The sequence below is a fragment of the Janthinobacterium woesei genome, from assembly GCF_051380875.1.
Classification (GTDB): Bacteria; Pseudomonadota; Gammaproteobacteria; order Burkholderiales; family Burkholderiaceae_D; genus Janthinobacterium.
Genome location: NZ_JBNYXW010000012.1, coordinates 169,284 through 221,798, shown reverse-complemented (window position 1 = coordinate 221,798; position 52,515 = coordinate 169,284). Strand labels below are relative to the sequence as shown.

Sequence of the window (52,515 nt, the reverse complement as noted above, 5' to 3'; positions counted from 1 at the left end):
AGAGCAAGCTCCGTGCTGCCGTTCGACTTGCATGTGTAAGGCATGCCGCCAGCGTTCAATCTGAGCCAGGATCAAACTCTTCAGTTTAATCTCTGTTACTTTGCCATTTTATTGGCATGGTCGAACTATTTAACTAGTTCAAACCCCTCGCATTGCGAGGTGTTTGCTCACTCAAAAAACTGACAGGCTACTTCCGAAGAAGTATCCTATTTCATTATTTCTTGTGAACATTTGATATTTTAAGTTAGACGTCAATCCGAAGATTGACGCTGCACTTGCATCAAATGCCCACACTTATCGACTGTTAATTGTTAAAGAACTGTGATCGGTACTACTTTCGCGCTATCGACAAAGCGTTGTGTTTGTCAGCTGCGAAGAAGGAAGAGTATGAAGCGTTTCGGCTACTTTGTCAACCTTCGTTTTTCAGCGCATTGCGCTGAAAAACTTACTGCATCGCCGTTTCCGGTGATCCTCAACTGCCGCATTTGACTGCGTCTCATTGGGGAGGCGAACTATAGCAAAGCCCTGCCCGCCCCGCAAGGGCTATTTTTAGCCACGTGTCACTTTAATAGCGCCTCTCCGCCCAGCCGGCAAAGCCTTCACTTCAAGCACGGTTTTTTGCAGCCTGTCGCAATGGGCTGGCGCACTACTCCTACTTTAGGCACAGTGGCAACATCAGACTCTGACGCGGCTCAACAACAGGTTAAACTTGCCCGCTGCGTCGATTAACTCTTGTTCTTGTATTTTGAAAGCGTCCCATGCTCCCGATTTCCAGCCTGCCCCAACTGTTGAAAACCATCCTCGCCTGGTTGCAACGGGGATTCGACGCGACAACGACCTGGGTCACTCAATTGTCCTGGTGGAAGTTTTTCCTGTTCGCCGCACTGGCCCTGATCGCCGGCTCCATTTTGCAAGATGCACTGTTCTCATCCAGTCCAAACGAAGAAATCGTCATCAAGTCACACAAGCGCAGCAGCAAGGGCACGGGCGACACCAATATCCTGATCGACGATACAGGCATCCATTTCAATCCGCGTAATAGCAAGAACCGGCGCAGCAGTGCCACGGACGCCGCTAACGAGGCGGACGAGCAGGCAAATGCCGTGCCGCCCGAGCCACCGGCGACACCAGCAACACCGGCAACACCGGCCAAGCCCAGCTATCCGGTCACGACCAATGCCTCGGGGGAAGAAGTCCATATCGAGTTGCCGCCGCAAATCGGCGAAGAGTTGTCGAATGCCATCGAAGAAGCGGTCGATGATGCGGCAGAACAAAAGGTTTCGCGCTATCACCAGCAAGCGTCGACCTGGTTCAAGAGTTTTGTCTCACTGCTGGTCCTGGCCCTGTTTGCCATGAAGGCCCTGGTTGGCGGCAAGAAGCGCGCCGAAGCGGAGACCGTCACGGCAAATGAGGCGGCGGAGCGTGAATCCATGCAGCGCCAGCTCAGCGAAGCGAAGATGCAAATGATGCAGGCGCAAGTCGAGCCGCATTTCCTGTTCAACACCCTCGCCTCCGTCGAGCACCTGATCCAGACCGATCCGCCACGCGCCGCCAAGATGCAGCGCAGCCTGATCCAGTACTTGCGCGCCGTACTGCCGCAAATGCGCGACAACGCCCTGATTACCAACCTGGGCCGTGAAGCGGACATGGTGCAAGCCTACTTGAACTTGCTGAAAATGCGCATGGAAGAGCGCCTGACCGTCGATTTCCAGATTCCCGACGGCCTGCGCAGCGCCGCCTTCCCGCCCATGATGCTGCAATCGATGGTGGAAAATGCCATCAAGCATGGCCTGGAAGTCAAGCCGGAAGGCGGTACCTTGCGCATCGTGGCCGACGTAGCGCACAGCAAGCTGCGCGTGACGGTCACCGATGACGGCCTCGGCTTTGGCGTAGTGCCCAGCGATGGCACGGGACTGGGTTTGCCCACCATCCGCGAACGCCTGAAACTGCTGCATGGCGACCAGGGCAGCCTGACCATCACACCCAACCAACCCAGTGGCGTGTGCGCCGTGATCGAAGTGCCGTATCAACTGTCTAAATAAGCTGTCTAAATAAGACAGTTGATAAAAACGCTAAACCATTGAATAATCAATCTTCGCCAGTTCACACTTGAAACCTATGCCTACCGCTATTATTGCCGACGACGAAAGACTGATGCGCGACCAACTGCGCTTGCGCCTGGGCCAGGCCTGGCCCGAACTGGAAATCATCGGCGAAGCCAAGAATGGCGACGAAGCGATCGAACTGGTCGAGCAGCTCAAGCCCGACTTTGCATTTCTCGATATCCGCATGCCCGGCAAGACGGGCATGGAAGCGGCGCAGGTGATTGGCGGCAAGAGCCATATCGTTTTCGTGACGGCCTATGACACGCACGCCGTCGAGGCGTTCGAGCGGGGCGCCGTCGATTATGTGCTCAAGCCGCCCGAGCATGAACGCCTGCTGGTGACGGTAGAACGCTTGAAAACCCATTTAAACAAGCCTGCGCTGGACGTCAACAGCAGCGTCACGGCCATGCTGTCGCAATTGGCGGAAAAAATCACGGCCAAACCCACGTATCTGCAATGGATACAGGCTAGCATCGGCCAGGACTTGCGCATGATACCCGTGGAAGAAATCCTGTTTTTCCGTTCGGACGAGAAATACACCTGCGTGCAGACCAGCAAATATGAGGCGCTGATCCGCAAACCGGTGCGCGACCTGGCCGAAGAGCTCGATCCATCGCTGTTCTGGCAAATCCACCGTGCCACCCTGGTCAATGTGAATGCCATCGAAGGCGTGACGCGCGATATCCGTGGCCGCCACCTGGTACTGATCAAGGGCAAGCCCGACAAGCTCGAGGTGAGCCGCAGCTTCTTGCACCTGTTCAAGCAAATGTAATCCATTCTTGCCGCCGCCCGGCATGCCCGGCGCGGCGCATTACTCTCTTCCTTCCCCCCTTCCTGCGCCACATCAAGCCGCGCCGCGCCAGCAGGCATAGGCTATATATATAGTCCTGCCACCGGCCCTTACCCTGCCTGCCGTCGCCAACACGTTCGCAAGGAGAACCCCATGTCCGACCGAGGCAACTCCGGACTGCTGCACATCTTGCCCTTGGGCATGGCAGCGGCGCTCTTGCTGTGCTTACTCCCGCCCCTCAAGGCCAGCAGGCAACGGCCGGCGCGGGGCCAGGCCATCATCGACAGCGCCAGCGACGCCATCATCAGCATCGACAGCCGGCAAATCATCGTGCATGCGAATGCGGCCGCAGCCAGGCTGTTCGGCGACACGCCGGCCGGCATGCGCAGCATGCGCCTGGGCCACTACATCCTGCGCGACTTGCGCAGCCTGGGCAAGCACGAGGGCGATCCGCCGTCTGATGACATCACCCGGGACCTGCGCCTGACGGGCCGGCGTGCCACCGACTGCACGCTGACGGGCCGGCGCAGCGATGGCGCCATGTTTCCGCTCGAAGGTTTGCTCTCGGCCATGCCGCAAGATGGCCATAGCGTGTTTACCATCATCGTGCGCGACATCAGCGCGCGCAAGCAAGTCCATGCACAACTGGCCCGTTCCTTTTCCCAATTGCGTGAATTATCGAGTGCGCTACAAACCATCCGCGAAGAGGAGCGCAAGCACATTGCGCGCGAACTGCATGACGACCTGGGCCAGTTGCTGGCCACCTTGCGCGTCGACCTGACCCTCGTGCGCCAGCACGCGGACACGACCCTGCCATTGCAGGCGCTGCTGCACAGCATGGATGGCTTGCTGGTGACGTCCATCACCTCGCTGCGCCGCATCGCCAGCAATCTACGTCCGCGCGCGCTCGATGAAGGGGGGCTGTATTTCGCGCTGCAAAAACTGCGCCACGACTTCCTGCAGCGCCGCGCCGTCCATTTTGATTTGCTGGCCGACGAGGCCGACCTGGTGCTCGACGATGCGCGCAGTACGGCCATCTACCGCATCGTGCAAGAGGCGCTGACGAATATCGCGCGCCACGCCGAGGCCAGCCATATCACCATCGCCTTGCACCGCATCGTTTCCTCGCTGGCAATCACAATCCAGGATGACGGCAGGGGCATCGCCGAACACGACCTGGAAAAAGCCACGGCTCTGGGGTTGCTGGGCATGCGCGAACGCGTCTGGGGCCTGGGTGGCAGCATCCAGATCGGCGCCGATAGCGAACTGGGCGGTACACGCATCGAAATCTCGCTTCCCATGCATGCGCAGACGCCGGACACCGCCACCCTATAAAAAAAGCGCCCGCAGGCGCCTTGCATTCCATGACATCAGGAGATGCTTAGAATTTGTGGGCGATGCCCACTTGGTACGACGTCAGCGACTTGACGCTCTCGCGGCCGGCATATGCGTACAGGTCGGTACGCTTCGACAGGTGGTAGTCGTAGCCGACGCCGACTTCCTTGATGGTGTCCTGGCCCGACACTCTGTTGTTGCTTTGCTCTTGCTTGCCATAGGACAGTTTCGCATCACCGCCGCCGACCGTGTAGTTCAGGCCCAGCAGGTAGGATTTGTATTCGCCGGTGGCAGCAACCTTGGTGTCGCCTTTCGAGTAGGCAGCCGTGACCTTGGCTGGGCCAAATTTATAGCCACCACCGACCGACCACAGGTCCGCCTTCGGTGCCACAGCCGTTGCTTGCACGGCTTTTTCGTAGCCGGCGTGCAAGCTGATCGGTCCATTGTCGTAAGTTGCCAGACCGATCACGCCCGCGTCAGCGCTGTTGACTTCGCTCAGCACGTATTGCAGGCTGGCCACGAAACCTTCAAAGCTTGGGCTGTTGTAGGTGACGGCGTTGTTGACGCGCGACGTGCCAACGCCCGAACGCAGCAACGTTTCATTGTTCTTGCCGACCACGCCGTAGGTGTTGAATGGGTCAACGCGGGCGATGGTGCCATCGACCAGATTCTTGGTGCGGCCCATGATGGCGGTACCGAAAGCGCCTTTCAAGCCCACGTAGGCTTGACGGTCGAACAACACGCCTTTTTGCGCACCCGTGTCGGCCAGAAATTCACTTTCGAGGTTGAAAATCGCCGACAGGCCGCCGCCGAGGTCTTCCGTACCCTTGAAACCGAGGCGCGACGCATTGTTCTCGCGTTGCACCACCGGCTGGCCAGTGGTCTTGGCGATACCGAGGTCAACCAGGCCATACACGGTGACGTTTGATTGTGCTTGCGCCGTAGCTGCTGCGAAGGTGCCGATGATCAATGCTGCCAGAGTAATTTTTTTCACTTGAGAATCTCTACATTAGGTTGGACAAGATATGTTGCTGCTTAGCTGCTGAACCGAATCATGCCCAACAAATACTTCAACAATATGACATCGATAAGATGTTGTTTTTTGGCACGGCCTCTTATCAGATAAAAACAACAGACGTAAAAAAACCGCCCGCAGGCGGTTTATCTTGCAGCTCTGGCATTATTTCAGGCGGCAGCTCAGCAGCCAGTAGTATTCCAGGCGCTTCATGCGGATCTCGCGAGCCGAGTGGGCAAACTTCTTGCGCAGGTGGCTATCCGATGGGAAATTCTTCAGCACTTCATAGCGCTCGCCCGCGTCCGTCGTGCGGAACTGGTGAGTATTGCCTTGCAGGTCGGTGCGCGCGATCACGGTGTTGCTGCCATCGACATAGGAATTGTCGATCAGCACCAGCAAAATGTCCTTGCCCAGCTTGCTGCGCAATTGCTTCAGGTACTTTTCCTGGTCTTCGCGCTTGACGTGCGACCACCAGAAACCGGCAAACACGGCCGTGAACTTGCCCAGCAGATCATCGGGCAAGTTAACAGCGTCGAGCTTGGCGAACGTGACGTTGTCGGGCAAGCCGCGCTTTTGTGCCAGCGCCAGCATTTCATCGTTGAGATCGGTGGCCAGCACGGATGCGGCCGTCTCGGCCACCACTTCCGTCCAGTAACCGGTGCCGCAGGCCAGCTCCAGCACGGTGTGGCCTTCGAGCACGTTGGCGACCTTGTCGCGCAATACTTCCAGGTCTTCCTGGCGCTCGGGCTTGTCATAGACGCGCTCGTACTGCTGCGCGATGGTGGCGTAATATTTGGCAAGCTGATCGGTAATCATGTGTTTCTTCTCTTCGTAAATAAGCTGGCCAGGCACCTCGCCCGGCCGTATTCATGCATTGTTATAGTTCGTAGTGCTCTTTCTCACCGCTCATCGCCTGCTCTATGAGCTTGCGGTTCAGGGTCGGCGTCAGCAACTCGATAAAGGTATAGATATAGCTGCGCAAATACGCACCCTGCTTGACGGCCACGCGCGACACATTCATGCCGAACAAATGCCCGACAGGGATGGCGCGCAAGCCTTTGTCGCGCTCGGCATCGAAGGCCATACCCGCTATGATACCAACCCCCATGCCCAACTCGACATAAGTCTTGATCACGTCCGCATCGATGGCTTCGAGCAAGATGTCCGGTTTCAGGCCGCGCAGCGCGAAAGCATGGTCGATTTTATTGCGCCCGGCAAACGCGCTGTCATAGGTAATCAGGGGGAAGGCGGCGATTTCCTCCAGGGTCACGGATTTCGATTTGAGCAGCGGATGGTCGGCCGGCACCACCACCACGTGCTCCCATTGATAGCATGGCAAGGTGATCAGGCCGTCGATGGCGGCGATCGATTCGGTGGCGATGGCCAGATCCGCCTGGTCGCGCTGCACCATTTCGGCGATCTGGCGCGGATTGCCTTGCAGCAACGATAATCGTACCCTGGGGAACTTGATCATGAAGGCCTGCACCACCTTGGGCAAGGTGTAGCGCGCCTGCGTATGCGTGGTAGCAATGGTAAAGCTGCCGCTGTCCTGCGCCGCGAATTCCTTGCCGATGCGCTTCATGCTGTCGATTTCCTGCATGACCAGCTCGACCGACTCCAGCACCAGGCGGCCCGGCTCCGTCAAGCCGCGGATACGCTTGCCATGACGTGTAAAAATATCCACGCCCAGCTCTTCTTCGAGCTCGATGATGGCTTTCGACACGCCCGGTTGCGACGTAAACAAGGCTTTGGCGGCGTCCGTCAGGTTGTAATTCTGCCGGACCGCTTCGCGCACGAAGCGCAGTTGATGGAGATTCATTGCTGGTTTTGCCCTAGATTGCCGTGATGTGCCGAGGTTTCCGCCCTACCGTGATTTTGCGTTCATGCATATACGCATATCGCATATAAGCAAATGCGTACTAAGTAGTTTGGATTAAACACTAAGTTTATTACTATTGCGGGTACTTTGGGGGTGCCAGCATGACTTTGTCTTATATAGTCTCAGGATTTGCCGTAGGATTACTCGTAGGAATGACCGGCGTGGGCGGCGGTTCGCTGATGACGCCGATGTTAACCCTGCTCTTTGGCGTGCCGCCCTCCGTGGCCGTCGGTACCGACCTGGCCTTCGCCTCGATCACCAAGAGCGCCGGGACGCTGACGCACCGCCTGCGCGGCACCATTCGCTGGGATATCGTCAAGCGCCTGTGCATCGGCGCCCTGCCTGCCGCCGTCGTCGCTACCCTGGCGCTGAAATCGTTCGGCACCCTGTCGCCGGAAATCGGCCAGATCATCCGCTATTCGATCGCCGGCTCCGTGCTGCTGACGGTGGTGGCGCTCATTTTCAAGGGCCGCATGTTGGCTTGGATTAATGCCCACCCCGAGAAACAATTGCAAGGCAACAAGCTTGCCGCTGCCACCATCATTTCCGGCGCCGTGCTGGGCGTGCTGGTGACGGTCTCGTCGATCGGCGCCGGCGCCATCGGCGCGACCCTGCTGGTGATGCTGTATCCGCGCATGAGCTCGGCTGAAGTGGCGGGTACCGATATCGCCTACGCCGTGCCCCTGACGGCCATCGCTGCCCTGGGCCACTGGTGGCTCGGTTCCATCCACTGGGAATTGCTGGCCTCGCTGCTGGTCGGCTCCCTGCCCGGCATCACCCTCGGCTCCTGGGTGGCCCGCTCGGTGCCGGAAAAGTTTTTACGCGTGCTGCTGGCAATGACCTTGACCGGCGTGGCAGTGAAGCTAATCTATTAAAGATATCGCATAAAAACACAAAGTATCAAGAACATAATCCCAGGCAATATTTTAGGAATTGATATGTACCATTACGATCAGTACGACCACCTCATCATCAAAGAACGCATCGCCCAGTACCGAGACCAGGTTGCGCGGCGTATCGCCAATGAGCTGACGGAAGAGGAGTTCATTCCGCTGCGCCTGCAAAACGGCCTGTACATGCAGCGCCACGCCTACATGCTGCGCATCGCCGTGCCGTACGGCTTGCTGTCGTCGGCACAGATGCGCATGTTCGCGCACATTGCGCGCAAGTATGACCGTGGCTATGGCCATTTCACCACGCGCCAGAACATCCAGTTCAACTGGATCGAGCTGGAACAGACACCCGATATCCTGACGAACCTGGCTTCCGTGGAAATGCATGCGATCCAGACTTCGGGCAACTGTATCCGTAATACAACATCAGATCCGTACGCCGGCGTCGCCGCCGATGAAATCATCGATCCGCGCCCCTACGCGGAAGTGCTGCGCCAGTGGAGCACTTTCCATCCGGAATTCATCGCCCTGCCGCGCAAATTCAAGGTTGCCATCAATGGTGCCGTGGAAGACCGCGCCGCCATCGCCGTGCATGACATCGGCTTGACGGCCGTGCGCAACGAGGCGGGCGAAGTGGGCTTCAAGGTGATGGCCGGTGGCGGCATGGGCCGTACGCCAATTTTGGGCAGCGTGGTGCGCGACTTCCTGCCATGGCAGCACTTGCTGACGTATATCCAGGCCATCATGCGCGTGTACAACTTGCACGGTCGCCGCGACAACAAATACAAGGCGCGCATCAAGATTCTGTTGAAAGCCATCGGCGTGGAAGAATTCACGCGCCAGGTGGAAGCGGAATGGGTCGACTTGAAAGATGGCCCGGAAACCTTGACCATCGAGGAAATGCAGCGCGTGGCGGACTTCTTCAATCCGCCCGCCTACGCCGCCCTGCCGGAACTCGACTACCAGGCAGAGCACGCCGACAACAAGGCGTATGTGAATTGGCTGACACGCAACGTCAAGCCACACCAGCGCCCCGGTTATGTGGCCGTGGTGCTGTCGCTGAAGAAAACGGGCGTGCCGCCGGGCGACGCGACGGCAGAGCAGATCGACTTCGTGGCCGAGCTGGCCGACCGCTACAGCTTTGGCGAACTGCGCGTGACGCACGAGCAAAACCTGGTGCTGGCCGACGTCGAGCAGTCGAAACTGTTCACACTGTGGCAGGAAGCCAAGGCGCATGGCCTGGCCACGCCCAACATTGGTTTGCTGACGGACATGATCTGCTGCCCGGGCGGCGATTTCTGCTCGCTGGCCAACGCCAAGTCGCTGCCGATCGCCGCCGCCATCGCCGAGCGCTTCGACAACATCGACTTCCAGCACGATATCGGCGAGATCGAACTGAACATTTCCGGCTGCATCAATGCCTGCGGCCACCATCACGTGGGCAGTATCGGCATCCTGGGCGTCGACAAGGATGGCAGCGAATGGTATCAAGTGTCGATCGGCGGCGCGCAGGGCAACCACGCGGCCATCGGCAAGATCATCGGACCATCGTTCTCTTCCCTGCAGATGCCTGAAGTCATCGGCCGCCTGCTGCACGTCTACGTGCGCGACCGCCATGAAGGCGAGCGCTTCGTCGATACGGCCCAGCGCCTGGGCCTGGCGCCGTTCAAGGAACACGTCTATGCAACGCCGATCAAGGTCGGCAACCTGGTGGGAGAAGACGAATATGTTTGAAGTACGCGAAGAAATCATCAAGAACGCCGCCGTGGTGCCGAACAGCTGGGGCCTGCTGCGCCTGGACGAAGGCGACACACCGGACACGCTGGTCGTGCCGGCCGGCAAGGTCATCGTGCCGCTGCTCGTGTGGCAAGCCCAGCGCGAGACCCTGGCCGCCCGCCTGCCCGACATCGGCGTCTGGCTGGCCAGCGATGAGCGCCCGGAAGAGCTGGCGGCCGACGTGGCGCGACTGCCCGTCATCGGCGTCGATTTCCCGAAATTCACGGATGGGCGCGGCTATTCCATCGCCTTCAACCTGCGCGCCCGCCTGGGTTTCCGCGGCGAACTGCGCGCCATCGGCGACGTGCTACGCGACCAGCTGTTTTCCATGCACAGGGTAGGCTTTGACGCATATGCCACCCGCCCGGACCGCAGCATCCATGATGCTTTGAAAGGCTTGTCTGTGTTTTCAGAAACTTACCAGGCGTCGTGGGATCAAAAATCGCCGCTGTTCCGCCGCCACCAGCGCGAAGGCCAGAATCCTGACCTCGACAACGCGGCCGGCATCTGAGGCAACACTATGAGCAATTTAACCACTTTAATTGACGCCACCGAGCAAACGCTGACACGCATCGCCGCGGATTTTTCGCCGGCCGTGTTCGCTTCTAGCCTGGCAGCCGAAGACATGGTGCTGACCGACCTGATTCTCAAGGCAAAGCTGCCCATCGCGATCTTTTCCCTGGAAACGGGCCGGCTGCACCAGGAAACCCTGGCCGTACTCGACAAGGTGAAAGCCCGTTACGACCACGACATCGTCCTGTACCGGCCACAGCCGGAAGCGGTGGCGGCTTACGTGGAGCAGAACGGCTTGAACGCGTTTTACAACAGCGTCGAGATGCGCCGCGAATGCTGCCGCATCCGCAAAGTCGAGCCGCTGGGGCGCGCCCTGGCCGGCAACAAGGCCTGGATTACGGGCCAGCGCCGCGCCCAATCGAGCACGCGCGCCGAACTGCACGTGCAAGAGATTGACGCGGCGCATGGCATGACCAAATTCAATCCACTGGCCGACTGGTCCGAGCAGGATGTGTGGGACTATATCCGCGCCAACGATGTGCCGTACAACGCACTGCACGATCAGGGCTACCCGTCGATCGGCTGCGAACCGTGCACCCGCGCCGTGCAGCCAGGCGAAGATGTACGCGCCGGGCGCTGGTGGTGGGAAAACCCGGATTCCAAGGAATGCGGCCTGCATATGGTGGATGGCAAATTGATACGCATCAAATCCGTGGCAGCCTGAACAGACACAGCAGAACAAGAAAGCATCCAATATGAGCAATATTTTGAACCAGCGCCACCTCGACAGCCTTGAGTCGGAAGCCATCCATATCCTGCGCGAAGTGGCGGCCGAATCGGCCAACCCTGCCCTGCTGTTTTCCGGCGGCAAAGATTCCGTCGTCCTGCTGCGTTTGGCTGAAAAAGCCTTCCGTCCAGGCAAGTTCCCGTTTCCCCTCGTGCATATCGACACGGGTCATAACTTCCCGGAAGTCATCACTTTCCGTGACAAGAAAGTGGCGGAACTGGGCGAACGCCTGATCATCGGCTCGGTGGAAGATTCCATCGAGCGCGGCACGGTGCGCCTGCGCAACCCGGCCACCGACTCGCGCAACGCGGCGCAAGCGGTGACCTTGCTGGAAACCATCGCCAAGTATAAATTTGACGCCTGCATCGGTGGTGCGCGCCGCGATGAGGAAAAAGCCCGCGCCAAGGAACGCATCTTTTCATTCCGCGACGAATTCGGCGCCTGGGACCCGAAAGCCCAGCGCCCCGAACTGTGGGACCTGTATAACACGCGCGTGCATCCGGGCGAAAACATGCGCGTCTTCCCCATCTCGAATTGGACTGAACTTGACGTATGGCAATACATCGCCCGGGAAAAGCTGGAATTGCCGCCGATTTACTTTGCGCACGAACGCCAGGTGATCCCGCGCAACGGTTTGTTGGTGCCGCTGACGGACCTGACGCCGCCGCGCGACGGTGAAACGGTGGAAACGCAAGTCGTGCGCTTCCGTACCGTAGGCGATATTTCGTGCACTTGCCCCGTCTCGTCTGACGCGGCCACGGTCGACGCCATCATCGCCGAGACGGCAATCACGCAAATCACCGAACGGGGCGCCACCCGCATGGATGACCAGACTTCCGAAGCCTCGATGGAAAAACGCAAGAAAGCAGGGTATTTCTAATGAACGCAGCAATCTCGAACACCACCTCCACCGCCACCGACAGTGTAGAGCGCGGCATGTTGCGTTTTATCACAGCCGGTTCCGTCGATGACGGCAAGAGCACCCTGATCGGCCGCCTGCTGTTCGACAGCAAGGGCATCTTCGCCGACCAACTCGACGCCATGTCGCGCTCCAAGCACAAGCGCACGGTGGGCGACGCGGTCGACCTGTCCCTGCTGACGGACGGCCTGGAAGCGGAACGCGAGCAAGGCATCACCATCGACGTGGCCTACCGCTATTTCGCCACGCCGAAGCGCAAGTTCATCATCGCCGACACGCCAGGCCACGAACAGTACACGCGCAACATGGTCACGGGCGCCTCCACGGCCGACGCCGTCATCATCCTGATCGACGTGTCGAAAGTAAAACTGGGTGACGATGGCAGCGTAGAACTGTTGATCCAGACCAAGCGCCATTCGACGATTGCCCATTTGCTGCAAATCGAGCACGTGGTCGTCGCCGTCAACAAGATGGACCTGATCGATTACGATGAAACGGTGTACAACCGCATCGTCGCGGCCTACCGCACATTCGCCCAGTCGCTGGGCCTGAAGGACATCACGCCGATTCCCCTGTCCGCCTTGACGGGCGACAATGTCGTCGAACGGGGCGACAAGCTGGGCTGGTACACGGGCCCGACCCTGATCGAGCTGCTCGAATCGCTGTCTGTCTACGACGAATCGCACGACACGCCGTTCCGCTTCCCGGTGCAGCTGGTGGCGCGCCACAATGGCCATGAAGCAAACGATTTCCGTGGCTACATGGGCCGCATCGAAGCTGGCAAGGTCAGCATTGGCGACACCCTGGTGGTGCAGCCTTCGGGCCAGACGGCCACCGTGAAGGACATCGTCACCCTGGACGGCTCGCTGCCGACGGCCGTGGTGGGCCAGTCCGTGACTTTGCTGCTCAATGAATACCTGGATATTTCGCGCGGCGACATGCTGGCCAGCTTTGATCGTCCTGCCACCTTGCTGAAACAGGTGGTAGCCGACGTCTGCTGGCTGTCGGAAGACGCGCTGGACCTGCGCCGCAAATACTGGATTAAGCATGGCACGAAACAGACGGCGGCGAAGATCACCGCCATCGACACCTTGCTCGATATCAATACGCAGCAGCGCCATCCGGCCGACGGCCTGAAGCTGAACGATATCGCCCGCATCAGCCTGAACGTGCAGCAGCCGCTGGCGGCCGACTCTTATGATGATATCCGTGCCACTGGCGCGTTTATCCTGATCGATGAAGTGACCCACCAAACCGTCGCCGCCGGCATGATCCGCATCGGTTAAGGAAGGCAGCCAGATGAAACACACAGCGACAGCATCCCTGCCCGGTAAAGTCTACCTGGTCGGTGCCGGCCCCGGCGCGCAAGACTTGATGACCTTGCGCGGCGCGCGCCTGCTGGCGCAAGCGGACGTCGTGCTGCACGACGCGCTGGTCACTGGCGAGATGCTGGAGCTGTGCCCGCAGGCGCAAAAGATTCTTGTGGGCAAGCGCTGCGGCCAGTTGTCCACGGCGCAAGCGTTCATCAACAAGCAACTGGTCGACAGCGCGCGCAAGCACGCCGTCGTGGTGCGCCTGAAAGGGGGCGACCCGATGCTGTTCGGCCGCGCCGACGAGGAATTGCGGGCGCTGGAAGAAGCGGGCATCGAAGTCGAAGTGGTGCCCGGCATTACCACGGCGCTGGCGGCAGCGGCCGCCACGCAGCAGCCGCTGACCAAGCGTGGCGTGGCGCGCAGCGTGGCCTTCTTTACGTCCAGCACGGCGCCAGGCGAACCTGAGCAGACGCGCATTCCCGACTGCGATACCCTGGTGCAATACATGGGCGGACGCGAAGCCACCGTCACGGCGCAGCGGCTGCTGGCGCAAGGCCGGCGTGCCGACACGCCCGTGGTGGTGATTGAAAACTGCAGCCGTCCCGACCAGCGCATCGTGCGTTTGCCCCTGAGTGCGCTGGCGCATGGCCTGGACGATGCCCATGGCCCCGTGCTGGTGATGCTGGGCGACGCCATGGCCACGCGCAGCTGCCAGGCCATCACACCGGAGGCCCTGCTGGCGCGCCGCCATGCCTGAATAAACACACTGTATTTTACCGACTTTAAAGTCAGTAACTGACGTCTTCAGATAAAACATGATAGGATGCTGACGCATCTTTTCTCGAGAAGTTATTGCGTGATAGCAATGAAAATCACGCTCGCCCTCCCATAGCGCTTGCTGTGCGGCCTCCCCGCCAAGGGGAACCCGCACAATACCCTCCCCGAAAAAAGCTGCGCCCGCAGGCTGCAATACCGCGCCGCGCAACTTGATCCGTCACGCCCCAACCATGAATTTCACCTCCACGCGCGAAGCCCTGACTTCGCTCAGCCGCAGCAGTGCCGGCGTCGCCAGCGCCGTACTCTTGAGCATGCTCGCCGCCATCGCCCTGTGGACAGTCTTCCCCGATATCGACGATGAAAATCATCTGCTGGAATGGCTGCAGGCGCTATTGCTAGCCCTGGCCTGCACGGTGCATGGCGTGCGCGCGTGGCAGGAAGCCGACCGCCAGTCCTTGCGTTTCCTCATGCATGCGGGCTTGTGCGCCCTGCTGTTCGGTTTCCTGCTGCGCGAGCTCGATATTAACCAGTTCGGCACGGCACCCGCCTGGGCGCAGCTTGAAAAAACCCTGCGCGTGGTGGAATTGCTGATACTGGTACGCCTGCTGATTTTCTTCGCGCCGCGTGCGCGCAAAGTCTTCGCCGTGGCGCCGCAACTTTTCAGCATGCACATCACCATCCTGACCGCCATCGGCGGCTTGCTGATGCTGGCCGGCTGGCCTTTCGACAAGAAGGTGTTTCATGGCATGCCGGACGCTTACGCGCTGCTGGGCGAAGAAGTGTGCGAACTGGGCGCTTATCTGCTGCTGTTTCTCGCTTCGCTGTCCGACACCACGGCCGCTGCCCGCATCAGCCTGGCGTCGAAAAAAAACTAGCCCTATTCGAATGACGATGGCAGCGGCAGCAGCCGCTGCAGGGTAGCTGCCACGCGCAGCAGGCGCGGATCGTCGTCCTCGGCCTCGTCGCAAGTATCGTTGATGCAGAAAAATGGCAGGCTGCCGAAACGCGCCGCCAGTTCCCTGAGCTGCTGCGGCGCCGCCACATCGCCGCTGGCGATATGCAGCGGGTCGAGTATGCGCGCCCGCGCCAAGCCCTGATGCACCATCCAGCGCGGCACCAGGTCCGGCAGCAACGCCGGCACCCGCCACGAACGGAACACTGTCGCGCGCACGCCGGCAAACAGGGCTGGCGCCAGCGCTTCGAGCGCATGCAGCGCGCTTTTCAGCATGGGCCGCGGCGCATGCGCATACAGACGCGGTTCATGCCGGTAATTGGCGTACTGTGACGACAGCCATTGCCTGGCCAGGGTGGCGCAATTGACGGGCGCCGCCACGTGGGCACGCAAGCCACCACTCTCTTCCTGCAGCGCGCTTTCCGTGAAAACGCTCAGGCAACGCTCCCCGTCCGCGCCAAACCAGAATGCCGGCTCGAACGGCGCGCCAAAAAATACATCATCATTCAGGTACAGGAAGCGTTCGGACAAGCCCGGAATATGGTGCAGATACGATTCGATATGGCCGGAATCGAACACGGGCAGCGCGGCGCCGGGCATCAGGCTGGCATGATCGATCACCGTCAGGCGCGTTGATGCGCGCAGCCAGGCCGGCACTTGCCGGTCCGTCAGCAGGTAGATATGGCCGTGGCCGGGAAAGAAGCGCTCCAGCGCGCGCAGGTTGTAGCGCAATTCACCATTGTCGCGGTAGCGCCCCGCCACATTGCCATGCAGGGCCAGCTGGCCGGGATGCGCCTGCACCCAGGCGGCATAGGCCTGCTGCCGGCGCGCGCGCCAGGCCGGGTCGGCACCGTCGACCCATAAGTAGACGATGTCGATGCCTGCGGCAGGCGTCGCGCTGGCGGCGCAGTTCAAGCGAGGACGCTGGCGCCTGGCGCGGCCACGCAGTAGTCGGCGATGGCGGCGAGCACGCTGGCGTTCTCGCCCACCGCCTCGACCACCTTCAGGCGCAGTTGGGGATGCTGCTGGCGCAGTTCTTCCACCAGCAAAGGCAGGTCACGCAGCACGTGTCCACCCTGCCCCAGGAAAACAGGCACCACGGTGACGTCGAGGGTGGCGCCAGCAGGCAGGCCGCCCAGCAAGGTTTGTACCAGCTCGGGCAGGCGCGGCGCCATCAATTCCAGGAAGGCCAGGTGGACGCTGGTTGCGGGCATGCGCGCCTGGGTCAGTTCGCGCAGGCGCTCGAATGGCGCCGCCCATGCCGCGGCGCGCGCGCCATGCGCAAACAGGATCAGCGCCTGCTGCACGCCGGTAGCCGGCACAGGCGAGGCGGGCATCAGTGCCGCTCCACCCACCACAGGGCGCCCAGCGCCAGCAGCAGATACAGGACGCTTGGCGCCACCGCCGTCAGGAAGGCCGGCCAGGTGCTGAGCAGGCCCAGGTGCGAGAACAGGGTGTTGACCAGCATGAAGCTGACGCCGATCATGATGCCGATGAAGATTTTCAGGCTGATGCCGCCACTGCGCGTATGCATGTAGGCGAACGGCAGGGCGAGTGCCATCAGCACGAAAATGGCCAGCGGATCGATCAGCTTTTTCCAGAAGGCGATGCGGAAACGCTCGGTCTCCTGCTTGTTCTCGGCCAGGTGGCGCGTGTACACGGCCAGTTCGGCCGCCGACATGCGCTCGGGGTCAGAAGCCGATACCGTCAGGATCTTCGGCGTGACTTCCGACACCATGTCCTTGCTCGCGCTTTGCACCGTGCGTACCAGGCTCGTTTCCTGGCCAAAGTAATTTTCCAGCTTCGGCTCGAAGCCGGGCGTGGCCACGGCGCTATTCGAGAACGAAGTTTCCGTCACATCGGTCAGGCGCCAGATATTGTTGCCCTGATACGTCGCCCCTTTGGCCACGGTCAAGGTACGCAAGCGCATATCGATGTCAAATTCATACAGCTTGACGTTTTTCAGCTGGCCGTCCGGCCGCGCTTCGCCGACATTGAAGAAACGCGAACCGATGACGGTACCCGTCAGGCCATCGCTCTTGACCATGTCCTTGGTCCACAGGCCCGAGCGAAAATCGCTCGACACGGCAGCGCCGCGCGAGGTCAGCTTGAGGCGCTCGGCCAGCGGCTCCGTGCGCGGCGTGATCAACTCGCCAAAGATGAAGGTGATGACGACAAAGACGAGACCGATGCGTAACAAAAAGCCTGCCGCCATCGCCGTCGACATGCTCGATGCACGCATGATGGTAAATTCCGAACTGGCGGCAAACTGCGCCATCGTATAGATGGTGCCGATCAGGGCCGCAATCGGCATCACTTCGTACACATGGCCCGGCACCAGCACCAGCACATACAGAAACGCGTACTGGATGGTATAGCCGTTGCGGCCCACCTTGGGCAGTTCGCCCGTCAGGTCGATGAAAGCCTGCAGCGCCAAAAAGGCCAGCAGGACGAACAGCACCGCCTGGAATATCGAAACCGCAAAATAGCGTTGTAAAATCTTCATTTCGATGCCGCTTTATCTGTTTTTCCGGCGCAGCGCGCACGCTTGAAGGACGCCAGCAGGACTAGCGGATGATAGCGGTGATTCACATTCAGGCGCCAGACAAACAGCGCCACCACGGCCAGTGCCGCCAGCAGATGCAGCGGCCACCAGGCCATGCTGAACGTCAGCCGCCCCTGCTTCACGCTGGCTTCGGCAACCTTGATCAAGTTGCTATACGAAAAGAAAATCAGCAGGGCCACGATCAGATTGGCCGAACTGCCGGCACGCGGATTGACAAAACCCAGTGGAATGGCCAGCAGGATCAGCATCAGCCCGATCATCGGCGCACTCACGCGCCATAGCAATTCAGCCATGGTGTACTGGTTGCCCGCTTCAACCAGCGCCACGGTACTCATGGCGCGCACGCCCAGGTCGGCGCCCAGTTCCTGCTGCTTGCTCTCGATGCGCATGATGTACTGCTCGAATTCCATGGTCTGGAAGTCGGCCTGCGTCGGCACGCCCTGATAGCGGCGGCCGCTTTTCAGCACCAGGAAGCGTTCGCCACGGGCGTCGGTATTGATCACGCCTTCCCGGGCGACGACGACGACGGCGCTGCCTTTTTCATCGACCGTATTGACGAACACGTTCTGCACCACATTCTTTTCGCCGCTGACGCCTTCGACGAAGAAGATGCGGTTGCTGCCGGCCGACTCACGGAACTGGCCCGGCGTGACTTTCTGCAGGTCTTCGCGCTTTTCGAAGCGCGCCACATATTCGTCGCTTTTCATTTGCGCCCACGGCGTCGCGTACAGGCTCAGGATGCCGGTGGCCAGCACCAGTGGCAGGCCAAAGCTCAGCACCGGCCAGATCCAGCGCGACAGGCTCAGGCCGGAGGCAAACCACACCACCATCTCCGACTCCTTGTAGCTGCGCGTGACCACCATCAGCACCGAGATGAAACCGGTGAGGATGAGGATGGTGGGCAACTGCATCAGGGCAGAAAAGGCCATCAATGACATGACGTCGGACGACGCGATCTTGCCGCCCGCCGCCTTGCCGAGAATACCGATCAGCATCCAGGTGAGCAGGATGCTGAACAAAACAGTGAAGGTGGCCCCGGCGGCACTAGCCAATTCACGTCGAAGGGCGCGTTGAAAGATCATTCGGAGTTTATAATTCGGGTCAGTTAGTTGAGTAACACGTTACTAGTAAATGAAAACGGAGAACCAAATGGACTTTAGCATAAAAGCATTCGATACCAAGAGCACCCTCGGCACGGCCAAAAGCGGATGCATCGCGGTTGCGGTATTCGAAAACAAAAAACTGTCGCCAGCGGCACAATCGCTGGACAGCAAGGGTGCGATTTCGGCTGCGCTGAAGTCCGGCGACATCAGCGGCAAGCCTGGCAGCACGTTGCTGCTGCGCGCAGTCGATGGCGTCGCCGCCGAACGTGTTCTGCTCGTCGGCATGGGCAGCGATGAAACTGTCAGCGAAAAAAGCTTCGCTACCGGCGTACAAGCGGCGCTGAAGGCCTTCGGCTCCCTGGGCGCTGCGGACGCCATTATCGCATTACCGCTGACGGATGTGAAAGAGCGCGACGTAAATTGGGCAATCCGTTGCGTGGTGCAAGCTGCACACGACGGCGAATACCGCTGCGACTGGCAAAAAAGCAAAAAAGATCCGGCGCCAGCGGGCGTGCGCAAGCTCACCCTGTCGGCACCGGCAACAGTGGCCACGCGCGGCGCGCTGGCACAAGCCATCGCCATTGCCAACGGTTCCGACCTGACGCGCAAGCTGGGCGACCTGCCAGCGAACATCGCCAACCCGACCTACCTGGCCAGCACGGCCAAGCAGCTGGCCAAGGATTACAAGTTTGAAGTCGAAGTCCTGGACCGCAAACAACTCGAAGCGCTGAAAATGGGCAGCTTCCTGTCCGTCACCAACGGCAGCGAACAGCCGCCGAAGTTCATCGTCCTGAAACACATGGGCGGCAAGGCCAAGGATGCGCCAGTGGTCCTGGTCGGCAAAGGCATCACCTTCGACACGGGCGGCATCTCGCTCAAGGCCGGCCCTGGCATGGACGAAATGAAATACGACATGTGCGGCGCCGCCTCGGTACTGGGCACCTTCCGCGCCATCGGTGAAATGAACCTGAAGCTGAACGTCATCGGCGTCATCGCCGCGTGCGAAAACATGCCATCGGGCCGCGCCACCAAGCCGGGCGACATCGTCACCTCGATGAATGGCCTGACCATCGAAGTGCTCAACACCGATGCCGAAGGCCGCCTGGTGCTGTGCGATGCGCTGACCTACGCCGAACGCTTCAAGCCGGCAGCCGTGGTCGATATCGCCACCCTGACGGGCGCTTGCGTCGTCGCCCTGGGCCACCACAACAGCGGCCTGTTTACGCGCAGCGATGCGGCGCATGACCAGCTGGCCAACGAACTGCTGGCAGCGGGCAAGCAAGCCAGCGACACCGCATGGCGCATGCCGATCGAAGAAGCGTACAACGAGCAGCTGAAATCGAACTTCGCCGACCTGGCCAACATCGGCACGCCAGGCGGCGGTTCGGTGACGGCAGCAGCGTTCCTGGAAAACTTCACCAAGAAGTACACCTGGGCGCATCTGGACATCGCCGGCACGGCATGGAAATCGGGCGGCGCAAAAGGCGCCACCGGACGTCCGGTGCCTTTGCTGACCACGTTCCTGATCAACCGCGTATAAGAGAACGCCAGACCAAGCCGCCACGGTCCATGACCATGGCGGCTTTTTCATGCGTGGCGTATTAGTCAGTAGACGACAGGGTCGGGAATCGGCATTGGCGCCACCTTCGGCTGCACGACGGGTTGCGGCGTCGCTTCGGCCGGCGCGGCAATCGGCGCGGGCACGGGCGCGGGTGGTGGCAGCAGGCGCGCCGGGTCTTGCATGACGATGGTCAGGGTGGACGGGTAGTCAAAACCGGCGCCCGTGTTGCGGTCGACGAAATAGCCGACGCCCAGGGTCAGGATGACATTGCCCCAGACGCTGCCATTGAGCTTGGGGTCGATGCTGCCATCCATTGCGACGGCGGGCGAGCCATGTTTCCTACAGTCAACTTTTATCGGTTCGCGGCTCTTGCGGATGGTGATGCGCCCTGGCGTGGTGACGAACCACTTGCCCACGTCATTGCTGAGGATACAGCCGGCGCCAGGCAGCTCGCGGTTTTCCTGGATGGTTTGCACCAGCACCATCTGCTCGGTGTTACCGGTCAGGGTGGCGCAGCCGCCCAGGCCAAACAGCAGCAGCGCACTGGCGGCAAGAGCGGCAGACGATGGTCCACGCATGGAAAGTTCGCTTAACGGACGGGGATAGGCTGCTCGCCAGGCACGGCGACGGCAGTGACGCTATTTTTCGGACTGCCCTCGATCAGGCGGTCGGAATACACCAGGTAGACCAGCGTGTTGCGCTTGCTGTCGACCATGCGCACCACGCGCACATGCTTGAAGAAAATGGAGGCGCGCTCGCTAAACACTTCTTCCTGGCGCGGCAGCTTGCCCTTGAATTGCAGCGGCCCCACCTGGCGGCAGGCCACGGCGGCATCGGCCTTGTCTTCGGCCAGGCCGACAGCGCCCTTGATGCCGCCCGTCTTGGCGCGCGACAGATAGCAGCTGACGCCGGCGACGCGGGGATCGTCATAGGCTTCGACGACGATCTTGTGGTCAGGCCCGATCAGCTTGAAGACGGTATCGACGGAGCCGATGGTTTCGGCCTGCGCCGGGACGCACGCGGCGCCCAGCAACAGTGTAGCAGCCAGCAATGTATGCATCGAGAGACTCATAGAGGTAAGCCAGTGAGGTAAGCGTGCGGACACGGCCATCAGTTGATGGGGGCAAAACGCTGCACCATGACGCCTTCGACCTCGATCAGCTGAAAGAACACGTCTTTCGGCCGGGTCCAGATCGAACCGTCAGCGGCGCGATAGACGATCATCGGCGTCAGGTCCGATTCCAGCTTGGCTTCGCACACCAGTTCGTAAATGCCGCCCTTGTAGTGCCGATAACGCATCGCCGTCCCCTCAAGCCGTTGAATCTTCGCTCTTGTCGTCGGCCAGTGCCTTCTGTTTCATCTTCAGGCCCTGGATTACTTTCAAAATACCTTCCATGCCGGCGGCGCCATCGGCGCCATTGAAGGCGTCGAGCACTTCATTGAGCACCTTGTTGCGCACGGTCGCTTCATCGGAGGACATCTCCAGCGCGCGCTGGGCCTTCGCCGCCTTTTCGGCCGCGCTGACCCGCGGCTTGGTTACCGTCTTGCCATGCGTCAGAGCTGCCTGCCAGATGACCCAGCGGCGCTGGGTCTCGAAAATCAGGTACTCTTCCGGTTTGTCTTCTCTTCGCCGCACAATGTGGCCGTCACGCTGCGCCCACGCTTCAAATGCAGTTCGCATTTTCTTCCTTTGCAAATGCTACGCGCAAGTCTCACTATTAAAACTGCAACATTTCAAAATGGTACCATTTATTGATGTCGCAAAACAGTCTCATGAATAGAGTGCTGCAATTTATATAACAAGTCTGGCGGCGCCAAGGTTGGAATCTACGTTCCGCCCTGGGCACAGTGGTCATGTAATTCGGAATAGCAATTACAACTAATTACAACTGCTTCCTGTTTGGTTCCTAAGTTCGCCGTAACAAAGCCATGTGACACAGTTGCTACATTGTGCCATTTTAGTAGTTTTTATCGCGTTTTAGCGAGAAAATTTACACCTTTATCGCGTTAAATGGCGATATGCAGCTTGCCGCGCCCGCCACTTATGCCAAATCAAACTTAGGGGTTGATCAATCATACACAAAAACATAATATTCATGCGCCACGATTGGTTAAAAACAAATACTTTCCCCATATGCGCTTTCCCGCCAGGAATGCTCGGCAAGCCTGGCAGGACGCCGGCGACACGCATGCGGTAAGATTCGCGCCTATCGACACTCCGTCACTTACCTCCGCAACAAGGATCTTTCCCATGAAATTAGTCACCTGGAACGTCAATTCGCTCAAAGTACGCCTGCCACAAGTGCTGCAGTGGCTGGCAGACAACCCGGTCGACATACTCTGCCTGCAAGAAACCAAGCTGACGGACGACAAGTTCCCCGTCGCCGAGATCGAGGCGGCCGGCTACCAAGTGGTCTTCAGCGGCCAGAAGACCTACAACGGCGTGGCCATCCTGTCGAAGCTGCCGATCACCGACGTGGTAAAAAACAACCCCCGCTATGAAGATGCGCAGCAGCGCATCCTGGCCGCCACCATCGACGGCGTGCGCGTCGTCTGCGCGTATGTGCCAAATGGCCAGAGCGTCGACTCGGACAAGTATGAATACAAGCTGGGCTGGCTGGCCGCCCTGCACGACTGGCTCGCCGAAGAAGCGCAGCAGCACCCGCAACTGGCCGTGGTCGGCGACTACAATATCGCACCCGACGACCGCGACGTGCATGACCCTGTTGCCTGGGAAGGCCAGGTACTGGTATCAAGCAAGGAACGCGCCGCCCTGCAGCGCCTGCTCGACATCGGCCTGACAGATGCCTTCCGCCTGTTCGAGCAAGTGGAAAAATCGTTCAGCTGGTGGGATTACCGCCAGCTGGGTTTCCGTCTGAACAAGGGCTTGCGCATCGACCATATCCTGCTCTCGCCTGCCCTGGCAGCACGCTGCACGGCATGCAGCATCGACCGAGTGCCACGCAAGTGGGAACAGCCTTCTGATCACGCCCCTGTCATCGCCACCATCGACTAACTATTAGATAGCCGTTCCAGCAGCGCTTGCGCATTGACCGCAGGCACGGGCGCGGAGAACAAATAGCCCTGCGCATAGCGGCAGCCCTTCGCCTGCAGCAGGGCGAACTGCTCTTCCGTTTCCACGCCTTCGGCCACGGTCGACAATTGCAGGCTGTCGGCCAGTGCGATGATGGCGGCCACGATGGCGCGGTCTTCCGCGCTGTGCTCGAGGTCCTTGATGAAGGCGCGGTCGATCTTGACTTTCTTCACGGGGAAGCGTTTCAGGTAAGCCAGGCTGGAATAGCCGGTGCCGAAGTCGTCGATCGACAGGCGCAAGCCCATGCCATTGATCTGGCGCAAAATCTCCAGCGTATGCTCGCCATGCTGCATCAGCGCCGTCTCGGTGATCTCGAACTCCAGCAGCGATGGGGCTATGCCCGTTTCCCGCACCACGGCGCCGATGGCCGCCACCAGGCCCTTGTGCATGAACTGGCGCGGCGACAGGTTCACCGCCAGCGGCACCGGCTGCAAGCCCTGGCGCTGCCAGGCCATGCTTTGCTCGCAAGCCTGGCGCATGACCCATTCGCCGACCGGCACGATCAAGCCATTTTCCTCCATGATGGGAATGAAGCGGTCCGGCAGCACCAGGCCGTGGCCGGGACGGCGCCAGCGCAGCAGCACTTCCATGCCATGCAGGCGCCGCGTGGCGATGTCGATCACGGGCTGGTAATACAACTCGAACTGGTTCAAGGCCAGCGCCGTGCGCAAGCTGCTTTCCAGGTCAAAATGCAGGGCCGCTGCCTGGTTCATCGTCTGCGTGAAGAACTGGTAGTTGTTGCGGCCACTGTCCTTGGCGTGGTACATCGCCGCGTCGGCATGGCGCATCAGGACGTCGACATCGCCGCCATCGTCCGGATACATGCAGATGCCGATAGACGGCGTGATATGCAGCACGTGGCCGTCGAGTGGAAAGGCGGGCGTCAACGCTTCAATGACCTTCTCGGCCACGCGCGCCGCTTCGTCCGGCCCGCGTATGTCTGGCACCAGCACGACGAATTCGTCGCCGCCAAGGCGGGCCACCGTGTCGCTGGCGCGCACGGCGCGGCACAGGCGGCCTGCCACTGCCTTGAGCAGCAAGTCGCCCGTCATGTGGCCCAGCGAATCGTTGATGGTCTTGAAGCGGTCCAGGTCGATGAACATCACGGCCAGCTTGCGCCCGGAACGCTGCGAGGCCAGCATGGCCCGCTCCAGGCGGTCCGACAGCAGCGCGCGGTTGGGCAGGCCCGTCAGGTTGTCGTGGTACGCCATGTGGTGCACGCGCGCCTCGGCCTGGCGCCGCTCGACGATTTCGCCTTGCAACAGCACATTGGCGCCCGCCAGTTCGGCCGTGCGTTCCTGCACGCGCAGTTCCAGCTCGTCGCGCGCGCGGCGCACCGCGTCGGCCGCCTCGCGGCGCAGCGTCACATCGTCGACCAGCCACACCGAGCGGCCATGCGCATGCGCCAGATCAAACGGACGCCCCGACAGGCGCGCCCAGAAGCGGCTGCCATCCTTGCGTACCAGCTGGTATTCCGACATATGCACGCGGCCGGCCTCGAAATCGCGCGCCGTCTCGCTGCGCGCCGCCCTCCAGTCGGCCATGTCCGCGTACAGCGCCTGCACCGACAGGCCGTTGATTTCACCGGGAGCATAGCCGAACAGCTCTTCCATCTTGCTGTTGCCGCGCAAATTGAAGCCGCCCTCCACCACCGAGATGCCCAGTACGGCGCTATCGAGGATGGCCTGGTTTTCCAGCAGCGCGTTGCGCAGCGACTCTTCGGCGCGCTTCGCTTCCGTGCGGTCCTCGATGATCCAGATGGTGCCGGCGGCCGGGTCGGCCGGGTTGACGACATAGGCGATCAGCTGCGCCCACAGCGTGCTGCCGTCGCGGCGCATCATCTCCACTTCCGTCTGGAACGATTTACCCACCGAGAGGAAGGGGAACGCCACCGCCCCCAGAAGCTCGTAGGACTGCTGCGTGACATACAGCGCCCGCCCGGGCAGGCCCAGCGCCTCGTCGCCGCGATAGCCAAACATCGCGGCAAAGCCCAGGTTGTAGCGCGTGATAAGGCGGTTCTTGGTAAACAGGATGCTCACCGAGGCATTCGTCATGATGGCCGCCACTTCCATCTGCGTCTGGCGGCTGGCGGTGACGTCTTCGATGATCCAGATGGTGCCTTGCTCGCTATGCTCCTGGTCGAGGGCCTTGGCGCGGACGCGGCACCAGAACAGCTTGCCGTCGCGGCGGCGGAACAGCGATTCGTCCAGCTCATACGGCAGTCCCTGCCCCAGCTGCAGCGTGGCCTGCACGTTAAACTGCGCATACACTTGCGGCGAAGGAAACAGCGCGGCGGCGGGCATGCCCGTCAGCTCGTCCTGCGTGTAGCCGAACATCTCGGCAAAACGGGGATTGCAGCGCAGTATCTGGCGCGAACGGGAAAACAGGATGCCGAGCGAGGCATTGTCGAGGATGGCCTGCTGCTCCAGCACCAGCTGGCGCATCGCCTCCTCGGCCGCCTTTTGCGCGCTGCGGTCATCGAACAGCCAGATCGTGTCGCGCAGCGCGCGGTCGGGCTGCTGCTCAGGATTGAGCACATAGCCGTAGGCCAGGGCCCAGAAGGTGGAGCCGTCGCGGCGGCGCATCTCCATCTCGCCCTGGAATGGCAGGCCGCGCCGCAGCAGGGGCGCAGCTTGCCTGGCCACGCTTTCATACGCGGCGCGCGACGGGTACAGGTCGGCGACGGCCAAGCCCACGCCGCTGTCGCCGTCAAAGCCGAAGCATTCGGCGAAGCGCCGGTTGTAGCGCAGCACACCCTTGTCGCGCTGGAAGCCGATGGCCAGCGGCGCGTTGTCCATCACGGCCTGCATTTCCAGCACCGCGCGGCGCAATTGATCTTCGTCACGCCGGTGGTCGCTGATATCCTCGATAATCCATACCGTACCGTCATGCGTATTGAGCGGATCGACGGCGCGCCCGTGCAGCCGGCTCCAGAATAGCGAGCCGTCCTGGCGCCGCAATTCCAGTTCCGTGCGAAACGGCTTACCTTTGGACAATAACGGCGCCGCTTCCAGCCCCAGCGCATGGCAGTGCTCAGCAGAGCGGTACAGCACCGCTCCCGGCAGCCCCATCAGCTGATGGCGCGCATAGCCGAGCATTTCCGCGGCGCGAATATTGCATTCCTCGATGAAGCCGCCCTTGGCAAACACGATGCCGACGGCCGCGTTTTCCAAGATGGCCTGCTGTTCCAGCAATGTCTTGCGCAAGGCTTGCTGGTCGCGCTGCTGCACGCTGATATCGGCAAACACCAGGGTAGCACCCGGCAAGCCATCGCCCACTGGCAGCGGCTTGGCCCATACCTGCACGGCAATGGCCCTGCGCGCCCCCTGCAGGCTGCTGTCCCAGTGGCGTTCGCGGCCGGCCGGACCCAGCGCGCCGCGCAGCATGCTCGTGCTCGACGCGCGGTAAGCGTCGCTGAAACAGTCGGCCAGCAGCCGGCCCACCACATCCATGCCCAGCAAGGCGACCAGCGCGCCATTGCCCGCCACCACCATGCCGCAGGCATCGCAGGCGCACGCCGGCAAGGCAATCAATTGCAAGGCATCGGTGATGAAATCGGGACTGGTCGGTACGCGGTTCATGGACACCATGTGGCGGTTATGGGCAAGACGGCAAGCGCCTGGGTAAAACATTCTCACAGGCAGCATGGTGTTGCTAGATCATAAACCAGTTTGTACGGGTTTTTTCAAATTCCTTCTGGCAATATCTGAAACGCCACAGACCACTTGCAACGCCGATGTTGCAATGGCATTGCGGCGCAAAGATATGAAACAAATCGTTTAGAATAAAGCATGCGCCGCCCTCCCCCTCCCTCCCTCGATCCGCTCGATCAGCGCGACAAGCCGGTCATCTGGACCGTCTCCGTTTCGCGACTGTTCGACCTGTTTCGCGACATCACGCTCGAATACGACGACCTGGCGACGATCGAACCGATCAACCTGGGCTTCGACGACGCCGTGCGCCACATCCGCGAACGCATGGCCACCGAGCGCTGCGACGCCGTCATCGCGGCCGGGTCGAACGGCGCCTACCTGAAGGGCCGACTGTCGGTGCCCGTCATCATCGCCAAGGCCAGCGGCTACGATGTGATGCAGGCGCTGGCGCGCGCGCGGCGCATCTCGCCCACCATCGGCGTCGTCACCTACCAGGACCCGATGCCGGAACTGGCCGAATTTGCCGCCACCTTCGGCTTCCAGATCTTTCAACGCACCTATGCCACGCAAGAAGATGCGCGCGCGCAGATCAATGAACTCAAAGCGGCCGGCGTGCAGGCCATCGTCGGCGCAGGGCTCGTCACCGACCTGGCCGAGGAGGCGGGACTGGCCGCCGTCTTCGTGTATTCGGCCACGGCCATCCGGCGCGCCTTCGACGACGCGCTGGAACTGGCGCGCCTGACCCAGCTTGAGTCAAGCCGCAGCCGTCGCGCGACAGTCGCCGACACGCTGCGCGCCAAACATGGCTTGCACGACCTGCGCGGCGAATCCGAGGCGATGGAAGCGCTGCGCCAGTCGGTGGTGCTGTATGCGCGCTCGCCGGCGACGGTGCTGATCCAGGGCGAAACGGGCAGCGGCAAGGAACTGGTGGCGCAGGCGATCCACCGCGAAAGCCCACGCAGCCTGGGCGCGAACCGCCCCTTCATCGCCATCAATTGCGGCGCCATCGCCGAGTCCTTGCTCGAATCGGAACTGTTCGGCCACGAAGACGGCGCATTTACGGGCGCACGCCGGGGCGGCCATGCGGGCCTGTTCGAGGCCGCCAACCACGGCACCCTCTTCCTCGATGAAATCGGCGAAATGCCGCTGGCCCTGCAAACGCGCCTGCTGCGCGTGCTGGAAGAGCGCGAAGTGGTACGCGTGGGCGGCACGCGGCCCATCGCCATCAATGTGCGCATCATCAGCGCCACCCACTGCGACCTGGAACAGCGCATCCGCGAAGGCCGCTTCCGCGCCGACCTGTTCTACCGCCTGGCCGTGCTGCGCCTGCACTTGCCGGCCTTGCGCGAGCGCACCAGCGACATTCCCGGCCTGGCCGAATGGTCGCTGAAAAATGCGCTGGCCGCGCTGGGCGCCCGGCCACATCCGAACCTGCATGCGGAAGTCCATGCCTGCGCGCCGTTGCTGCGCCGCTACGCCTGGCCCGGCAATGTGCGCGAACTGCGCAACATGGCCGAGCGCCTGGCGCTGTTCCTGGCCGCCGAACCGCTGCAGGCGCTCACGCCTTCTTTTATGCTGGGCGTGGCGCCCGAACTGGCGTCGGCAAGATCGACGGCAGCGGCAAGCAGCCTGTCAGCAGCACCCGTGCCGGCCATGCCGGAAAGTGCCAGCGATGTCTTGCGGCGCTTCGGCGGCCGGCGCGATGCCGCCGCCAACTTCCTGGGCATCAGCCGCACCACCCTGTGGCGCAAGCTGCGGGCGGAAGCGAACGGTGACGGAGCGGCATGACGCCGCTTATCCTCTCCATCTGCCGTCCATCCCGCAGCGCTGGCGGTCAATGGCGCGCGCCGCTAACATCATCGTTCAGGAGGTAACACATCATGAAACGAACGATACAACAACTGCTGCTGAGCGCAGTCCTGCTGATGTCCAGCGCGGCCAACGCCGCCGAACCCGCCGCCTTCACGGTGCAGGTAACGGGCCAGGGCCAGGGCCAGCCAGTCATCCTGATTCCCGGCCTGGCCTCGTCGGGCGAGGTGTGGCAAGGCACGGTGGCGCGCCTGTGCGGGCCGCAGTCCGCACGCCAATGCCACGTGCTGACACTCGCCGGTTTTGCCGGCGCAGCCCCCATCGAGGGCGACTTGCTGGCGCAAGCCGAGCAGCAGCTTGCCGATTACATCAACGACAAAAGACTGGGCCAGCCAGCCATCATCGGGCATAGCCTGGGTGGCTTTCTGGCACTGAAGCTGGCGATAGGCCATCCCGCTCAGACTGGCAAGCTGGTGATCGTCGACTCGCTGCCGGCACTGGGTGCGACGCAAGTGCCCAACATCACGCCGGAGCAATTGCTAGCCATGTCGGCGCAGATGCAGGTGGCCATGCGGGCCCAGGACGCCGCTACCGCCAGCGCCAGCCAGCACCGCACCATCGCCGGTATGGCGACTGCCCCGGCCGATGTGGAACGCATCATCGGCTGGGGCCAGCGCTCCGATAAAAACACCGTGATCAATGCCATGGGCACCCTGATTGCCAGCGACTTGCGCCAGGAGGTGGCAAAAGTGCAGTCGCCCACCCTGGTGCTGGGAACCTGGATCGCGTACAAGGAGTATGCACCGCGCGCCGCCATCGAGGCGACATTCGGCCAGCAGTACCGCCTGTTGCCGGGCGTGCGGATAGAAATGGCCGACACGGCGCGCCACTTCATCATGTACGACCAGCCTGACTGGATGTACGCGCGCATCGAACAGTTCCTGAACTAGACCATGACAACGCCGCCCGACCGCCTACCAGTGCTGGCAAGAATCGACTGGTACTGGGTCTTCCAGCTGGCCGGCTGGAATACCATGGCCCTGCTAACCTTGATGGGACTAACCCACAACGGCGCCAGCTGGGCCGTCATCGGCGTCTGCTGGTGGGGCGCCGCGAGCGGGCTGGGACTGTCGATAGTCTGGCGGCGCTGGCTGCGCCGCCACGGCTGGGTAGAGCGCCACTTCGCATGGCAACGCATCTTGCCTGCCTGCGTGGTGCTGGCGATCATGCAAACCGCACTGGTGGCGACCGGTTATATCGTCCTGCGTCCATTCGGTGCCATTCGCAATTTTGATTGGCTACCGTTCGCACTGATTTCCTGGTTCAGCACCTTCCTCGTGTGGACTGTCCTGTATTCGATGATCGTTTCGCTGCGCCGCGCCAGCCGGCTCGAAGCGGAAACACTGCAGTTGCAACTGCATGCTCGGGAAGCCGAGCTGCGCGCCCTGCAGGCACAAGTCAATCCGCATTTTTTCTTCAATAGCCTCAATAGCGTGCGTGCGCTGATCTATGAGGACCGCGAGGCGGCCGCGCACATGATCGACCAGCTGGCCGACCTGATGCGCCATGCGCTGCAAGCGGGCCAGCACGCGACGGTGCCGCTGGCGGCAGAACTGGACGCCGTGCGCGCCTACCTGGCCATCGAGCAGAGTCGCTTCGAAGAGCGCCTGCGCGTCATTTTCGACATCGCGCCCGGCCTGGAGCACGTGCGCGTGCCGCCCATGGCCCTGCAAACCCTGGTGGAAAACGCCGTCAAGTATGGCGTCGAAGCGAGCGCCGATGGCGGCGACATCCGCATCACGGCGCAGCGCGAAGGCGGCACTGGCGCTTCGGCCATGCTGCGCATCGAGGTGGCCAACACGGGCGCCTTACGCCAGCCGGGCAATTCCACCTGCGTCGGCTTGCGCAATGCGCGCCAGCGCCTGCGGCTGCTCTGCGGCGAAAGCGCCAGCCTGGAACTGCACGAACAGGCCGGCTGGGTCCACGCCGCGATCCAATTTCCGGAACGGCAATGAGTGAGCGCAGCATCACCGTACTGCTGGTGGACGACGAACGGCTGGCGCGCGCCGAGCTGCGGCGCTTGCTGGCGGCGCATCGGCAAGTCGATATCGTGGGCGAGGCGGCCAGCGCGGCGGAAGCCATCGCGCTCATTAGCAGGCTGCGCCCAGATCTGCTGCTGCTCGACGTGCAAATGCCGGGCGGCTCGGGCTTCGACCTGCTCGCTGCCATCGACGACGCGCCCGACGTCATCTTTTGCACGGCCTTCGACCAGTATGCGCTGCAAGCGTTTGAAGTGAGCGCCCTCGATTACCTGCAAAAACCCGTGCAGGCGGCGCGCCTGGCGACGGCGCTGGCGAGGGTCGGCGCCCGCGTGCAGGCGGCGCCATCACCAAAGCCGCGCAAGATTTTCATCAAGGATGGCGAACGCTGCTGGTTTGTTGCGCTCGATCAAATCCGCCTGCTCGAATCGGAAGGCAATTACACGCGCGTGCATTTCGACGCGCAGCAGCCATTGATGCTGCGCTCGCTGAACCAGCTGGAAGAGCGCCTTGATCCTGCGCAATTCTTCCGTGCCAACCGGCGCCAGATGGTCAACCTGGCGCAGGTAGCCAAAGTGGCGCCCAAGGCCGCCGACGGCCTCGACCTGCACCTGCTTGACGGCAGCGTGGTCGAAGTCTTGCGCCGCCGCGCACAGCAATTCAAGGCCGTCGCCGGCCTGTAACGGCCAATCGCAACCGCCTACTTCAGCGCGGGGATGGACTGCGGTTGGAACGCCGGGCGCGGCTGCTCCTTGAGCTTTTTCGCCAGCATGTCGAGCGCCACTTCCAGCTGGCGGTCGGCGCCATTGAAGGTGGCGTGCGGCGGGTTTTCTACCTCCACGTCCGGCACCACGCCCACGCCTTCGATCAGCCACTGGCCGTCGATGCCGAACTGGCCGTTTTCCGCCACGCGGGCCATGCCGTTGTCGGCCAGGCGCGTATTGTCGCTGAGCCAGACGCCGGCGCCAGCCGTGCGCTTGCCCACCAGCGGCGCCAGTCCCAGGGCCTTGATGCCGGCCGCAAACGTCTCGCCATCCGAATACGTCAGTTCATCGACCAGCACCACCAGGTGGCCACGGAAGGTGTTCTGCATGTTCGACGATGGCTGCACGCCTGGTGGCGCCCAGTAAGCCCAGGCCTTGCGCAACAGTTTTTCGATGATCCAGCTGTCGATATTGCCGCCGTTATTGCGCCGCACGTCGATGATCAAGCCTTCGCGGTTGATGTTGGCATAAAAGTCGCGCGCGAACGAGGCGATGTCATTGGCGCCCATGGCGCGCAGGTGCAGATAGCCGATGCGCCCTTGCGAGGCGGCCGCCACCTGCTCGGCGCGGCTCAGTTCCCAGTCGCCATAGCGCAGCGCCGTCTGTTTCACCATGTTGACGGGCTTGACGATCATGCTACGCGGCGCACCATTGCCCCGCTTCACTTGCAGCAGCACCTGCTTGTCTGCCTGGTTCAGCAGCAAATCGCTGATGTCGCGCGCGGCCAGCACATCCTTGCCGTTGACGGCCGTGATCACATCGCCCTCCTTCACATCCACCTCGGGGCGCGACAGCGGCGCCCGGGCCGATGGCAATTCCGCTTCGCTGCGGTAGATATGCTCGACCCTGTAGCCGTCGCCCGTACGTGCCAGCACGGCGCCCAGGCCGGCCGGCGCGCCTTCCTGCTCCGTGCGGCGCAATTCGCCGGGACGGATCTGCGAATGCAGGGCGCCCACTTCGGCCACCATCATACCCAGCAAGTCATTCAGTTCGGCGCGGTCCGTGACGCGCTCGACCAGCGGCGCATATTTGTCGCGCGCCGCCTTCCAGTCCACGCCGCGCATCTTCGCGTCGTACAGGAAGTCGCGGTGCAAGCGCCAGGCATCGTTGAACATCTGCTTCCACTCCAATCGCGGATTGGCGACAAAGGTCCAGTCATCGACTTTTACTTTTGCCTTGGCCAGGTCGGCCGGCAGCTTGGCGCCCGCCTCGATCACCAGCATCTCGCCCGGGCCAGTCTCGGCCGCGCTGGTTGCTGTCCTGTAGTACAAGTGTTTCTTATCCGTCGCCAGGTCGAATTCGCGCACATTGGCCACCAGCAGCTCCGGCTTGGAGCCGGTATTGCCTATCGCCAAGGTCTTCAGGCTGGACTTGCGCTCGCCGCCTTCCCGTTCGAGGAAATACAGGCGCTTGCCATCGACGGCCAGCGCATCGTAGTTGCCGGGCGCCAGCGGCACTTCATACAGGCGCTCGGCCAGGCCCTTGAGGTCGATGGCCGGCAAGCTGGCTGGCGCTTTTTTCACGGCCGCCTTGCCACCGCCGGCTTTCTCCAGGGCTTTTTCCGCCGCCAGTTCGGCCGCCTTTTCATCGTCCGTCTCGGCCGGCTTGACGCCCGGGCGGCTCAGTTCATCGTCGGGCTGAAACGGGAAACGGTTGCCCGGCTGCAGCGCCAGCGCATAGACGACGATGCGCTTGTCGAACACGGGGCCCATGTTACGGTCGCCCCACGGCGAACCATTGGCCAACTGGAAGTTGCGTGCCGACATGAAATACAGCCATTTTCCATCTGGCGAAAACACCGGCGTACCGGAAGTGTAGCGGTCGCTGGTGACGAACTGCAGCTGTTTCGACGCCAGGTTGTACAGGCCGATCTGCTCGCGCTGCTCGTTGCTGGCCACGCGCACGATGGCTAGGTTGCGGCTGTCGGGCGACCATTGCACCTCGTCATGCTTGTCCACGCCCGCCTTGCCCGCGTCATCGATCAACTGATTGCCCCTGGTCGCCAGGTCCAGCAGCCAGAAGCGGCCCTTCTTGTCCGTGTGCGCCAGCCAGCGCCCGTCCGGTGACGGATACAGTTTCCAGCGGTGGTTGTTGCCCTGCGTCGTCAGTTGCTCGCCCTTGCCCGTACCGTCGGCGGCGAATGTCCAGATTTCATTTTCGCCGCTCGTGTCGACGATGGCGAAAACGGATTTCTCATCGCTGCTAAAGACGGCGTCGCGCGCCCGTGCCCCTTCCGGAATGGCGATATCGACGCGGCGCATGCTGCCCGTGCCGGCGATGCTGACGCGCCCACGCGCTGTCAGGATGATGCGCTCATCCTTGCCGGACAGCTGGACATTGCTCAAGGTATCGAGCGGCGAGCGGATCTGGCGCGCGCGCTGCTGGTCGAAATCGGACACCAGGCTGATGGCCAGGGGCTGCGAGCTTGCCGATGTACCTGGCGCGCTCAAGTCGAATACATGCAGGTCGGCGCCCAGCTGGTAGACGATCTTGCCATCGCCCAGCGCTGCATTGCGCACGTCCCACTGCGCATGAAACGTCAGGGCGCGGCGATCGCTGCCGTCGGGCAGCATGCTCCACAGATTGTCGCTGCCGCCCGCGTCGCTGATGTAGTACACGCGCCCTTGCCACCACATGGGGCGTTTGTTATTGCCGGCCAACACGGCCGCATCCGTATGCATGGGCACGGCCTCGGCCTTGCCGTCCAGCGCATAGCGCCACAGGGTCGCATGCGCACCGCCACGGTAGTTGCGCACATTGTCATTCGTCATGGCCAGGCCAAAGCGCGTGAAATACAGGGTCGTTCCCGCATCGTCGAGCACGGCATCGTTGGCGTCGGCGACGGCAAACACGCGGCGCGTCTGTTTCACGGGGTCGATGGCGGCGACGATGCGGCGCGATGCGGGGCCATCCGTATTTTGCGTGCTGACCAGCACTTCGCCCTGCGCCGTCCAGCCCAGCACCAGCACGCCGCCATTATCATACGAAATGCGGCGCGGCAAGCCACCGGCCAGCGGCATCACATACGCTTCCTGCGCCCCTTCATATGACGCGGAAAACGCCAGCCACTGGCCATCGCGCGAAATCGCCGCGTTCGTTTCATAGCCGGGATGCGTGGTCAAACGCTGCGCGGCGCCACCGCGCACGCTGCTTTTCCACAAGTCGCCTTCGGCGGTGAAGACGACGGTATCGCCGCGCACGGCGGGAAAGCGCAAGTAGCTGCCAGCTGGGGCGGCAGCGGCAGCGGCGGCACTGCCCAGCAGGCCGGCGGAGAACAACAGGAAGGCAAGAGTACGGGAAATTTTCATGTGAGCAGTCTATAAGCGATCTATCAACGGCCATGCAAACGAAACGATGTGGAGCGTGGCCGACACCGGGATCATGATTCTTGCATAGCTTGCGCAAAAGCAATACCTATTTTTAAACAAGGTTATTTTAACAATAGTTTTCATGATGCGTTTTATGGCCGTAAAAAAACCCGCGCCACTTGCGTGGGCGGGTTTTTCAGATAGCAGCGGGGCCGCTATTATTCCACTTCCACCGTTTCCGGTGCGGCCGTCGGCGCCGCGTCAGGCGGTTCCGGGAATTCCAGCAAGACCTGGTCCTTGTCGTCGAGGTCGACGGTGATCTTGCCGCCGGAGACCAGGCGGCCGAACAACAGTTCGTCGGCCAGCGCCTTGCGGATCAGGTCCTGGATCAGGCGTGCCATCGGACGCGCGCCCATGAGCGGATCGAAGCCTTTCTTGCCGAGGAAGCTGCGCAGCTTCTCGGTGAAGATGGCTTCCACCTTTTTCTCATGCAACTGTTCTTCCAGCTGCATCAGGAACTTGTCGACCACGCGCAGGATGATTTCCTGGTCCAGCGCACGGAAGCTGATGGTGGCATCGATACGGTTGCGGAACTCTGGCGTGAACATGCGCTTGATGTCGGCCATCTCGTCGCCAGCCTGCTTCGAATTGGTGAAGCCGATCGAGTTCTTTTGCAAGCTTTCCGCACCCGCATTGGTGGTCATGATGATGATCACGTTGCGGAAATCGGCTTTGCGGCCGTTGTTATCCGTCAAAGTGCCATGGTCCATCACTTGCAGCAGGATATTGAAAATGTCCGGATGGGCTTTTTCAATTTCATCGAGCAACAACACCGAATGCGGTTTCTTGGTGATCGCTTCCGTCAGCAGGCCACCCTGGTCGAAACCAACATAGCCCGGTGGCGCGCCGATCAAGCGGCTGACCGCGTGGCGCTCCATGTATTCCGACATGTCGAAACGGATCAGCTCGATACCGAGGATGAAGGCCAGTTGCTTGGCCACTTCGGTCTTGCCGACGCCGGTCGGACCGGAGAACAGAAAGGAGCCGATCGGCTTGTCCGTCTTGCCCAGGCCGGCACGCGCCATCTTGATGGCCGAGGCCAGCGCGTCGATGGCAGGATCCTGGCCGAACACGACATTGCGCAAGTCGCGGTCGATGGTTTGCAGCTTGCTGCGGTCGTCCTGGTTGACCGTTTGCGGCGGAATACGCGCGATCTTGGCAATGATGTCCTCGATCTCGGCCTTGCCGATGGTTTTCTTTTGCTTCGACTTCGGCAAGATGCGCTGCGCCGCGCCCGCTTCATCGATGACGTCGATCGCCTTGTCGGGCAGATGGCGGTCGTTGATGAAGCGCGCCGCCAGTTCGGCCGCGGTGGTCAGGGCCGAGGCCGAGTATTTCACGCCATGGTGCTCTTCGAAGCGCGACTTGAGGCCGCGCAAGATCTGCACGGTTTGCTCGACGGTCGGCTCGTTGACGTCCACTTTCTGGAAGCGGCGCGACAGGGCATGGTCTTTCTCAAAGACGCCACGAAATTCCGTGTAAGTGGTCGCGCCGATGCATTTCAACTGGCCGTTGGCCAGTGCCGGTTTCAGCAGGTTCGACGCGTCCAGGGTACCGCCCGAAGCCGAGCCCGCACCGATGATGGTGTGGATTTCGTCGATGAACAGGATGCCGTTCGGATTGTCTTTCAGTTGCTTGAGCACGGCTTTCAGGCGCTGTTCGAAGTCACCGCGGTACTTGGTACCGGCCAGCAAGGCGCCCATGTCGAGCGAATAGACGACGGCATTTTGCAGGATTTCCGGCACATCGCTTTGCGTGATGCGGTAGGCCAGGCCTTCGGCGATGGCTGTCTTGCCCACGCCCGCCTCGCCAACGAGCAGCGGATTGTTCTTGCGGCGGCGGCACAGGATCTGGATCACGCGGTCGACTTCGTCCTCGCGGCCGATCAATGGGTCGATCTTGCCTTCGGCAGCAGCCTTGTTCAGGTTTTGCGTGAACTGGTCGAGCGGGCTTTCCTTCGGCTGGCCGTCGACGGGCGCTTCTTCCACGCCCTCGGACGCCTTCGCGCTTTCCGTCGATTGATCCTTGCGCACGCCGTGCGAGATGAAATTGACCACGTCCAGGCGCGTCACGCCCTGCTGGTGCAGGTAGTACACCGCATGCGAATCCTTTTCGCCGAAGATGGCCACCAGCACATTGGCGCCGGTGACTTCCTTCTTGCCGTTCGAGGCGGACTGGACGTGCATGATGGCGCGCTGGATCACACGCTGGAAACCCAGCGTCGGCTGGGTGTCGACTTCGCCCGTGCCAGGCACGGTCGGCGTGTTATCGCCGATGAAATTGGTGAGGGTCTTGCGCAGGTCTTCAATATTGACCGCGCAGGCACGCAATACCTCGGCCGCAGAGGGATTATCCAGCAGTGCCAGCAGCAAATGCTCAACCGTGATGAATTCGTGCCGTGCCTGCCGAGCTTCGACAAACGCCATGTGCAAACTTACTTCTAATTCCTGCGCAATCATACTTCCTCCATCACGCACTGCAGGGGATGCCCCGCCTTGCGCGCATGCGTTAAAACGAACTCCACTTTGGTACACGCTATATCTTTAGAGAACACGCCGCACACTCCTTTGCCGTAGCGATGAACACTGAGCATGATTTGCGTCGCCGTTTCACGGTCCTTGTTGAAATACTCCTGAATGATGGCCACCACAAATTCCATCGGGGTGTAGTCGTCATTGAGCAAGGCTACCTGGTAGAGTGGCGGCGGCTTCAGCACTTGCCGCTCCAGCAGGGTTTCTGTGTCGTGCTTGGTTGCCATACGCTTATTCTAATGCTTTCACAGTGGTTGTCATGCGCAATATCTGCGCGTTTCCAATTGTTTTCAATCTTACGCGTTTTCTTAATACTGCGCAGATGGCGTCCTTGCCGTCAAAATCAAGAGTGGCTTTTTTGGTTACCGTGAAGAATTTGGCGATATCCGTGGAAAAGCGCTTGACTTCAATATTTATTCCGCCAACAATGCTGTATCGACTGTTGCAGTAATGTACAGCTTGATAAGAAGTGAGGCGTCGAGGAGGGGGCAGGAAGCTTCTTGCTTTTATGGCTCGTGTGATTTGTTTTAATTTTGAAAGTTCTTTTTATGGCAACAGGTACAGTTAAGTGGTTCAATGATTCCAAAGGTTTTGGCTTCATCACTCCAGATGATGGCGGCGAAGATTTGTTTGCGCACTTCTCCGCAATCAACATGAACGGTTTCAAGACCCTCAAAGAAGGTCAAAAAGTTCAATTCGAAGTCACGCAAGGCCCTAAAGGCAAGCAAGCTTCCAACATCCAAGCAGCCTAAGCATCGCCGGCCCTCAGATGTAAAAAACCCCGTTTTCGAACGGGGTTTTTTTTCGTTCACAGGGCGCGCAGTGGGCGCCCTGCCCCTCGCCCTGCGCTTCTTCTTACATGTGCTCGATCATTACCTCGCCAAAGCCCGAGCACGACACTTGCGTCGCGCCTTCCATCAGGCGGGCGAAGTCATAGGTGACGCGCTTCGAGGCGATCGACTTTTGCATCGAGGAAATAACCAGGTCGGCCGCCTCCAGCCAGCCCATGTGGCGCAGCATCATTTCCGCTGACAGGATCAGCGAACCGGGATTGACGTAATCCTTGCCCGCGTACTTCGGCGCCGTGCCGTGGGTGGCTTCGAACATGGCCACGGAATCGGACAGGTTGGCGCCTGGCGCGATACCGATGCCGCCCACTTGCGCTGCCAGCGCATCGGAGATGTAATCGCCGTTCAGGTTCAGGGTGGCGATGACGCTGTATTCGGCTGGACGCAAGAGGATTTGTTGCAGGAACGCATCAGCGATGGAATCCTTGATGAGGATGTCACGGCCCGTCTTCGGATTCTTCAATTTGCACCATGGACCGCCATCGATCAGTTCGGCGCCGAATTCCTTTTGCGCCAGCGCATACGCCCAATCGCGGAAGCCGCCTTCCGTATACTTCATGATGTTGCCTTTGTGCACGATCGTCACGGACGGCTTGTCATTGTCGAGTGCATACTGGATAGCCTTGCGCACCAGGCGCTCCGTGCCTTCGATCGAGACGGGCTTGATGCCGATGCCGGACGTGGCCGGGAAGCGGATCTTGGTCACGCCCATTTCCTTGATCAGGAAATCGATCAGTTTCTTCGCCTCTTCGGAACCTTGCTGATACTCGATGCCGGCATAGATATCTTCCGAGTTTTCGCGGAAAATCACCATGTCCGTCTTTTCCGGCTCTTTCACTGGCGACGGCACGCCCGTAAAATAGCGCACGGGGCGCAGGCAGACATACAGGTCGAGCTGCTGGCGCAGCGCCACGTTGAGCGAACGGATGCCGCCGCCCACGGGCGTAGTCAACGGGCCCTTGATGGAGACGACGTAGTCTTTCAGCACCTCCAGCGTTTCTTCCGGCAGCCACACATCGGGACCGTACACATTCGTCGATTTTTCGCCTGCATAAATTTCCATCCAGCTGATCTTGCGCGCGCCGCCATAGGCCTTGGCCACGGCCGCGTCGATCACCTTGATCATGACCGGGCTGATATCGATGCCCGTGCCATCGCCCTCGATGAAGGGAATGATAGGATTGTCTGGTACATTCAGCGAAAAGTCGGCGTTAACGGTGATTTTTTGGCCGTCAGCAGGTACAGTGATATGTTGATACATCGTGATCTCCGAAGTGGGACACACCGCAGGCAGGCAGCACAGGCCGGCGGTGCGCTCTGCGGTTGCAGAGTTGACAAAAACAAGTCCGAACATGGCAGCAACAACGCACTTTAGCAGGGAAAGAACACCCAGGCCATCTGCATCGCAATGCCGGCCGCAGCACCAAAGAACGTTATCGCCACGCCAGACCAAGTCTTCTATAAGATATAAGACTGGCGTTTCACATTATGCACCAGTATCTTACAAGGCGCCACGCTTTTGCGGCGCCGACCAGCCGCCACCATTGTTTGCATCACTAACAGCCCATCCGCATGCCACTCATCCTCTTCAACAAACCGTTCCAGGTCCTGTGCCAGTTTTCGCCGCAGGAAGGCCGCGCCACGCTGGCCGACCACCTTACCATTCCCGGTATTTATCCGGCCGGCCGGCTCGACGCCGACAGCGAAGGCTTGCTGCTACTGACCGATGACGGCCGCTTGCAGCACGAGATCAGCCACCCCGACCGCAAGGAAGCGAAAACCTACCTGGTGCAAGTCGATGGCGTGCCTGATGCGGCCAGCCTGGCACGCCTGCAGGCGCCGCTGGACCTGGGCGATTTCATCACCAAGCCGTGCAAGGCCGTGCGCATCGCCGAACCGGACTGGCTGTGGCCCCGCAATCCGCCCATCCGCGCGCGCGCAGACAAACCCACCGCGTGGCTGGCGATCACCTTGAAAGAAGGAAAAAACCGGCAAGTGCGGCGCATGACGGCAGCCGTTGGCTTGCCCACCCTGCGCCTGGTGCGCAGCGCCATCGGCCCGTTTTCACTGGCCAGCCACCCATTGATGCCAGGCGAATGGTGCGAAGTTCCAGCCGAAAACTTCGGCAAGGCTTGAACGGGGCCACCACTAAGGCGGCGGCGACATGCGTGTTGCTCTCGCCCCACGCTTTCGCCGCCACCAGGCGCCATGCTTGACCTTGCGCGCACCAGCATGGCTTAATCGCCGCTTCCCTTGCTACCGCGCCGACACATGAAAAACTCCCTTGGCAGTCTCAGCCTTTCAATCGTCCTGATGGCCTGCACCAGCATGGCCCAGGCGCAAGCACAGGCAGGCAAGAGCATGCAATTGTCGGCTGGCATGCACCTGATCCAGGCGGAGGTGGCAGCGACGGAAGAGCAACGCGAGCAGGGTTTAATGTACCGCGAAAAAATGCCGGCCAATGCAGGTATGTTGTTTATTTTCGGCAATCCGGCCACGCAATGCATGTGGATGAAGAACACACCGCTGCCCCTGTCGGTGGCTTTTATCGATGCGAGTGGCAAAATTAGCAACATCGAGGACATGCAGCCGCATACGCTCGACAGCCATTGCTCCACCCGGGCGGTGCCGGTGCGCTATGCGCTGGAGATGAATCTGGGCTGGTTCAAGCAACGCAATATCCAGCCGGGCATGCATATCGGCAACTTGCCGGCACTACGCTAAAAAGCCGCAGCAGGGGCTGGCGCGAGCGGCCCCGAACATGGCGCGAGAACGCGAAAAAACCCACCAGAATAAATCTGCGGGTTTTTGCTTTTCAACCATGCCAGCGTACTGGCACAGGCAAGGCCGCGTTGGCGGCTTGCCTGCCGGCGAATATTAAGCGGACAGTGCTTTCAAAGCAGCTGCCAGACGGCTCTTATGGCGAGCTGCCTTGTTTTTGTGGATGATCTTCTTGTCAGCGATACGGTCGATGGTCGACACGGATGCTTGGAAGATTGCAGCAGCTGCTGCCTTGTCACCGCCCTGGATCGCTTTGCGAGCAGCTTTGATAGCCGTGCGCAAGGTCGAACGTTGGGACGAATTGTGTGCGTTTTGCTTAACTGCTTGACGAGCGCGTTTGCGCGCTTGTGCGGTATTTGCCATGGAATTTCCTAAAACAGGGTCAAAGTGCGTTTGCAAACATTAGTGTTTGCCAACCGGTGCGTTCTGTGCGTCTGCCGAACCATGTGTGCCAAACCAGTGCCTGTCAAACATTAGTGTCTGCGTAACAGAATTCTGTACAGCCTTCGATTATAGCGATATTTTCAAGCGGGGGCAAATCAAAAAACCGACTATCGTCCCCAAAACACCTGAAAATAGGGCTGGCAAGGGCGAATCGACAGCAATTGTTACCATATTTTAACCGTTTTCCAGTGCCGTGCACGGCTATAATCTGCCCCCATGAACTTGCTTAAAACCCTCGCCGCCATCTCCAGCATGACCATGCTGTCCCGTGTAACCGGTTTACTGCGCGAAAGCCTGTTCGCCCGCGCCTTTGGCGCCGGCGCCTACACGGACGCCTTCATCGTTGCCTTCCGCATCCCCAACCTGTTGCGCCGATTGTTTGCCGAGGGCGCGTTCTCGCAAGCCTTCGTGCCGATCTTGTCTGAATACAAGAATCAGCATGGCCAGGAAGCCAGCAAGCAACTGGCGGACCATGTCGCCACCACTCTGGTCTGGGCCACCTTGCTGGTGTCCCTCATCGGCATCGCCGGCGCGCCGTGGTTCGTGTATGCCATCGCCACGGGCCTGGCCAAGGATCCCGACGCTTTCGATGCGGCCGTGTGGATGACGCGGCTGATGTTCCCTTATATTAGCTGCATGTCTTTCGTGGCCCTGGCCGGCGGCATCCTCAACACCTGGCGCGAATTCAAGATACCCGCGTTTACCCCCGTGTTGCTGAATCTGTCATTCATCGCCGCATCGCTGTTCCTGGCGCCGTATTTAAAGCAGCCGATCTACGCCATGGCCATTGCCGTGTTCGTCGGCGGCTTGCTGCAGGTAGCCATGCAAATTCCTGCGCTGATCAAGATCGGCATGCTGCCGCGCCTGTCGCTCAACCCCGCCATCGGCCTGTCGGACGGCGGCGTGCGCCGCGTGCTGAAAAAGATGGGGCCGGCCGTGTTTGCCGTCTCGGCGGCGCAGATCAGCCTGATGATCAATACCAGCATCGCTTCGCGCCTGGCCGAAGGCAGTATTTCCTGGCTGTCGTATGCGGACCGCCTGATGGAATTCCCGACCGCCATGCTGGGCGTGGCGCTGGGCACCATCTTGCTGCCCAGCCTGTCGAAGGCGAACGTGGACGGCGACAAGACGGAATACTCGGCCCTGCTGGACTGGGGCTTGCGCCTGACCTTCTTGCTGGCCCTGCCCGCCGCCGTCGGCATGGCCACCCTGGCCACGCCGCTGATCGCCACCCTCTTCCACTATGGCAAGTTTTCGGCCGAATCGGTGACCATGTCGACCGAACCGCTGGTGGCCTACAGCCTGGGCTTGATCGGCATCATCCTCGTGAAAACCCTGGCGCCGGCCTTTTATGCGCGCCAGGACATCCGCACCCCCGTCAAGATCGCCATCGGCGTGCTGATCGCCACGCAAGTAATGAATTTGCTGTTCGTGCCGTACATTGCCGTGGCCGGCCTGGCCCTGTCAATCGGCCTGGGCGCTTGCCTCAATGCCAGCTTCCTGTACTGGGGCTTGCGCAAGCGCGGCATCTACCAGCCCAAGCCAGGCTGGGGCAAGTTCTTCCTGCGCCTGCTGCCGGCCCTGGTCGTGATGGGCGGCGTGGCGGCCTTCGGCGCCATGCGCATCGACTGGATCGCCATGCAAGCCCACCCGCTGCTGCGCGCCGGCGCCCTGGCCCTGGTGGTGACCCTGTGCGGCGTGGCCTACTTCGCCACGCTCTTTTTAGTCGGCTTCCGCTTCCGCGACTTCAAGCGCAGCGCCTGACAACAGTGCAGGACGTTGTTGCAGTCGTCTCGCCGTACTAACGTACTGCTTCGACTCGGCGCCTGGTCCTGCGCATTTTTATCCAGACGAAAAAAAACCCGCCGAAGCGGGTTTTTTTCATTGCGGCGAAAGTTTAAGCAGCTTTCTTTGCGCGGCGGCGTGCCACGGCGCCAACCAGTGCCAGGCCACCCAGCAGCATGCCATAGGTTTCTGGTTCTGGTACTGGCAGGGCCGATACCGAACCCAGGTAAGCAGCATTTTTCAGACCCGTCAGACCGGTGACGTGTACGGTGTACTCGCCGGCAGCCAGTTGGCCGCCCCAGCTCAGGGTTTGGATGTGGGTCCCAATGGTATTGGTCACGGGGCCGTGACCAAGCAGGGTTGCCGAGAAATTCTTGATCGCGCCTCCCGCCACGGAGAACGTTTGCAGTGCGCCAAACGAGGCCGACGATGGGGCGAGCAACTCGAAGGTCCAGAAATCATCGACTGCGGTGTTCGCGGTAAATTTGGTGGTGATGGCCGACAGGGTATCGAAGCCCGTTGGATCCAGGATGCCCAGGTCGTACGTTGCCGCCGATGCGCTGAACGATGCTGCGGCCAGAATGCCTGCAGCGATAAATTTCAATTTCATAGTTTATCCCTTCAAAAGTAATTTATGGCTGCGATATGCGGGCCACCAATAATCTGAATACCAAATACTGACAATAAGGGTAACATAAATACATCGGATTGCTTATAAATATTTTATCTAAGTTTATTTTTAAATAACTATTTTTGAAATGAAATAGTTACCTGTATCAAGTACTTTCTACGCAAAAACAATTCTCGCGGCACCTAACGTTTTTGAGTCGCCTTTAGGGTGAAAGTGTCTCATCTGGTGCTGCCGTTGGCGATTCGAGGACTTCTGGTGGTTCGCTTGGCGACGTTTCTTGCGCATCGGAAATAGCGCTAGAAAACAACGCCGGTGCCGCCACCACAGGGGGCGCCTCCGCGCCGCCCCTTCCTGGCGCCTGCACTGGGCTCGCCGGCGGGCCCGTCTGCGCGCTCATCATGAATTGCCACTCCGACACATGCGCCTTGCCTTCAAAACCGGCAAACCGCGCCTCGAAGTTGCCCACTTTCAAAGGCGCCGCCTGTGACAGGCTGTGCACGCCGATGATGCGATTGCTGCCCGGCTGGTACAGTAAGCCCCACTCGGCGCGCCCCGTAACAGGGTCGACATACAGCTTGCGTAGATGCCGGCGCACCTGCGGAAAGCGGGGATCGCGCAGCAAGGCCGCCAAGCTGGGCGGCTGTTGGGGCTGGCCTGGCGGCGTGGCGGCCGCATAGCTGTAGAGGGCATCGGAAAACTGCCCACCGATGTCGAGCAACTCCTGCTCGGCGGCCTGGCGCTGCAGCAAGGAGCCCATTTTCAAGCCGGCCGCGCCCACCAGGCCGAGAATGGCCAGCAGGATAATCAGCCCCAGATACGTGAAGCCGCGCTGGCCACGGACAAGGTATGGCATCGCCGCTACCAGTCGACAAACGGCGTGCCGCTGCGGTCCTTGCCGGGCGCGCCGCTCTTCACGTCATATACCTGGCCTGGCGTATCGTCGGGCGGCGGCACGATGACCCAACTGGCGTCGCTTTCCGTGATGGGATCGACGGGCATGGCGCGCAGGTATTTCTTTTCCACCAGTTGCTCCAACGTATCGGGATAGCGCCCCGTGTCGCCATGGAACTGGTCGATGGTCATGCGCAGATTGCGCAGGTTGTCCGCCAGTACGGTTTCCTTCGCCTTGTCGAGGCTGGGGAAGTAGCGGGGCACGGCCAGGGTCAGCAGCAGCGCCACGATACCGAGCACCACCAGCAGTTCAATCAGGGTAAAGCCGCGCGCGCGTGCGGCGGCGGGCGGGAGGACGGCGCGGTCAGGAGCGGGCATGGTTCACCATAAGCGGTAAGGCACGTTATTCAAGCCAGTCTTGCTCGAGGTGGAATACACATCGTACACATCGTCGCCCTCGCGCGGCTCGCCGGCCTCGCTGGCGTAGCTGCGCCGGCCCCAGGTCTGCGCATCCGTCAGGCTGGCATCCAGATTGAACGGGTCGCGCGGCACGCGGCGCAAGAAAAACATCCTGCTGCGCTTGGCATTGCGCTGGTCCGGCACGCCCTCGGCCAGCAGTTCCAGGCTTTTCGGATAGCCGCTGGCGTCGGGCGAACGCACGATGCGGCCCTCGTCGCCGGCCCGTTTATACGCGTCGAGCCCCTGGCGGATGTCGCGCAGCGCGCGCCGCAGATCCTGCTCCTGGCGTCGCTGCATGGTCACTTGCGTGACGGGCACCACCAGGGTGGCCAGCACGCCCAGGATGGCCAGGGTCACCAGCAGCTCGATCAGCGTGAAGCCACGCCCGGCGCCGCCCTGTCCCTGTAAGCGCGCCAGCCTCATTTGGCGGGCGGCGGCGCTACCGGCACGGGCTGGCCGGACGACAGCGGCAAGGGCGCCATCGGCAGCGGCATGGGCTGGCCAGACGAGATCGGCAATGGCGACGCGCTTGGGGCCTCGGGCGATGGCGATACTTCCGGCGCCTGCACGCTCTGCGGTAGCGACCCAGGCAACGATGACGGTACCTGGGCCGGCACCATCAGCGGTTGCGGCGGCGCCGGCTGCATGCCGACGGCCGACGGGCCGGAACGCACGATCACCGTGCCCGGCATTTGCGTGGCCGACTTGGGCGCCATGTCGGGACGGCGGCGGAAGCTGCCCTCGGTACCGGCCGAGAATTCCGATTCCTTCGCTTCCGGACGCTGCACCGTGCGCACCAGGTGCGGCGTGATCGACAGCACGATCTCCGTCTTCTGGCTGTCGTCCTTGCTACTGCCGAACAAACGTCCCAGCAGGGGAATATCGCCCAGGCCCGGCACCTTGTTGCCCGAGCTGCGCTCTTCATTGTTGATCAGCCCCGCCAGCACCTGGTTTTCGCCATCTTTCAGTTGCAGCATGGTCGACGCCTGGCGCGTGCCGATCTGGTACAGGGTCGAGCCGCTCTTGGTAATGGTGGCCGCACCCAGGTTGCTCACTTCGAGCGAGATGCGGATACCCACCTCATTATTCAGGTAGATGGTGGGCTCGGCGTTCACCGTCAGGCCCACGTCCAGGTAGCTAATGGACTCGGAGGCGAAGCCGCCCGTGCCCGGCGAAATGGTGGTGGTAATCACGGGCACCTTGTCGCCGATGACGAATTTTGCCTTTTCGCGGTTGCGCACGCGGATGCGCGGGTTAGCCAGGATATTCGCGTCGCCATCCGTCTTGTTGGCATTCGCCGTGAGGGCAAGTCCACTCACGCCTATGGTGCGTTGATTCAGATTATTCAAGTCATTGATGGTCAGCCCCGCCCCGCCCGATGTGCTCAATGGCGTCAGGGTCAGGCTCGACGGCCAGGCCACGCCCAGTTCCAGCAGCCGGCTGCGCTTGACCTCGAGGATTTCCAGTTCCAGCACGACCTCCGCTTCGGGCACGTCCTGCAGCGCGATCAGGCGCTCGGCCAGGCGGATAGCCTCGGGCGTGTCGCGCACGATGACCAGGTTGAGTTTTTCATCGGCCACCACGTCGCGCGTCTTGAGGATGGTCTTGAGCGTGTTGGCCACCTGCTTGGCGTCCGCATTGGCAAGAAAGAAGGTCTTCACCAGCACTTCCTGGTATTCCTTCAGTTTCGCCGCCACGTTCGGATAGATCAGGATGGTATTGGCATCCATCACCTGCTGTTCCAGCTGGTTCGTCACCAGCAGGAAGTAGACGGCCGATTCCACCGTGCTGTTCTTCAGGAAAATGGAGGTCTTCGCGTCGGCCTTGACGTCCTTGTCGAAAACGAAGTTGAGACCGGAGCGGCGCGCAATCAGCTCGAATACCTGCTTCAATGGCGCATCGCGAAATTCGATGGTGATCGGCTGCTTGTACGATCTGGCCAGGCCCGACTCGACGATGGGCGGCGCCGTTTTCTCATCGACTTCGCGCAGCAGTTCGCGCGCCCTGGCGTGATTCGGCTGCTCGGTGAGGATCGCATTCAGGCGCTGGCGCGCCGGGTCGTAGCGCTTGGCCTCGATATCTTTCTGCGCCTCACCCAGGAGCTTGCCCTGACGCTGCTCGCGCTCCAGCGCGCGCAAGCCGCTGTTGGCGCGCTCGTTCTGCGCATCGATTTCCAGCACGCTGACAAACGCTGCGCGCGCCAGTTCGCCCTGGCCCGCCGCAGCCTGGCGTTCGGCCTGCTGCAAGCGCCCGCTGGTGGCCCGTTCGCGCGCCTGCAAATAGGCGCTGCGGTATTGCGCATTGCCGGGGTCCTGCTGCAGCGCTTCCTGCAGCTTTTGCAGGCCGGCCGGTACCTGGTTTTGCGCGATCAGCTCACGCCCGTCGCGATACGCCATATGCCCGGCGCAGCCAGACAGCAAAAACAGCAGCAGCGGCGACGCCAGGCTGGCGCGCCGGAACAGAGGCACCGAAAAAAAGGAACGAGGCATCAGTCGAGTACTCCAATGTTGAGCTGCTGAACCTGGTTCAACGGCAGGTAGTTGAGCGTCATGACGGGCGGCGCGATCGCCACGACACGGTAGGCGCCATCGATAACGGTATTGGCGCGCACGATATACGTCTTGTCGGCGCGCGACAGAAACACCTCCCAGGCGCCATCGGCAGCCGCCTTGCCCAGGTAGACAAACGGCAGCGGCGGCGCCAGCGGCGGGAGCGGGGGCGGCGCGGCGACAGCCACCACCTTCGGTGGCGGCGGCGTCCAGTTCTGGCTCTGGAAGACGCCGTCGGCGCCGCCAAAGGTATCGCCATCCTCGCCCGCCACCTCGCTGCGCGGCAGCAGGGCCAGGATGACGGGCTGCGCGGCATCCGGCTTGCCTGCCCGGTGGCGCGACGGCGCGACGGCACGCTCCACCGCTTCAGCCACCTCGGACACGGGCTGGCGCTCGCCAAACAGCAGCAAGGCGCCCGCGCCCAGCAAGGCAGCCAGCATCAAGCCATGGCGCGGCGTCATGGCGTGCCTCCCGCAGCATCGGTCAGATAGAAGGTCAGGCGCAAGCGCGCTTCCAGATTGGTGTCGGCGATCTGCTCGCGGCGGAAACTCAGTTCATCGAGCGAAGCGAACGGCATGGCGCGCAGCGCCTGCAGCGCGAACTGCCACACGGCCGGGTAGCTGCCCTTGAGCGGCAAGGTCACCTGGTAGGTGGCGACGCGGCTGGCCTTGTCGTAGCCGCTTTTATACTCTCCCTGCGCCAGCACCAGGCCGTTCTTCGCCGCCAGGTCGAACAGCAGCTTGACCTGCTGCTCCGCATGACGCTGCTGCCCCAACGTGGCATAAAACAGAGCCAGATTCTCGCTGGCCGTCGCTGGGGCCGACTGCACTGCAGCCGGCCCCAGCGACGTCAGGGGCAGCGGGCGCGCCTCCAGCTGCGCCGCCAATGCGCGCTGCTGCCAGGCCCAGGCCCAGGCGGCAGCGCCCAGCAGAAACAAAACCACGGCAAGGCAGGTGGGCGCGCCCACGCGGCGCAGCAACAGTTGCGCGCGCAGGCGCAGCGCGTTCACATCGACGGCCATCATGGCGTGCTCCAACGCGCTTCAAGCTGGAAGCGCAAGGGTTTGTTCGGATCGAGGTCGTTGATTTCATGGCGCAGCAATTGCACGCGGGAGCCGAACAGCTCCTGCTGCTTGAGTTGCGCGATGTAGGCGACCATGGCGTCGCTGCTGGTCGTTTCAGCCGTGATTTTCAACAGGTGCTTGCGCGCATCCGGCTCCAGCGCCAGCAGCGCAATCCCCGGCGGCGTGGCGGTCGCCAGCGCATCCTGCACATCGCGCCACGGCAAATTCAGTTGCAAGATGGCGGCATTCACGGCCGCCGCCTGCGCCGGCGCAATCGGCGTGAAGGCCACCGACGCGGGGCCCTGCACGCTGGCCGCCACGCGCTGCTGGGCGCGCAGCAACTGCGCTTCGCGCACCTGCTGGCGTTGCAGTGCGGCGCTGCCGCTGTACGCCGCCGTGGCAATCAGCGCCACGCCCAGCACGCCACTTAGCCATGCCCATGCTGGCACGCGGTACAGGCTGCGACGCCAGCCTGGCGGGGAGAAATCGATATCCAGACGCGTCATGGCTGCACTCCGCTGCGCGCCAGCAAAGCGGCCGGCGACAGCCCCCCCTCCACGCCAGGCGGAGCGAAAGCGCTGCAAACAACTTTCCCTTCTGCGCGCGGCGCCAGCCAGTCAGGTGGCAGCGTGCCGCACAGTTGCAGCAGCATGGGTGCCGGCACGCCCTGCAGCAGCGCTTCGCGCGCCAGCGTCTGCTCCAGCCAAGCATGGCCGGCGCCAGGCGGCACGGGCAGCGCGCGTATGGCGCGCAGACCACCATCGCGCACCACGCCCAGGGTCAGCGTCTGCGCCTGCAGTTGGCCAAACCAGGCGCCTGCCTTGAGCGCACCCTGCCAGCGGTTCCAGTGGCGCACGAATTGCGGCACGATAAAAATCAAGGCCAGCTTGCGCTCGGCAGCCACACGGCTCAGTTGCGCCAGCAGCGCGCGCGGCACGGCGCAAAAGAACGGCGCCCGTTCATCCCAGGCGCGGCTGCTTTGCCACAGGCCCGGCGCATCGCCGTACAGCGATTGGAAACGCAGCGCGGCGGCCGCCTCGATGTCGGCCGGGCGCGTGGCGCCCTGCGGCATGTCCACTTGCCACAGGCGCACCAGCGCATCGTCGAGCACCACCGACATGGGCCATGCCGCATGTTCGCCCAAGGGCAGCAATTGCTCCAGCGCCTGCCCCAGGGCGGCAAAATCGCCATGCAGGTCCAGATCCGCCTGCGGCGCATACGCCTGCTCGGCCAGCAGCGTCCAGGCGGGCGCGCGCCAGCGGCTCGTGCGCCACAAGCTCACGCTCCCCGCCGCCACGCCCAAACGCAAACCTTGTCCTATGCCTTTACGCATGCAGGGTAACCCTCTTGATTTCCGTGATGGTGGTGGCACCCCGTTTCACCAGTTCCAGCGCCGCCAGGCGCAGGCTGCGCGTGCCGTTCGCATACGCGACCGCCTTGATTTGCCGGATCGGCTTCTTGTCGACGATCAGTTCGCGGATTTCATCCGTCAGCACGAGGATTTCGGCGATCGAGCGGCGCCCCTTGTAGCCCGTGCCACGGCAGTCGCCGCAGCCCTTGCCTTGCTTGAACTGGTAGCCATCAACCTCGGCGCGCGCCAGGCCCACGCTGGCCAGTTCCGCATCGCCGGGCGTGTAGCCGGTGGCGCAATGGGGGCAATTGGTGCGGATCAGGCGCTGCGCCCAGATGCCGTTCAGGGCCGAGACAAACGCGTACGGGTCGATGCCCATGTGCGTGAAGCGGCCAAACACGTCGAACACATTATTCGCATGCACAGTGGTGAGCACCAGATGACCCGTGAGGGCCGACTGCACGGCGATTTCCGCCGTCTCGCGGTCGCGGATTTCGCCCACCATGATCTTGTCCGGGTCGTGGCGCAAGATCGAACGCAAGCCCTTGGCAAAGGTCAGTCCCTTCTTTTCGTTGACGGGAATCTGCAAAATGCCGGGCAGTTGGTATTCGACGGGGTCTTCGATGGTGATGATTTTTTCGCGCCCGTTATGGATTTCCGTCAACGCCGCGTACAGGGTGGTGGTCTTGCCCGAGCCCGTGGGGCCTGTCACCAGCAGCATACCGTAGGCTTCCTGCGCCAGCGCGCGCAAGGCCAGCAGCGAGGGCGCGTCAAAGCCCAGCGCTTCGAGCGTCAGCGCGCCATACGCTTCGATCATGGCGCGCTTGTCGAGGATACGGATGACGGCATCCTCGCCATGGATGCTGGGCATGATGGAGACGCGCAGGTCGATTTCGCGCCCGCCAGCCTCGACGCGGAAACTGCCGTCCTGCGGCACGCGGCGCTCGGCGATATCGAGTTCGGCCAGCACTTTCAGGCGCGAGATGATGTGCTCGGCCACTTCGATGCCGTTGACGCAGGTGGCTTGATCGAGCACGCCGTCGACGCGGTACTTGACGGCCAGGCCGCCAGCCGTGCTTTCCAGGTGGATATCGGAGGCACCCGCCTTGAGCGCGTCATACAGAGTCGAATTGACCAGCTTGACGGCCGGGCTGGCCGCCTCCGAGACGCTGGCGAACGACAGCACGGCGGCCGTCTTGCCATCGCGCCGCGCGTCTCCGGCAACGCCGGGCAGCAGATTGTCGACGGCGCGCGCCGATTCTTCCTGCTTCGACAGGTAGGCGCCGATGTCGGCCTGCAGCGCCAGGCGCATGGCCAGCGGCACGGCTCCGCCATGAGCGCCCTGCCCCGCACGCGCGGCAAGCCAGGTTTGCAGGTCGAGGTCGAACGGGTCGGCGATCACGCCCACCAGTTGGCCATCGCTGGCGCGCAGCAGCACGCTGTGGCGCGCCAGCGCCTGCGACAGCGGCAGCAGGTCGAACGCCGGAGAGAGCGCCAGCATGTCCGCCGTTTCCAGCACGGCCAGGCCGAACGGGCGCGCCAGTTCCTGCACCACCTGGCGCGCCTCGATGCCGCTCAATTGCTGCAATTCTTCGACCAGGCTACGCTTCGATTGCAGGCACAGGGCGCGCGCGCGCTGTATCAGCGCACTGTCGATGGCCACGGCGGGTTCGGGAACGATCTGCATCATGAAATGTCGCCGGCAAGGTCAAAAATGGGCATGTACAGCAGGATCACGATGGCGCCGACGATCAGACCGATGGCGGCCATCAGCAACGGCTCGAAGGTGCGCGTAAAACGGTCGATCCAGCGGCTGATCTCGCCGTCATAAAAGGCGGCCGACTGGCTCAGCATGGGGCCCATGTCGCCCGTGCGCTCGCCCACGCGCAGCATGCGCAGCGAGATCGGCGTCGTCAGCTGGTGCTGCTCGAAGGCGGCCGACAGGGGTTGGCCCGCCTCGATGGCGGCGCGCGCCTGCTGCAAGGAGGCCTGCATGCGCGGCGAGACCATCGCTTGCACGGTGGAAATGGCCTGCACGATGGTGATGCCCCCTTCGGACAGCATGCCCAGCGTCAAATACAGGCGCGACAGTTCATAGATGCGCACGCGCTCGCCGATGCCGGGCAGTGTCGCCAGCAGCCGCGCCACGCCGCCGTTGCGCAGCACGCGCC

Annotated in this window: 48 protein-coding genes, 1 rRNA gene and 1 pseudogene (1 of these 50 cut by a window edge); 21 read left to right on the top strand and 29 right to left on the bottom strand. The window is 61.6% G+C overall.

All coding sequences use genetic code 11. From position 1 onward, the window contains the following. Positions 1-87: ribosomal RNA gene (locus ACQ4W6_RS16185) — 16S ribosomal RNA — on the bottom strand; the annotation flags it as partial. Positions 88-758: 671 nt separating this feature from the next. Between ACQ4W6_RS16185 and ACQ4W6_RS16180 the strand changes: the two genes are divergently transcribed. The 3 genes from ACQ4W6_RS16180 to ACQ4W6_RS16170 all read left to right on the top strand — a co-directional run bounded on the left by ACQ4W6_RS16180 (position 759) and on the right by ACQ4W6_RS16170 (position 4,230). After that, positions 759-2,042, top strand: a complete 1,284-nt coding sequence (locus tag ACQ4W6_RS16180; RefSeq protein WP_436568193.1) for a sensor histidine kinase — start codon at positions 759-761, stop codon at positions 2,040-2,042. Positions 2,043-2,118: 76 nt separating this feature from the next. Beyond that, on the top strand, positions 2,119-2,877 hold the full coding sequence (locus ACQ4W6_RS16175; RefSeq protein WP_436568192.1) for a LytR/AlgR family response regulator transcription factor: 759 nt from the start codon (positions 2,119-2,121) through the stop codon (positions 2,875-2,877). 171 nt (positions 2,878-3,048) lie between these two features. After that, a complete protein-coding gene (locus tag ACQ4W6_RS16170) occupies positions 3,049-4,230 on the top strand; it encodes a PAS domain-containing sensor histidine kinase (protein ID WP_436568191.1) in 1,182 nt (393 codons plus the stop codon). Between the two features lie 46 nt (positions 4,231-4,276). Here ACQ4W6_RS16170 and ACQ4W6_RS16165 read toward each other — a convergent pair whose 3' ends face one another. The 3 genes from ACQ4W6_RS16165 to ACQ4W6_RS16155 form a co-directional block, all read right to left on the bottom strand. Continuing rightward, positions 4,277-5,224, bottom strand: coding sequence for a porin (locus ACQ4W6_RS16165; protein ID WP_436568190.1), 948 nt, complete (start codon positions 5,222-5,224; stop codon positions 4,277-4,279). Positions 5,225-5,410: 186 nt separating this feature from the next. After that, complete coding sequence (locus ACQ4W6_RS16160; RefSeq protein WP_436568189.1) at positions 5,411-6,061, bottom strand: class I SAM-dependent methyltransferase; 651 nt, start codon at positions 6,059-6,061, stop codon at positions 5,411-5,413. A gap of 61 nt (positions 6,062-6,122) precedes the next feature. Beyond that, on the bottom strand, positions 6,123-7,064 hold the full coding sequence (locus tag ACQ4W6_RS16155) for a CysB family HTH-type transcriptional regulator (protein ID WP_436568188.1): 942 nt from the start codon (positions 7,062-7,064) through the stop codon (positions 6,123-6,125). Positions 7,065-7,225: 161 nt separating this feature from the next. Between ACQ4W6_RS16155 and ACQ4W6_RS16150 the strand changes: the two genes are divergently transcribed. The 8 genes and pseudogenes from ACQ4W6_RS16150 (at position 7,226) to ACQ4W6_RS16115 (ending at position 14,977) form a co-directional block, all read left to right on the top strand. Continuing rightward, the gene (locus ACQ4W6_RS16150; protein WP_436568187.1) at positions 7,226-7,999 is read left to right on the top strand and encodes a sulfite exporter TauE/SafE family protein; all 774 of its coding nucleotides are present in this window, start codon (positions 7,226-7,228) and stop codon (positions 7,997-7,999) included. Between the two features lie 63 nt (positions 8,000-8,062). After that, positions 8,063-9,751, top strand: a complete 1,689-nt coding sequence (locus ACQ4W6_RS16145) for a nitrite/sulfite reductase (RefSeq protein WP_436568186.1) — start codon at positions 8,063-8,065, stop codon at positions 9,749-9,751. Further along, on the top strand, positions 9,744-10,304 hold the full coding sequence (locus tag ACQ4W6_RS16140; RefSeq protein ID WP_436568185.1) for a DUF934 domain-containing protein: 561 nt from the start codon (positions 9,744-9,746) through the stop codon (positions 10,302-10,304). The genes ACQ4W6_RS16145 and ACQ4W6_RS16140 overlap by 8 nt, the downstream gene beginning before the upstream one ends. Positions 10,305-10,313: 9 nt before the next feature. Beyond that, entirely contained in the window at positions 10,314-11,030 is a 717-nt protein-coding gene (locus tag ACQ4W6_RS16135; protein ID WP_436568184.1) for a phosphoadenylyl-sulfate reductase, read from the top strand. A gap of 25 nt (positions 11,031-11,055) precedes the next feature. Beyond that, positions 11,056-11,973, top strand: a pseudogene (gene cysD, locus ACQ4W6_RS16130) (sulfate adenylyltransferase subunit CysD); the annotation flags it as partial. After that, the gene (locus tag ACQ4W6_RS16125; protein ID WP_436568183.1) at positions 11,973-13,298 is read left to right on the top strand and encodes a sulfate adenylyltransferase subunit 1; all 1,326 of its coding nucleotides are present in this window, start codon (positions 11,973-11,975) and stop codon (positions 13,296-13,298) included. The pseudogene cysD and the gene ACQ4W6_RS16125, both read left to right, overlap by 1 nt. 13 nt (positions 13,299-13,311) lie before the next feature. Beyond that, a complete protein-coding gene (gene cobA, locus ACQ4W6_RS16120) occupies positions 13,312-14,082 on the top strand; it encodes a uroporphyrinogen-III C-methyltransferase (RefSeq protein ID WP_436568182.1) in 771 nt (256 codons plus the stop codon). Positions 14,083-14,332: 250 nt separating this feature from the next. Continuing rightward, positions 14,333-14,977 carry a hypothetical protein gene (locus ACQ4W6_RS16115; RefSeq protein WP_436568181.1) on the top strand — a complete coding sequence of 215 codons (645 nt, stop codon included), beginning with the start codon at positions 14,333-14,335 and terminating at the stop codon, positions 14,975-14,977. Between the two features lie 2 nt (positions 14,978-14,979). Here the strand turns inward: ACQ4W6_RS16115 and ACQ4W6_RS16110 are convergent, their stop codons facing one another. Genes ACQ4W6_RS16110 through lptF form a run of 4 tightly spaced genes read right to left on the bottom strand, consistent with a single transcriptional unit; the run spans position 14,980 to position 18,702 of the window. Next, on the bottom strand, positions 14,980-15,969 hold the full coding sequence (locus ACQ4W6_RS16110; RefSeq protein WP_436568180.1) for a Stealth CR1 domain-containing protein: 990 nt from the start codon (positions 15,967-15,969) through the stop codon (positions 14,980-14,982). Further along, positions 15,966-16,391 carry a sirohydrochlorin chelatase gene (locus ACQ4W6_RS16105; protein ID WP_436568179.1) on the bottom strand — a complete coding sequence of 142 codons (426 nt, stop codon included), beginning with the start codon at positions 16,389-16,391 and terminating at the stop codon, positions 15,966-15,968. Before ACQ4W6_RS16105 ends, ACQ4W6_RS16110 begins: the two co-directional genes overlap by 4 nt. Beyond that, positions 16,391-17,560 (bottom strand): LPS export ABC transporter permease LptG, encoded by a 1,170-nt coding sequence (gene lptG, locus ACQ4W6_RS16100; protein ID WP_436568178.1) that lies wholly within the window; start codon positions 17,558-17,560, stop codon positions 16,391-16,393. Before lptG ends, ACQ4W6_RS16105 begins: the two co-directional genes overlap by 1 nt. Next, positions 17,557-18,702 (bottom strand): LPS export ABC transporter permease LptF, encoded by a 1,146-nt coding sequence (gene lptF, locus ACQ4W6_RS16095; RefSeq protein ID WP_436568177.1) that lies wholly within the window; start codon positions 18,700-18,702, stop codon positions 17,557-17,559. Before lptF ends, lptG begins: the two co-directional genes overlap by 4 nt. A gap of 67 nt (positions 18,703-18,769) precedes the next feature. Between lptF and ACQ4W6_RS16090 the strand changes: the two genes are divergently transcribed. Next, positions 18,770-20,263 (top strand): leucyl aminopeptidase, encoded by a 1,494-nt coding sequence (locus ACQ4W6_RS16090; RefSeq protein WP_436568176.1) that lies wholly within the window; start codon positions 18,770-18,772, stop codon positions 20,261-20,263. A gap of 65 nt (positions 20,264-20,328) precedes the next feature. Here the strand turns inward: ACQ4W6_RS16090 and ACQ4W6_RS16085 are convergent, their stop codons facing one another. The 4 genes from ACQ4W6_RS16085 to ACQ4W6_RS16070 are packed head-to-tail and all read right to left on the bottom strand — an operon-like array spanning position 20,329 to position 21,965. Beyond that, complete coding sequence (locus tag ACQ4W6_RS16085) at positions 20,329-20,862, bottom strand: hypothetical protein (protein ID WP_436568175.1); 534 nt, start codon at positions 20,860-20,862, stop codon at positions 20,329-20,331. 11 nt (positions 20,863-20,873) lie between these two features. After that, positions 20,874-21,344 (bottom strand): CreA family protein, encoded by a 471-nt coding sequence (locus ACQ4W6_RS16080; RefSeq protein ID WP_436568174.1) that lies wholly within the window; start codon positions 21,342-21,344, stop codon positions 20,874-20,876. 50 nt (positions 21,345-21,394) lie between these two features. Further along, positions 21,395-21,583 carry a DUF1653 domain-containing protein gene (locus ACQ4W6_RS16075; RefSeq protein ID WP_436568173.1) on the bottom strand — a complete coding sequence of 63 codons (189 nt, stop codon included), beginning with the start codon at positions 21,581-21,583 and terminating at the stop codon, positions 21,395-21,397. Positions 21,584-21,593: 10 nt separating this feature from the next. Continuing rightward, positions 21,594-21,965, bottom strand: a complete 372-nt coding sequence (locus tag ACQ4W6_RS16070) for a phiTE_015 family protein (protein ID WP_436568172.1) — start codon at positions 21,963-21,965, stop codon at positions 21,594-21,596. Between the two features lie 570 nt (positions 21,966-22,535). On the opposite strand from ACQ4W6_RS16070, the gene xth reads away from it, so the two are divergent. After that, positions 22,536-23,300 carry an exodeoxyribonuclease III gene (gene xth / locus ACQ4W6_RS16065; protein WP_436568171.1) on the top strand — a complete coding sequence of 255 codons (765 nt, stop codon included), beginning with the start codon at positions 22,536-22,538 and terminating at the stop codon, positions 23,298-23,300. Here xth and ACQ4W6_RS16060 read toward each other — a convergent pair. Then, positions 23,297-26,959, bottom strand: coding sequence for a sensor domain-containing protein (locus ACQ4W6_RS16060; RefSeq protein WP_436568170.1), 3,663 nt, complete (start codon positions 26,957-26,959; stop codon positions 23,297-23,299). The two genes, xth and ACQ4W6_RS16060, sit on opposite strands and share 4 nt — an antisense overlap. A 210-nt stretch (positions 26,960-27,169) precedes the next feature. Here ACQ4W6_RS16060 and prpR point away from each other — a divergent pair, with 210 nt between their 5' ends. From prpR to ACQ4W6_RS16040, 4 genes are all read left to right on the top strand, one after another. Beyond that, complete coding sequence (gene prpR, locus ACQ4W6_RS16055) at positions 27,170-28,819, top strand: propionate catabolism operon regulatory protein PrpR (protein ID WP_436568169.1); 1,650 nt, start codon at positions 27,170-27,172, stop codon at positions 28,817-28,819. A gap of 92 nt (positions 28,820-28,911) precedes the next feature. Further along, positions 28,912-29,790, top strand: coding sequence for an alpha/beta fold hydrolase (locus ACQ4W6_RS16050; protein ID WP_436568168.1), 879 nt, complete (start codon positions 28,912-28,914; stop codon positions 29,788-29,790). Between the two features lie 3 nt (positions 29,791-29,793). Continuing rightward, positions 29,794-30,855 (top strand): sensor histidine kinase, encoded by a 1,062-nt coding sequence (locus ACQ4W6_RS16045; RefSeq protein ID WP_436568167.1) that lies wholly within the window; start codon positions 29,794-29,796, stop codon positions 30,853-30,855. Beyond that, positions 30,852-31,562, top strand: coding sequence for a LytR/AlgR family response regulator transcription factor (locus tag ACQ4W6_RS16040; RefSeq protein ID WP_436568166.1), 711 nt, complete (start codon positions 30,852-30,854; stop codon positions 31,560-31,562). Before ACQ4W6_RS16045 ends, ACQ4W6_RS16040 begins: the two co-directional genes overlap by 4 nt. A gap of 17 nt (positions 31,563-31,579) precedes the next feature. On the opposite strand, the gene ACQ4W6_RS16035 is transcribed toward ACQ4W6_RS16040, so the two are convergent. From ACQ4W6_RS16035 to clpS, 3 genes are all read right to left on the bottom strand, one after another. Then, positions 31,580-34,951 carry a S41 family peptidase gene (locus ACQ4W6_RS16035; RefSeq protein ID WP_436568165.1) on the bottom strand — a complete coding sequence of 1,124 codons (3,372 nt, stop codon included), beginning with the start codon at positions 34,949-34,951 and terminating at the stop codon, positions 31,580-31,582. Positions 34,952-35,169: 218 nt separating this feature from the next. Continuing rightward, entirely contained in the window at positions 35,170-37,470 is a 2,301-nt protein-coding gene (clpA, locus tag ACQ4W6_RS16030; RefSeq protein WP_436568164.1) for an ATP-dependent Clp protease ATP-binding subunit ClpA, read from the bottom strand. Then, on the bottom strand, positions 37,467-37,769 hold the full coding sequence (clpS, locus tag ACQ4W6_RS16025; RefSeq protein ID WP_034751577.1) for an ATP-dependent Clp protease adapter ClpS: 303 nt from the start codon (positions 37,767-37,769) through the stop codon (positions 37,467-37,469). Before clpS ends, clpA begins: the two co-directional genes overlap by 4 nt. Positions 37,770-38,090: 321 nt before the next feature. Between clpS and cspE the strand changes: the two genes are divergently transcribed. Continuing rightward, a complete protein-coding gene (cspE, locus tag ACQ4W6_RS16020) occupies positions 38,091-38,294 on the top strand; it encodes a transcription antiterminator/RNA stability regulator CspE (RefSeq protein WP_010395943.1) in 204 nt (67 codons plus the stop codon). A 103-nt stretch (positions 38,295-38,397) separates the two neighbouring features. Here cspE and icd read toward each other — a convergent pair whose 3' ends face one another. Continuing rightward, entirely contained in the window at positions 38,398-39,651 is a 1,254-nt protein-coding gene (gene icd / locus ACQ4W6_RS16015; RefSeq protein WP_436568163.1) for an NADP-dependent isocitrate dehydrogenase, read from the bottom strand. Between the two features lie 311 nt (positions 39,652-39,962). Between icd and ACQ4W6_RS16010 the strand changes: the two genes are divergently transcribed. Together ACQ4W6_RS16010 and ACQ4W6_RS16005 are read left to right on the top strand one after the other, a co-directional pair. Then, positions 39,963-40,526, top strand: coding sequence for a pseudouridine synthase (locus tag ACQ4W6_RS16010; RefSeq protein WP_436568162.1), 564 nt, complete (start codon positions 39,963-39,965; stop codon positions 40,524-40,526). Positions 40,527-40,661: 135 nt separating this feature from the next. Then, positions 40,662-41,114, top strand: a complete 453-nt coding sequence (locus tag ACQ4W6_RS16005) for a DUF192 domain-containing protein (RefSeq protein ID WP_436568161.1) — start codon at positions 40,662-40,664, stop codon at positions 41,112-41,114. Positions 41,115-41,267: 153 nt separating this feature from the next. On the opposite strand, the gene rpsT is transcribed toward ACQ4W6_RS16005, so the two are convergent. After that, positions 41,268-41,534 (bottom strand): 30S ribosomal protein S20, encoded by a 267-nt coding sequence (gene rpsT / locus ACQ4W6_RS16000; protein WP_010395935.1) that lies wholly within the window; start codon positions 41,532-41,534, stop codon positions 41,268-41,270. A gap of 297 nt (positions 41,535-41,831) precedes the next feature. Here rpsT and murJ point away from each other — a divergent pair, with 297 nt between their 5' ends. After that, the gene (gene murJ, locus ACQ4W6_RS15995) at positions 41,832-43,379 is read left to right on the top strand and encodes a murein biosynthesis integral membrane protein MurJ (protein WP_436568160.1); all 1,548 of its coding nucleotides are present in this window, start codon (positions 41,832-41,834) and stop codon (positions 43,377-43,379) included. Between the two features lie 133 nt (positions 43,380-43,512). Here the strand turns inward: murJ and ACQ4W6_RS15990 are convergent, their stop codons facing one another. The 11 genes from ACQ4W6_RS15990 to ACQ4W6_RS15940 all read right to left on the bottom strand — a co-directional run. Continuing rightward, positions 43,513-44,010: an FxDxF family PEP-CTERM protein gene (locus tag ACQ4W6_RS15990; protein WP_436568159.1), complete on the bottom strand. Its 498-nt coding sequence runs from the start codon at positions 44,008-44,010 to the stop codon at positions 43,513-43,515. Positions 44,011-44,233: 223 nt separating this feature from the next. Continuing rightward, positions 44,234-44,884, bottom strand: coding sequence for a type II secretion system protein (locus tag ACQ4W6_RS15985; protein WP_436568158.1), 651 nt, complete (start codon positions 44,882-44,884; stop codon positions 44,234-44,236). A 5-nt stretch (positions 44,885-44,889) separates the two neighbouring features. Then, positions 44,890-45,300, bottom strand: coding sequence for a type II secretion system protein (locus ACQ4W6_RS15980; protein ID WP_436568157.1), 411 nt, complete (start codon positions 45,298-45,300; stop codon positions 44,890-44,892). A gap of 3 nt (positions 45,301-45,303) precedes the next feature. Next, entirely contained in the window at positions 45,304-45,804 is a 501-nt protein-coding gene (locus tag ACQ4W6_RS15975) for a type II secretion system protein (protein WP_436568156.1), read from the bottom strand. Beyond that, on the bottom strand, positions 45,801-47,870 hold the full coding sequence (locus tag ACQ4W6_RS15970; RefSeq protein WP_436568155.1) for a secretin GspD/PilQ domain-containing protein: 2,070 nt from the start codon (positions 47,868-47,870) through the stop codon (positions 45,801-45,803). Before ACQ4W6_RS15970 ends, ACQ4W6_RS15975 begins: the two co-directional genes overlap by 4 nt. Next, positions 47,870-48,391 (bottom strand): hypothetical protein, encoded by a 522-nt coding sequence (locus tag ACQ4W6_RS15965; RefSeq protein WP_436568154.1) that lies wholly within the window; start codon positions 48,389-48,391, stop codon positions 47,870-47,872. Before ACQ4W6_RS15965 ends, ACQ4W6_RS15970 begins: the two co-directional genes overlap by 1 nt. Beyond that, positions 48,388-48,954: a hypothetical protein gene (locus ACQ4W6_RS15960; RefSeq protein WP_436568153.1), complete on the bottom strand. Its 567-nt coding sequence runs from the start codon at positions 48,952-48,954 to the stop codon at positions 48,388-48,390. Before ACQ4W6_RS15960 ends, ACQ4W6_RS15965 begins: the two co-directional genes overlap by 4 nt. Then, positions 48,951-49,499: a hypothetical protein gene (locus ACQ4W6_RS15955; RefSeq protein ID WP_436568152.1), complete on the bottom strand. Its 549-nt coding sequence runs from the start codon at positions 49,497-49,499 to the stop codon at positions 48,951-48,953. The genes ACQ4W6_RS15960 and ACQ4W6_RS15955 overlap by 4 nt, the downstream gene beginning before the upstream one ends. Beyond that, on the bottom strand, positions 49,496-50,326 hold the full coding sequence (locus tag ACQ4W6_RS15950) for an SPFH domain-containing protein (protein WP_436568151.1): 831 nt from the start codon (positions 50,324-50,326) through the stop codon (positions 49,496-49,498). The genes ACQ4W6_RS15955 and ACQ4W6_RS15950 overlap by 4 nt, the downstream gene beginning before the upstream one ends. After that, positions 50,319-52,031, bottom strand: coding sequence for a GspE/PulE family protein (locus ACQ4W6_RS15945; protein ID WP_436568196.1), 1,713 nt, complete (start codon positions 52,029-52,031; stop codon positions 50,319-50,321). Before ACQ4W6_RS15945 ends, ACQ4W6_RS15950 begins: the two co-directional genes overlap by 8 nt. Continuing rightward, on the bottom strand, positions 52,031-52,515 hold the 3' portion of the coding sequence (locus ACQ4W6_RS15940; RefSeq protein ID WP_436568150.1) for a type II secretion system F family protein. The gene runs 721 nt beyond the window's last position; only the last 485 of its 1,206 coding nucleotides appear in the window; the start codon falls outside the window, past its right edge; the stop codon is at positions 52,031-52,033. The genes ACQ4W6_RS15945 and ACQ4W6_RS15940 overlap by 1 nt, the downstream gene beginning before the upstream one ends.

What these genes read in the sequence shown, in the direction of transcription:
- ACQ4W6_RS16180 (WP_436568193.1), top strand. Translation starts at nt 759, where the DNA reads ATGCTCCCGATTTCCAGCCTGCCCCAACTGTTGAAAACCATCCTCGCC.
- ACQ4W6_RS16175 (WP_436568192.1), top strand. Translation starts at nt 2,119, where the DNA reads ATGCCTACCGCTATTATTGCCGACGACGAAAGACTGATGCGCGACCAA.
- ACQ4W6_RS16170 (WP_436568191.1), top strand. Translation starts at nt 3,049, where the DNA reads ATGTCCGACCGAGGCAACTCCGGACTGCTGCACATCTTGCCCTTGGGC.
- ACQ4W6_RS16160 (WP_436568189.1), bottom strand. Translation starts at nt 6,061, where the DNA reads ATGATTACCGATCAGCTTGCCAAATATTACGCCACCATCGCGCAGCAG.
- ACQ4W6_RS16155 (WP_436568188.1), bottom strand. Translation starts at nt 7,064, where the DNA reads ATGAATCTCCATCAACTGCGCTTCGTGCGCGAAGCGGTCCGGCAGAAT.
- ACQ4W6_RS16150 (WP_436568187.1), top strand. Translation starts at nt 7,226, where the DNA reads ATGACTTTGTCTTATATAGTCTCAGGATTTGCCGTAGGATTACTCGTA.
- ACQ4W6_RS16145 (WP_436568186.1), top strand. Translation starts at nt 8,063, where the DNA reads ATGTACCATTACGATCAGTACGACCACCTCATCATCAAAGAACGCATC.
- ACQ4W6_RS16140 (WP_436568185.1), top strand. Translation starts at nt 9,744, where the DNA reads ATGTTTGAAGTACGCGAAGAAATCATCAAGAACGCCGCCGTGGTGCCG.
- ACQ4W6_RS16135 (WP_436568184.1), top strand. Translation starts at nt 10,314, where the DNA reads ATGAGCAATTTAACCACTTTAATTGACGCCACCGAGCAAACGCTGACA.
- ACQ4W6_RS16125 (WP_436568183.1), top strand. Translation starts at nt 11,973, where the DNA reads ATGAACGCAGCAATCTCGAACACCACCTCCACCGCCACCGACAGTGTA.
- cobA (WP_436568182.1), top strand. Translation starts at nt 13,312, where the DNA reads ATGAAACACACAGCGACAGCATCCCTGCCCGGTAAAGTCTACCTGGTC.
- ACQ4W6_RS16115 (WP_436568181.1), top strand. Translation starts at nt 14,333, where the DNA reads ATGAATTTCACCTCCACGCGCGAAGCCCTGACTTCGCTCAGCCGCAGC.
- ACQ4W6_RS16105 (WP_436568179.1), bottom strand. Translation starts at nt 16,391, where the DNA reads ATGCCCGCCTCGCCTGTGCCGGCTACCGGCGTGCAGCAGGCGCTGATC.
- lptG (WP_436568178.1), bottom strand. Translation starts at nt 17,560, where the DNA reads ATGAAGATTTTACAACGCTATTTTGCGGTTTCGATATTCCAGGCGGTG.
- lptF (WP_436568177.1), bottom strand. Translation starts at nt 18,702, where the DNA reads ATGATCTTTCAACGCGCCCTTCGACGTGAATTGGCTAGTGCCGCCGGG.
- ACQ4W6_RS16090 (WP_436568176.1), top strand. Translation starts at nt 18,770, where the DNA reads ATGGACTTTAGCATAAAAGCATTCGATACCAAGAGCACCCTCGGCACG.
- ACQ4W6_RS16085 (WP_436568175.1), bottom strand. Translation starts at nt 20,862, where the DNA reads ATGCGTGGACCATCGTCTGCCGCTCTTGCCGCCAGTGCGCTGCTGCTG.
- ACQ4W6_RS16080 (WP_436568174.1), bottom strand. Translation starts at nt 21,344, where the DNA reads ATGCATACATTGCTGGCTGCTACACTGTTGCTGGGCGCCGCGTGCGTC.
- ACQ4W6_RS16075 (WP_436568173.1), bottom strand. Translation starts at nt 21,583, where the DNA reads ATGCGTTATCGGCACTACAAGGGCGGCATTTACGAACTGGTGTGCGAA.
- ACQ4W6_RS16070 (WP_436568172.1), bottom strand. Translation starts at nt 21,965, where the DNA reads ATGCGAACTGCATTTGAAGCGTGGGCGCAGCGTGACGGCCACATTGTG.
- xth (WP_436568171.1), top strand. Translation starts at nt 22,536, where the DNA reads ATGAAATTAGTCACCTGGAACGTCAATTCGCTCAAAGTACGCCTGCCA.
- ACQ4W6_RS16060 (WP_436568170.1), bottom strand. Translation starts at nt 26,959, where the DNA reads ATGAACCGCGTACCGACCAGTCCCGATTTCATCACCGATGCCTTGCAA.
- prpR (WP_436568169.1), top strand. Translation starts at nt 27,170, where the DNA reads ATGCGCCGCCCTCCCCCTCCCTCCCTCGATCCGCTCGATCAGCGCGAC.
- ACQ4W6_RS16050 (WP_436568168.1), top strand. Translation starts at nt 28,912, where the DNA reads ATGAAACGAACGATACAACAACTGCTGCTGAGCGCAGTCCTGCTGATG.
- ACQ4W6_RS16045 (WP_436568167.1), top strand. Translation starts at nt 29,794, where the DNA reads ATGACAACGCCGCCCGACCGCCTACCAGTGCTGGCAAGAATCGACTGG.
- ACQ4W6_RS16040 (WP_436568166.1), top strand. Translation starts at nt 30,852, where the DNA reads ATGAGTGAGCGCAGCATCACCGTACTGCTGGTGGACGACGAACGGCTG.
- ACQ4W6_RS16035 (WP_436568165.1), bottom strand. Translation starts at nt 34,951, where the DNA reads ATGAAAATTTCCCGTACTCTTGCCTTCCTGTTGTTCTCCGCCGGCCTG.
- clpA (WP_436568164.1), bottom strand. Translation starts at nt 37,470, where the DNA reads ATGATTGCGCAGGAATTAGAAGTAAGTTTGCACATGGCGTTTGTCGAA.
- clpS (WP_034751577.1), bottom strand. Translation starts at nt 37,769, where the DNA reads ATGGCAACCAAGCACGACACAGAAACCCTGCTGGAGCGGCAAGTGCTG.
- cspE (WP_010395943.1), top strand. Translation starts at nt 38,091, where the DNA reads ATGGCAACAGGTACAGTTAAGTGGTTCAATGATTCCAAAGGTTTTGGC.
- icd (WP_436568163.1), bottom strand. Translation starts at nt 39,651, where the DNA reads ATGTATCAACATATCACTGTACCTGCTGACGGCCAAAAAATCACCGTT.
- ACQ4W6_RS16010 (WP_436568162.1), top strand. Translation starts at nt 39,963, where the DNA reads ATGCCACTCATCCTCTTCAACAAACCGTTCCAGGTCCTGTGCCAGTTT.
- ACQ4W6_RS16005 (WP_436568161.1), top strand. Translation starts at nt 40,662, where the DNA reads ATGAAAAACTCCCTTGGCAGTCTCAGCCTTTCAATCGTCCTGATGGCC.
- rpsT (WP_010395935.1), bottom strand. Translation starts at nt 41,534, where the DNA reads ATGGCAAATACCGCACAAGCGCGCAAACGCGCTCGTCAAGCAGTTAAG.
- murJ (WP_436568160.1), top strand. Translation starts at nt 41,832, where the DNA reads ATGAACTTGCTTAAAACCCTCGCCGCCATCTCCAGCATGACCATGCTG.
- ACQ4W6_RS15990 (WP_436568159.1), bottom strand. Translation starts at nt 44,010, where the DNA reads ATGAAATTGAAATTTATCGCTGCAGGCATTCTGGCCGCAGCATCGTTC.
- ACQ4W6_RS15985 (WP_436568158.1), bottom strand. Translation starts at nt 44,884, where the DNA reads ATGCCATACCTTGTCCGTGGCCAGCGCGGCTTCACGTATCTGGGGCTG.
- ACQ4W6_RS15980 (WP_436568157.1), bottom strand. Translation starts at nt 45,300, where the DNA reads ATGCCCGCTCCTGACCGCGCCGTCCTCCCGCCCGCCGCCGCACGCGCG.
- ACQ4W6_RS15975 (WP_436568156.1), bottom strand. Translation starts at nt 45,804, where the DNA reads ATGAGGCTGGCGCGCTTACAGGGACAGGGCGGCGCCGGGCGTGGCTTC.
- ACQ4W6_RS15970 (WP_436568155.1), bottom strand. Translation starts at nt 47,870, where the DNA reads ATGCCTCGTTCCTTTTTTTCGGTGCCTCTGTTCCGGCGCGCCAGCCTG.
- ACQ4W6_RS15965 (WP_436568154.1), bottom strand. Translation starts at nt 48,391, where the DNA reads ATGACGCCGCGCCATGGCTTGATGCTGGCTGCCTTGCTGGGCGCGGGC.
- ACQ4W6_RS15960 (WP_436568153.1), bottom strand. Translation starts at nt 48,954, where the DNA reads ATGATGGCCGTCGATGTGAACGCGCTGCGCCTGCGCGCGCAACTGTTG.
- ACQ4W6_RS15955 (WP_436568152.1), bottom strand. Translation starts at nt 49,499, where the DNA reads ATGACGCGTCTGGATATCGATTTCTCCCCGCCAGGCTGGCGTCGCAGC.
- ACQ4W6_RS15950 (WP_436568151.1), bottom strand. Translation starts at nt 50,326, where the DNA reads ATGCGTAAAGGCATAGGACAAGGTTTGCGTTTGGGCGTGGCGGCGGGG.
- ACQ4W6_RS15945 (WP_436568196.1), bottom strand. Translation starts at nt 52,031, where the DNA reads ATGCAGATCGTTCCCGAACCCGCCGTGGCCATCGACAGTGCGCTGATA.